45 protein-coding genes and 4 pseudogenes are annotated in these 57,671 nt (G+C 67.5%); 23 read left to right on the top strand and 26 right to left on the bottom strand.

Going from position 1 to position 57,671, the window contains the following annotated elements:
- Positions 1-26: 26 nt before the first annotated feature.
- The 6 genes from G9Q41_RS20055 to G9Q41_RS20030 are packed head-to-tail and all read right to left on the bottom strand — an operon-like array spanning position 27 to position 6,463.
- Complete coding sequence (locus tag G9Q41_RS20055; RefSeq protein ID WP_165633805.1) at positions 27-1,409, bottom strand: acetyl-CoA carboxylase biotin carboxylase subunit; 1,383 nt, start codon at positions 1,407-1,409, stop codon at positions 27-29.
- A gap of 14 nt (positions 1,410-1,423) precedes the next feature.
- Complete coding sequence (locus G9Q41_RS20050; protein WP_165633804.1) at positions 1,424-1,966, bottom strand: acetyl-CoA carboxylase biotin carboxyl carrier protein subunit; 543 nt, start codon at positions 1,964-1,966, stop codon at positions 1,424-1,426.
- Positions 1,963-3,678, bottom strand: coding sequence for an acetyl-CoA carboxylase, carboxyltransferase subunit beta (accD, locus tag G9Q41_RS20045; protein ID WP_347567622.1), 1,716 nt, complete (start codon positions 3,676-3,678; stop codon positions 1,963-1,965). Before accD ends, G9Q41_RS20050 begins: the two co-directional genes overlap by 4 nt.
- A gap of 28 nt (positions 3,679-3,706) precedes the next feature.
- The gene (locus G9Q41_RS20040; protein ID WP_165633802.1) at positions 3,707-3,961 is read right to left on the bottom strand and encodes an acyl carrier protein; all 255 of its coding nucleotides are present in this window, start codon (positions 3,959-3,961) and stop codon (positions 3,707-3,709) included.
- Position 3,962: 1 nt separating this feature from the next.
- Entirely contained in the window at positions 3,963-5,210 is a 1,248-nt protein-coding gene (locus G9Q41_RS20035) for a ketosynthase chain-length factor (protein ID WP_165633801.1), read from the bottom strand.
- Positions 5,207-6,463 carry a beta-ketoacyl-[acyl-carrier-protein] synthase family protein gene (locus G9Q41_RS20030; RefSeq protein WP_347567620.1) on the bottom strand — a complete coding sequence of 419 codons (1,257 nt, stop codon included), beginning with the start codon at positions 6,461-6,463 and terminating at the stop codon, positions 5,207-5,209. Before G9Q41_RS20030 ends, G9Q41_RS20035 begins: the two co-directional genes overlap by 4 nt.
- Positions 6,464-6,774: 311 nt before the next feature.
- On the opposite strand from G9Q41_RS20030, the gene G9Q41_RS20025 reads away from it, so the two are divergent.
- Positions 6,775-7,692: an MBL fold metallo-hydrolase gene (locus G9Q41_RS20025; protein WP_165633799.1), complete on the top strand. Its 918-nt coding sequence runs from the start codon at positions 6,775-6,777 to the stop codon at positions 7,690-7,692.
- Between the two features lie 63 nt (positions 7,693-7,755).
- Here G9Q41_RS20025 and rfbB read toward each other — a convergent pair whose 3' ends face one another.
- Positions 7,756-8,736, bottom strand: coding sequence for a dTDP-glucose 4,6-dehydratase (gene rfbB, locus G9Q41_RS20020; protein WP_165633798.1), 981 nt, complete (start codon positions 8,734-8,736; stop codon positions 7,756-7,758).
- On the bottom strand, positions 8,736-9,641 hold the full coding sequence (gene rfbA / locus G9Q41_RS20015; RefSeq protein WP_165633797.1) for a glucose-1-phosphate thymidylyltransferase RfbA: 906 nt from the start codon (positions 9,639-9,641) through the stop codon (positions 8,736-8,738). Before rfbA ends, rfbB begins: the two co-directional genes overlap by 1 nt.
- Positions 9,642-9,850: 209 nt before the next feature.
- Between rfbA and G9Q41_RS20010 the strand changes: the two genes are divergently transcribed.
- The 6 genes and pseudogenes from G9Q41_RS20010 to G9Q41_RS19985 all read left to right on the top strand — a co-directional run bounded on the left by G9Q41_RS20010 (position 9,851) and on the right by G9Q41_RS19985 (position 17,786).
- Complete coding sequence (locus G9Q41_RS20010) at positions 9,851-11,008, top strand: DegT/DnrJ/EryC1/StrS family aminotransferase (protein ID WP_165633796.1); 1,158 nt, start codon at positions 9,851-9,853, stop codon at positions 11,006-11,008.
- Between the two features lie 341 nt (positions 11,009-11,349).
- Positions 11,350-12,252 carry an alpha/beta hydrolase gene (locus G9Q41_RS20005; RefSeq protein WP_165633795.1) on the top strand — a complete coding sequence of 301 codons (903 nt, stop codon included), beginning with the start codon at positions 11,350-11,352 and terminating at the stop codon, positions 12,250-12,252.
- 23 nt (positions 12,253-12,275) lie between these two features.
- The gene (locus G9Q41_RS20000; protein WP_165633794.1) at positions 12,276-13,538 is read left to right on the top strand and encodes an MFS transporter; all 1,263 of its coding nucleotides are present in this window, start codon (positions 12,276-12,278) and stop codon (positions 13,536-13,538) included.
- Positions 13,539-14,632: 1,094 nt separating this feature from the next.
- Entirely contained in the window at positions 14,633-15,595 is a 963-nt protein-coding gene (locus G9Q41_RS19995) for a zinc-binding dehydrogenase (protein WP_165633793.1), read from the top strand.
- A 764-nt stretch (positions 15,596-16,359) separates the two neighbouring features.
- A pseudogene (locus G9Q41_RS22125) lies at positions 16,360-16,500 on the top strand (IS30 family transposase); the annotation flags it as partial.
- Between the two features lie 434 nt (positions 16,501-16,934).
- A complete protein-coding gene (locus tag G9Q41_RS19985) occupies positions 16,935-17,786 on the top strand; it encodes an AfsR/SARP family transcriptional regulator (protein WP_207631579.1) in 852 nt (283 codons plus the stop codon).
- Between the two features lie 500 nt (positions 17,787-18,286).
- On the opposite strand, the gene G9Q41_RS19980 is transcribed toward G9Q41_RS19985, so the two are convergent.
- The 3 genes from G9Q41_RS19980 to G9Q41_RS19970 form a co-directional block, all read right to left on the bottom strand.
- A complete protein-coding gene (locus G9Q41_RS19980; RefSeq protein ID WP_165633791.1) occupies positions 18,287-19,288 on the bottom strand; it encodes an IS481 family transposase in 1,002 nt (333 codons plus the stop codon).
- 569 nt (positions 19,289-19,857) lie between these two features.
- On the bottom strand, positions 19,858-20,310 hold the full coding sequence (locus G9Q41_RS19975) for a hypothetical protein (RefSeq protein ID WP_165633790.1): 453 nt from the start codon (positions 20,308-20,310) through the stop codon (positions 19,858-19,860).
- Positions 20,311-20,535: 225 nt separating this feature from the next.
- Complete coding sequence (locus tag G9Q41_RS19970; protein WP_165633789.1) at positions 20,536-21,762, bottom strand: cytochrome P450; 1,227 nt, start codon at positions 21,760-21,762, stop codon at positions 20,536-20,538.
- A gap of 75 nt (positions 21,763-21,837) precedes the next feature.
- Here G9Q41_RS19970 and G9Q41_RS19965 point away from each other — a divergent pair, with 75 nt between their 5' ends.
- On the top strand, positions 21,838-21,984 hold the full coding sequence (locus G9Q41_RS19965) for a hypothetical protein (RefSeq protein ID WP_165633788.1): 147 nt from the start codon (positions 21,838-21,840) through the stop codon (positions 21,982-21,984).
- Positions 21,985-22,328: 344 nt separating this feature from the next.
- On the opposite strand, the pseudogene G9Q41_RS19960 reads toward G9Q41_RS19965, so the two are convergent.
- Positions 22,329-22,855 (bottom strand): annotated as a pseudogene (locus tag G9Q41_RS19960) (toxin-antitoxin system HicB family antitoxin).
- A 175-nt stretch (positions 22,856-23,030) separates the two neighbouring features.
- Positions 23,031-23,252: pseudogene (locus G9Q41_RS22790) on the bottom strand (hypothetical protein); the annotation flags it as partial.
- 110 nt (positions 23,253-23,362) lie between these two features.
- Here G9Q41_RS22790 and G9Q41_RS19955 point away from each other — a divergent pair.
- Entirely contained in the window at positions 23,363-23,770 is a 408-nt protein-coding gene (locus G9Q41_RS19955) for a hypothetical protein (RefSeq protein WP_165633787.1), read from the top strand.
- A gap of 266 nt (positions 23,771-24,036) precedes the next feature.
- Here the strand turns inward: G9Q41_RS19955 and G9Q41_RS19950 are convergent, their stop codons facing one another.
- From G9Q41_RS19950 to G9Q41_RS19940, 3 genes are all read right to left on the bottom strand, one after another.
- The gene (locus G9Q41_RS19950) at positions 24,037-24,219 is read right to left on the bottom strand and encodes a hypothetical protein (protein ID WP_165633786.1); all 183 of its coding nucleotides are present in this window, start codon (positions 24,217-24,219) and stop codon (positions 24,037-24,039) included.
- Between the two features lie 114 nt (positions 24,220-24,333).
- Positions 24,334-25,509 carry a geranylgeranyl reductase family protein gene (locus G9Q41_RS19945; RefSeq protein WP_165633785.1) on the bottom strand — a complete coding sequence of 392 codons (1,176 nt, stop codon included), beginning with the start codon at positions 25,507-25,509 and terminating at the stop codon, positions 24,334-24,336.
- Between the two features lie 53 nt (positions 25,510-25,562).
- On the bottom strand, positions 25,563-31,880 hold the full coding sequence (locus G9Q41_RS19940; protein WP_207631575.1) for a type I polyketide synthase: 6,318 nt from the start codon (positions 31,878-31,880) through the stop codon (positions 25,563-25,565).
- A gap of 222 nt (positions 31,881-32,102) precedes the next feature.
- On the opposite strand from G9Q41_RS19940, the gene G9Q41_RS19935 reads away from it, so the two are divergent.
- Together G9Q41_RS19935 and G9Q41_RS19930 are read left to right on the top strand one after the other, a co-directional pair.
- Complete coding sequence (locus G9Q41_RS19935; protein WP_165633784.1) at positions 32,103-32,597, top strand: nitroreductase/quinone reductase family protein; 495 nt, start codon at positions 32,103-32,105, stop codon at positions 32,595-32,597.
- A gap of 90 nt (positions 32,598-32,687) precedes the next feature.
- Positions 32,688-33,308, top strand: coding sequence for a CHAP domain-containing protein (locus G9Q41_RS19930; RefSeq protein ID WP_165633783.1), 621 nt, complete (start codon positions 32,688-32,690; stop codon positions 33,306-33,308).
- A gap of 120 nt (positions 33,309-33,428) precedes the next feature.
- Here G9Q41_RS19930 and G9Q41_RS19925 read toward each other — a convergent pair whose 3' ends face one another.
- Entirely contained in the window at positions 33,429-33,809 is a 381-nt protein-coding gene (locus G9Q41_RS19925; RefSeq protein WP_092520856.1) for a hypothetical protein, read from the bottom strand.
- A gap of 370 nt (positions 33,810-34,179) precedes the next feature.
- Between G9Q41_RS19925 and G9Q41_RS19920 the strand changes: the two genes are divergently transcribed.
- Entirely contained in the window at positions 34,180-34,581 is a 402-nt protein-coding gene (locus tag G9Q41_RS19920; protein WP_165633782.1) for a hypothetical protein, read from the top strand.
- A gap of 174 nt (positions 34,582-34,755) precedes the next feature.
- Here the strand turns inward: G9Q41_RS19920 and htpG are convergent, their stop codons facing one another.
- Positions 34,756-36,666 carry a molecular chaperone HtpG gene (gene htpG / locus G9Q41_RS19915; RefSeq protein ID WP_092520855.1) on the bottom strand — a complete coding sequence of 637 codons (1,911 nt, stop codon included), beginning with the start codon at positions 36,664-36,666 and terminating at the stop codon, positions 34,756-34,758.
- A 368-nt stretch (positions 36,667-37,034) separates the two neighbouring features.
- Between htpG and G9Q41_RS19910 the strand changes: the two genes are divergently transcribed.
- Positions 37,035-37,466, top strand: coding sequence for an SRPBCC family protein (locus G9Q41_RS19910; protein ID WP_165633781.1), 432 nt, complete (start codon positions 37,035-37,037; stop codon positions 37,464-37,466).
- A 40-nt stretch (positions 37,467-37,506) separates the two neighbouring features.
- Positions 37,507-38,499: an IS481 family transposase gene (locus G9Q41_RS19905; protein WP_017972455.1), complete on the top strand. Its 993-nt coding sequence runs from the start codon at positions 37,507-37,509 to the stop codon at positions 38,497-38,499.
- A gap of 221 nt (positions 38,500-38,720) precedes the next feature.
- Here G9Q41_RS19905 and G9Q41_RS19900 read toward each other — a convergent pair whose 3' ends face one another.
- On the bottom strand, positions 38,721-39,197 hold the full coding sequence (locus tag G9Q41_RS19900) for an MSMEG_6728 family protein (RefSeq protein WP_165633780.1): 477 nt from the start codon (positions 39,195-39,197) through the stop codon (positions 38,721-38,723).
- A gap of 505 nt (positions 39,198-39,702) precedes the next feature.
- Here G9Q41_RS19900 and G9Q41_RS19895 point away from each other — a divergent pair.
- The 3 genes and pseudogenes from G9Q41_RS19895 (at position 39,703) to G9Q41_RS22465 (ending at position 40,944) form a co-directional block, all read left to right on the top strand.
- A complete protein-coding gene (locus G9Q41_RS19895; RefSeq protein WP_175454966.1) occupies positions 39,703-39,894 on the top strand; it encodes a hypothetical protein in 192 nt (63 codons plus the stop codon).
- A gap of 29 nt (positions 39,895-39,923) precedes the next feature.
- Positions 39,924-40,778, top strand: a pseudogene (locus G9Q41_RS19890) (IS5 family transposase).
- Positions 40,779-40,812: 34 nt separating this feature from the next.
- Positions 40,813-40,944, top strand: coding sequence for a hypothetical protein (locus G9Q41_RS22465; RefSeq protein ID WP_278250938.1), 132 nt, complete (start codon positions 40,813-40,815; stop codon positions 40,942-40,944).
- Between the two features lie 66 nt (positions 40,945-41,010).
- Here the strand turns inward: G9Q41_RS22465 and G9Q41_RS22785 are convergent, their stop codons facing one another.
- From G9Q41_RS22785 to G9Q41_RS19865, 4 genes are all read right to left on the bottom strand, one after another.
- Positions 41,011-42,897 carry a LamG-like jellyroll fold domain-containing protein gene (locus G9Q41_RS22785; RefSeq protein ID WP_165633779.1) on the bottom strand — a complete coding sequence of 629 codons (1,887 nt, stop codon included), beginning with the start codon at positions 42,895-42,897 and terminating at the stop codon, positions 41,011-41,013.
- Positions 42,898-43,237: 340 nt separating this feature from the next.
- Positions 43,238-44,386, bottom strand: coding sequence for a M20 family metallopeptidase (locus G9Q41_RS19875; protein ID WP_165633778.1), 1,149 nt, complete (start codon positions 44,384-44,386; stop codon positions 43,238-43,240).
- Positions 44,383-45,816 (bottom strand): aldehyde dehydrogenase family protein, encoded by a 1,434-nt coding sequence (locus tag G9Q41_RS19870; RefSeq protein WP_165633777.1) that lies wholly within the window; start codon positions 45,814-45,816, stop codon positions 44,383-44,385. The genes G9Q41_RS19875 and G9Q41_RS19870 overlap by 4 nt, the downstream gene beginning before the upstream one ends.
- A gap of 84 nt (positions 45,817-45,900) precedes the next feature.
- Positions 45,901-47,460 (bottom strand): GMC family oxidoreductase N-terminal domain-containing protein, encoded by a 1,560-nt coding sequence (locus G9Q41_RS19865; protein ID WP_165633776.1) that lies wholly within the window; start codon positions 47,458-47,460, stop codon positions 45,901-45,903.
- Between the two features lie 124 nt (positions 47,461-47,584).
- Here G9Q41_RS19865 and G9Q41_RS19860 point away from each other — a divergent pair, with 124 nt between their 5' ends.
- A complete protein-coding gene (locus tag G9Q41_RS19860; RefSeq protein ID WP_165633775.1) occupies positions 47,585-48,094 on the top strand; it encodes a hypothetical protein in 510 nt (169 codons plus the stop codon).
- Positions 48,095-48,119: 25 nt separating this feature from the next.
- Here the strand turns inward: G9Q41_RS19860 and G9Q41_RS19855 are convergent, their stop codons facing one another.
- On the bottom strand, positions 48,120-48,935 hold the full coding sequence (locus G9Q41_RS19855; protein WP_165633774.1) for an alpha/beta hydrolase: 816 nt from the start codon (positions 48,933-48,935) through the stop codon (positions 48,120-48,122).
- An 81-nt stretch (positions 48,936-49,016) separates the two neighbouring features.
- Here G9Q41_RS19855 and G9Q41_RS19850 point away from each other — a divergent pair, with 81 nt between their 5' ends.
- Complete coding sequence (locus G9Q41_RS19850; RefSeq protein WP_165633773.1) at positions 49,017-49,625, top strand: TetR/AcrR family transcriptional regulator; 609 nt, start codon at positions 49,017-49,019, stop codon at positions 49,623-49,625.
- 456 nt (positions 49,626-50,081) lie between these two features.
- Positions 50,082-51,236, top strand: coding sequence for a glycerol dehydrogenase (locus tag G9Q41_RS19845; RefSeq protein WP_092522571.1), 1,155 nt, complete (start codon positions 50,082-50,084; stop codon positions 51,234-51,236).
- Between the two features lie 245 nt (positions 51,237-51,481).
- Here G9Q41_RS19845 and G9Q41_RS19840 read toward each other — a convergent pair whose 3' ends face one another.
- Positions 51,482-52,891, bottom strand: a complete 1,410-nt coding sequence (locus G9Q41_RS19840) for a citrate:proton symporter (RefSeq protein ID WP_165633772.1) — start codon at positions 52,889-52,891, stop codon at positions 51,482-51,484.
- A gap of 218 nt (positions 52,892-53,109) precedes the next feature.
- Between G9Q41_RS19840 and G9Q41_RS19835 the strand changes: the two genes are divergently transcribed.
- The 3 genes from G9Q41_RS19835 (at position 53,110) to G9Q41_RS19825 (ending at position 56,284) form a co-directional block, all read left to right on the top strand.
- Positions 53,110-54,033: a LysR family transcriptional regulator gene (locus G9Q41_RS19835; RefSeq protein ID WP_165633771.1), complete on the top strand. Its 924-nt coding sequence runs from the start codon at positions 53,110-53,112 to the stop codon at positions 54,031-54,033.
- 126 nt (positions 54,034-54,159) lie between these two features.
- Positions 54,160-55,377, top strand: a complete 1,218-nt coding sequence (locus tag G9Q41_RS19830) for a CoA transferase (protein WP_165633770.1) — start codon at positions 54,160-54,162, stop codon at positions 55,375-55,377.
- Positions 55,367-56,284 (top strand): CoA ester lyase, encoded by a 918-nt coding sequence (locus tag G9Q41_RS19825; protein ID WP_165633769.1) that lies wholly within the window; start codon positions 55,367-55,369, stop codon positions 56,282-56,284. Before G9Q41_RS19830 ends, G9Q41_RS19825 begins: the two co-directional genes overlap by 11 nt.
- A 117-nt stretch (positions 56,285-56,401) precedes the next feature.
- Here G9Q41_RS19825 and G9Q41_RS19820 read toward each other — a convergent pair whose 3' ends face one another.
- On the bottom strand, positions 56,402-57,412 hold the full coding sequence (locus G9Q41_RS19820) for a 1-aminocyclopropane-1-carboxylate deaminase (protein ID WP_165633768.1): 1,011 nt from the start codon (positions 57,410-57,412) through the stop codon (positions 56,402-56,404).
- Between the last annotated feature and the right edge of the window lie 259 nt (positions 57,413-57,671).

The raw sequence follows: 57,671 nt of genomic DNA, 5'->3' as shown, positions 1-57,671 counted from the left end.
GTGCGTTTCGTTGAGCGCGAAACCGGTCACGCGGCGCCGGGAACATCGCGCGCGGGCTCACGCTCGCGGAGTACGTTGTCGACGACGGTCGTGGCGTAGTGACCAGAGTGGAACTCGGGATGCGCGAGCACGCTGCGCAGGAACTCGACCGTGGTGTGCACACCACGTCCTCGGACCCGGAACTCGGTGAGGGCCCGGTCCATCCGTTCCAGTGCTGCCGCCCGCGATGGCGCCCAGACAATGAGCTTGGCCAGCAGCGAGTCGTAGGAGGCCGGCACACGGTAGCCGGGATACCCATGCGTGTCGACGCGCACGAACGGGCCAGAGGCGGGTTGGAACTCCTCCAGCACCCCCGGTGTGGGGGCGAAGTCGAAGTCCGGGTTCTCCACGTTGACACGACACTCGATGGCCGCACCGCGCATCGCGACGTCCTCCTGCCGCAGCGTCATCTGCTGACCGCCGGCGATCCGCAGCTGCTCTTGGACCAGGTCGACACCGGTGATCATCTCCGTGACCGGGTGCTCGACCTGGATGCGACAGTTGACCTCCATGAACGAGAAGTTGCCCTGGTCGTCGAGCAGGAACTCGAAGGTGCCTGCCCCGACGTAGCCAGCAGCCAGAGCACCGCGCACCGCGACCTGTCCCATCTCCTCCACGATGCCGTCAGGAAGATGGGGCGCGGGACTCTCCTCGATGAGCTTCTGGTGCCTGCGCTGCACCGAACAGTCGCGCTCGCCGAGATGGATGGCGTTTCCGAAGTGGTCGGCCAGGACCTGGATCTCCACGTGCCGCCCGCTGGGCAGATACCGTTCGACAAAGACCTGTGGATCACCAAACAGCGCCAGCGCCCCTGCCCGCGTTTCCTGGTAGGCAGCGAGGAAATCGGCGCTGTCGTAGACGATGCGCATGCCACGCCCACCACCGCCGGCCGCGGCCTTGATGATGACCGGGTAGCCGATGTCGTCGGCTACCCGGTGGGCTTGTTCGGCCGATGTGAGCGGCTCCAGACTCCCGGACAGCATCGGCAGCCCTGCCCCGGCCATCAGCGACCGCGCTGCGGTCTTGTCGCCGAGCCGTGCCGTCACCTCGGGCGGCGGTCCGACGAACACAAGTCCATTGTCGTGGCACACCTCGGCGAAATCGGCGTCTTCGGACAGGAATCCGTAGCCCGGATGTACGGCTTCGGCGCCGGTGTTCAGCGCCGCTTCGACGATCGCGGGGATGCTCAGGTAACTGCGCTTCGCGGGGGCTGGTCCGATCTGTACCGCCTCGTCGGCGTAGGAGACCACAGCCGAGTCACGGTCCTCTGTAGAGTAAACCGCCACCGTCCGGATCCCCAGTTCTCGGCATGCCCGTGCCACCCGCAGTGCGATCTCACCACGGTTGGCGATCAACACTTTGCTGAACATGGCTTCCTCACCTCTCATCCCGCGTCGCTGGGGACGAAGGAAAACAGCGCTTCGCCGTACTCGACGGCTTCGCCATTGGTCTTGAGCGCTTCCGTGATCCGGCCCGCTCGTTCGGCCCGCACGGGAATCATCAGCTTCATCGCCTCGACGATCGCGACCTGCTGGCCCACTTCGACGGTGTCCCCCTCGGTGACGAAGGGGGCGGCGCCCGGCTCGGGTGCCTCGTAATAGACACCGACGGTCGGAGCGACGAGGTGCGCGCCGGGCGTGATCTCGTCCCCCGCCGGTTCAGCGGTAGCAGCCGCTGCCGGTATGGCTGTCGGCTCGGTGACCTGCTGCGCATCCGGCCACTCGACGTTGAAGGACACTTCACCGGCTCGGACTCGCAGGGAACGCGGCATTCGGGGCACATCGGCCAGGAACCGCACGGAGTGGTTCCGCACCTGCTCCAGAAGCTCGTCGAGATCCCCACCACCGGGATGGTCACTGTGGTCGATGCCGGTCCCGGCATCGGTCCCGAAGTCCTGTTCGAATCCGTTCATGGTGCGCTGGGTCATCTTTGTTCCTCGTCTCCGGCTGTGTGGCTGCTGGCGGCCCCGAAGGAGCGGAATCGTGCTCGCCTGTTGGCCACCAGGGTCGTGCGGTCCTGACGGACGAGTCGTTGCACCGTAGAGGTCAGCGCCCTCCTGACGCGCTGGGCTGCGAGGCAGTGGTCTGACTGACTGCCGTCGCTGGGCTCCGGGACGACACCGTCGACGAACCCACCCGCGAGCAGATTGCGGGCGTCGATCCCGAGTGCGGTCGCTGCCGTCGGTGCCATCGCCGGGTCGTTCCACAGGATCGAGGCGCATCCTTCGGGACTGATGACCGAGTAGGTCCCTCCGGAACAGATGAGCACCTCGTCGGCCGTCGCGAGCCCGAGAGCACCCCCGCTGCCACCCTCACCGGTGACGAGAGCGATCACCGGTACAGGAAGACTCGCCATGAGGCGGATGTTCTCCGCGATCGCCACGGCCTGGCCTTGCTGCTCGGCCTCGACACCCGGGTACGCGCCGGGCGTGTCGACGAACGTGATCACGGGCAGGGAAAGCTTGGCGGCCATGCGCATGAGCCGGGCGGCCTTGCGATAACCGTCGGGTGTGGCCATGCCGTAGTTGCGGGTGGTCAACTCCGCGATGATGCGCCCCTTCTGGTGACCGAGCACCATCACCGGCGCCCCTCCGAGCATGGCCGGGCCACCGACGATGGCCGGGCACTCGCCACCGATCCGGTCACCGCGCAGTTCCTCGAAGTCGTCGAAGATGTGGTGAACGTAGTCCAGGGTCGTGGGTCGATCGAGGTCACGAGCCTTCTGCACGACCTGCCATGCATCGAGTTCCGGCAACGCGGTGTGATCGCGTACGACCGCACCCGTCGGGTCGTCGGCCCCCGCGTCCAGCTCGGCTGGGAGGGCGGAGTCCCGGTGACCGCCAGCCGCCAGCAGGCGGGCCAGTGCCGCCCGTTGACGATTACGCGGCTGGACCGCGTCGACGAGTCCCTGCTCCACCAGCAGCTCCGCTGTTTGGAACCCGGGCGGAAGCGTCTGCCGAATGGTCTGTTCGATCACTCTCGGCCCGGCGAAACCGAGCCGCGCACCGGGCTCAGCGACGAGAACGTCGCAGAGGGTGGCGAACGATGCCGCCACACCTCCGTAGGTCGGGTCGGTGACTAACGCAAGCGTTAGGATTCCGGCCTCATCGAGTTCTCCGAGCGCCTGGCTAGTCTTGGCCATCTGCATCAGCGAGAGGGCGCCCTCCTGCATCCGGGCGCCTCCCGAAGCGGACACGATCAGCAGCGGAACGGAACGCCGGAGTGCCAGCTCGGCGGCTCGGGTAATGAGCTCACCGGTCGCGGCACCGAGACTGCCGCCAAGAAAGCGGAAGTCCATCACGGCCGCCACGAGCGGGTTTCCCTCGATGGTGCCGGTTGCCAATGCCACCCCCTCGTCCATGCCGGTGTTGGCACGGGCCTTGGCCAGCCGCGCCGTGTAGGGAGTGGTGTCGGTAAAGCCGAGGACATCGACGCTGTGCTCTGTGGTGTCGAGCCGTTCGAGTCCGTCGGCATCGAAAAGCTGGTCGATACGTGCGTGCGCGGTCATTCTGTGGTGGTGACCGCACTCTGGGCATACGTGCAGGTTCCGTACGAGGCGTTTGCCGTAAAGCATTTCCCTGCACCCCGGGCACACGATCCACGTGCCGGGCGTGCGGGTGAGTCCGGCGCCGCCTCTCACTTCGTTCGCCGTCACGATCACGATCCCGTCAGATACTCGAATTGATCAGGGCGAGCATTTGACGCGGAGTTCTCGCTGCGGCTATCGCATCGTCGTCGAGCGTGATGCCGTACTCGCGAGTAATCCGCGACGCGGTTTCCAGCAGGGCTAGCGAGTCGTAGCCCAGCTCGTCGAAGCCGAGATCGGAGATGTCGCCACCGAGGTCGACGGTCTCGTCCGCGCCCGCCCCCTCGCGCAGGATGCGCACTAGGTCGTCGAGAGTCACCTGCTGAACCTGGGTCATGTCATCTCCTTAGTTGCTGGGTCATGGACAAATCGGAAACGGTCGTGGCCAGGACGACAGCGGAGTTGAACCCGCCCTGTCCCCTGCCGAGTACGAGCGCGTGCGTGGCTTCGGGGGCCGGTCGGACGGTGGTGACCAGGTCGAGTCCGTAGACCGGGTTGGCCCTGGTGTTCACCGTTGGGGGGAGCACTCCGTCGCGCAGACAAAGCAGTGCGGTAGCTACGTCCAGGGCGCCAGCACCGGAGTAGAGGCGCCCGGTGGTGGTCTTCGGTGCGGTTACGGGGACGCCTAGGTAACCGAATACGCCGCCGATCGCCTCGGCCTCGACTTGGTCCAGATCGGGCAAGCCTGCAGCGTCGGCGAACACAACGTCGATCTCACCGGCTGCCACGTCCGCGTCGGCCAGTGCCAACTCAATCGCCCGTCGGAGTCCCGGCTCCCGACCGCGGTCGGGAGCGGGGTCGAAGGTCGCGGCATAGCCGGCGATCTCGCCATAAGATATGGCGCCGCGCTCGCGGGCCATCTCCCCCGACTCCACAACGAGAACCGCCCCACCCTCGCCCGGCACGTGCCCGCTGGCCTCACAGTCAAACGGCACATAGGCGCGGGCGGGGTCGTTGTTGGTGCTGAGACGGTCACTGGCCATCAAGGCCACCCAGCCCCACGGGCACAGTGTGCTGTCTATCCCTCCAGAGACGATTACCTCCGTACCTCGGCGGATATGCCGACGGGCCTGAGCGAGCGCGTCCAGACCACCGGCCTGATCGCTGACGACCACACCGCTGGGACCTCGCATCCCGTTACGGATCGAAATCTGACCGGTATTCACCGCGTAGAACCAGGCAAAGGACTGATAGGCACTAACGTGTTCGCTCCCCTTGCTCCACAGGCTCTGCAGCTCTTTCTGCCCGAACTCAAATCCACCAGAGGAGCTGGCGGTAACCACGCCCATGTCGAACTCGCCTACCTCGGCGGACTGAACCCTGGCATCGGCCAGCGCCCAGTCCGCGGCAACTAGCGCCATCCGGGTCATGTGATCGGTCTGCGGCAGCAGGCGGGCGGGCAAGTATGCCTTTGGGTCGAATCCAGTCACCTCACCTGCCAGAGGGGACGGATAGTGGGTTGGATCGAACCGGGTCAGCGGGCCGATCCCGCTGCGTCCGTCGCGCACCGCACTCCAGTACTCCTCCGTCCCCAGGCCATTCGGCGCTGCCGCTCCGATCCCGGTCACCACTGCACGCGCGTTCATGCCGCCCTCCGCTCAGGTGCAGCCAGCACCATGGCCGTCTGGAATCCGCCGAAACCGCTGCCGACCGAGAGCACGACATCGGTGCGCTGCTCGCGGGCGATGCAGGGCACGTAATCGAGATCGCAGTCGGGGTCGGGCTCGGTGAGATTGGCCGTGGGCGGCACAACATTGTTCTCGATGGCCAAAATCGAGGCTGCGATCTCGATCGAGCCGATCGCCCCCAACGAGTGCCCGACCATCGACTTGATCGAACTGACCGGTACTCGGTAGGCGTGCTCGCCCAGGCTCGCCTTGAACGCGGCGGTCTCATGCCGATCGTTCTGTTTGGTGCCCGAACCGTGCGCGTTCACATAGTCGATATCGCTCGGAGCGACCTGCGCCTCATCCATCGCACACCTGATCGCCTCGGCCATCTCGCGGCCGTCTGAACGCAAACCCGTCATATGGAAGGCGTTGCAGCGGGAGGCATAGCTGGAGACCTCAGCGTAGATGTGGGCGTTGCGGGCCTTGGCGTGCTCGTACTCCTCCAGCACGAACACAGCGCTGCCTTCTCCCAGCACAAAGCCGTTGCGACTGGCAGAAAACGGACGAGAGGCGTGTTCTGGGTCATCGTTGCGCGGAGTAGTGGCCTTGATCGCATCGAAACAGGCCACGGTAATCGGCGAGATCGGCGCGTCGGTGGCGCCAGTGATCATCGTATCGACACTGCCCTCACGAATCAGCTCGCAGGCGTGGCTGACAGCGTCCAGGCCAGAAGTGCAGCCTGCGGAGACCACTGATGTTGGGCCCTCTGCGCCGATCGCCCAGGCCACCTCTGCGGCGAACGAACTCGGCACCAGGTAGCTGTAGAGGTGCGGCACCGCGTACTCATGATCTACTAGCCAGGTGCACCCGCCATTGCTGACGATGCGGTACTCCTCATCCAGCCCCATAGTGGCGCCGACCGCGGTACCCATGGTGACACCGGTCCGCTCCGGGACGGTTTCCTCGAACTCCAGACCGCTGTCCGTAACCGCGTCCCGCGCTGCCACCACCGCGAACTGGGCGGCGCGGTCCATCCGCCGGCTCTCCTGCGGTCCCAGGCCCGACAGTTCCGGGTTGAAGTCGACCTCGGCCGCCACCTGTGATCGGAACGGTGACGGGTCGAAAAACGAGATCCTTCGCGTCGCGGTCCGACCTTCCCGCAGCATTTCCCAGAATGCCTTGACGCTCGTTGCACCGGGGGCCAGCACCCCGATTCCTGTGATCACCACGCGACGACTCACAAGTCTGTCCCTCCCACTCGGCACGACCGCCGTGAACTCATGCCTGACGCCGATCTCCTCGACAAGCCGTGGTGTCAAGTCACGGTCGTTATGTGCGGATTCAACATTCACAGAGCATTCTCGAGCCGTGCCAGAACGATTCCTGAAGAGCCACTAAAGCCGAGCTAGAGGAATTCACACGATTCGACATCAAGCGTTTCTGGATCAGAGCTGGCTTCGCGTGTGGCGAGACTGCACACCCGTGAGATCAGGGCCAGCGCCAAGCAGACCGGCAGGGCCCAGTACGCCGAGGAGTACTCGTGTCCGAGCAGACCCCACCCGACGCCGAACTGATCGAGGTCGCCCCGGGCGTTTTCGCTTATGTCCAACCCGACGGCGGCTGGTGTCTGAACAACGCCGGGGCGGTGGCCGACTCCGGCGAGGTCGTGGTGATCGACACCGCGGCAACCGAGGCCCGTGCCCGCAGCTTGCGTACCACCTTGGCAACAGCCACTGGCGCACCGGCTCGGACCGTGGTCAACACCCACTTCCACGGTGACCACATGTTCGGCAACTTCGTGTTCCGCCCGGAGGCGGCCGTAGTCGCCCATGAGAGGGCTCGCACTGAGGGCGCAGCCGCAGGCTTGGGCATGAGCGGGCTCTGGCCGGACGTCGAGTGGGGCAACATCGAACTGGTTCTGCCCACCATCACCTATCAAGACAGATTGACGCTGCACGTCAACGAGCAGCGGATGGAGCTGTATCACCCGGGACCCGCACACACCCTGACCGACACCGTGGTCTGGATCCCGGAACACTTAGTACTGTTCACCGGAGACATCGTGATGAGCGGGGCAACCCCGTTCTGTCTGATGGGGTCGATCTCGGGATCGCTGCGCGCGGTGCGCCGACTGCGTGAGCTCGGCGCGCGTACAGTTGTCGCCGGGCATGGCCCAGTCGGCGGACCGGAGCTGTTCGACAACACCGAGTCCTACCTGTGTTGGATACAGCGAATCGCTGCGGACGGTTACGAACGGGGCACTCCCCCGCTTGAGCTGGCCGCCGAGATTGACTTGGGCGAGTTCTCCGAGTTGCTGGATCCGGAGCGCCTGGTCGGCAACCTGCACCGAGCCTACGCCGAGTTGCGCGGTGATTCGGAAGGATCCGAGCTCGATGTGCTAGCGGTCTTCCGAGAAATGATGGAGTATCACGGTGGACCGTTGCCCTGCATGGCTTAACTCACGCGCGGAAGCGGTCCGAGAGGTTCGCTCCACACAGTCCCAGACGAGCTCGGATGACGATCAATTCCGGGGCGAAGTCCGACTGGCCCACCAAGACCAGTTGTCGCGGTACCAGCGGACGGTGTCGGCCAGTCCCTGCTCAAACCCGACTCGAGGTACGTAGCCCAGTTCCTCTCGGATCTTGGTCGTGTCCACCGAGTAACGTAGGTCGTGGCCCTTGCGATCGGGCACCCGGACCACCGCCGACCAGTCCGCACCAACCGCGTCCAGCAGTCGTTCGGTCAGCTCCAGGTTGCTCAACTCCGTCCCGCCTCCAATGTTATAGACCTCGCCCGGACGGCCCTTCTCAGCCACCATCGCGAGGCCATGACAGTGATCATCGACGTGTAACCAGTCTCGTATATTGCGGCCGTCGCCATAGAGAGGCACCGGCTTGCCACGCAGGAGATTGGTCAAGAACAGCGGGATGACCTTCTCAGGGAACTGATAGGGCCCGTAGTTGTTCGAGCAACGAGTGATGCACACAGGAAGCTCGTGCGTACGGTAGTAGGCCTGGGCCAACAGGTCAGAAGAGGCCTTGGAAGCCGCATAGGGCGAGTTCGGTCGCAACGGGTGGGTTTCCGGCCAGTGCCCATGCTCGATGCTGCCATACACCTCGTCGGTGGACACATGCACGACTCGACTGACGCATGCGTCCAGCGCAGCGTCCAGCAACACACCGGTACCAAGCACGTTCGCGCGCACAAACTCCGCCGACGAGTTGATAGAACGGTCCACGTGCGACTCAGCAGCAAAGTGAAAGAGCATGTCCGTGCCGCGCATCACATCGGCGACCACAGCACTGTCCGAGATGTCGCCCACCACCACCCTAAGTCGTGGGTGCTCCGCCACCGGATCCAGGTTGCGCAGATCACCGGCATAAGTGAGATTGTCCAGGACGATGACCTCGGCACCGTCAAAGGCCGAGTACGCTCCAGCAAGCAACCTCCGCACGAAGTTAGACCCAATGAATCCTGCCCCTCCGGTAACCACGACCCGCATCAAACTGCCCCCTCGATCATTCCCGACCGGAACGCTCCGTCCTTGCTCGCGACCTCCAGCACGTATTCGCCGTAGGTTGAATTGCTCAATTCAGCTCCCAACCGGTAACATTGCTCAGCACTGATGAAACCCATGAGCAGCGCGACCTCTTCGATGCAGGCGATTCGCAGTCCCTGACGTTCCTGCACGATCTCGATGTATTTCCCGGCTTCCATCAGCGAACGCGGGGTGCCGGTATCCAGCCAGGCGAACCCGCGGTCAAGCTCGATCATCGAGGCAGTACCACGCTCGACGTAGACCCTGTTCACGTCTGTGATCTCCAGCTCGCCGCGCTCCGAGGGCCTCAGGCCGGCGGCGATCGACACCACGTCGTTGTCGTAGAAGTACAGCCCGGTCACCGCGCAGTCCGAGCGAGGCAGCAGCGGCTTCTCCTCCAGCGAGAGAATCCGCCCGCCAGGCCCGACCTCAGCAACACCGTAGCGCTGTGGGTCGTGCACCCGGTAACCGAACAGCGTGGCGCCGGACACGTTGGCCGCAGCCATGCGCACCATCTCGGAGAATGCCGAACCGTGGAAGACGTTATCGCCGAGCACCAAGGCAACGTCGTCGTCCCCTATGTGCTCAGCACCCACTAGGAACGCGTCAGCCAAGCCGCGTGGCACCGACTGCTCAGCGTAGCTCAGCCGTATCCCCAGCTGCGAACCGTCTCCAAGCAGTCCCTGGAAACGGGGCACGTCCGCAGGCAGGGAAATGATGAGGATGTCCCGGATCCCGGCCAACATGAGAACCGAGAGTGGATAGTAAATCATCGGCTTGTCGTAGATCGGGAGCAGTTGTTTCGAGGTACTCAGAGTGATCGGGTGCAGTCGGCTCCCACTGCCCCCCGCCAGGATTATCCCTTTCATCGCATCCGACCCTTCTCGCGAAATGGATCACTGCTTGCTTCTGAACTGTCTTCGGCAACGGTGGTGACAAGCTCGAGCGGGTATGGAGGACTAACAGCTCGTAGTTCGATCGCTCACTGGCCGGACAGCGCCTCCAGCAGCTGCCCACTGAGGATTGAGCCGGTGTCGGCACGCTCTAGCGTTCGTACGGACTACGAGAGGACGACAGAATGATCAACCTTTTTCAGCCTCAGGTCGGAGAGCTCGAGTCGACGGCGATCACGGAGGTGATGGACAGCAGGTGGATCGGGCACGGTCCGCGCACTACCGCCTTTGAGGAGGAGTTTGCCCGGCATCTCAAGGTAGAACCGGAGCACGTGCTGTTCCTCGCTTCCGGCACGGCGAGCCTGTTCCTGGCGGTCGAGCTACTTGGCCTGGGCCTCGAGGACGAGGTCGTCCTGCCTTCGGTGAATTTTGTGGCCGCAGCCAACTCGGTGTTGGCTTCCGGCGCCACTCCGGTGTTCTGCGACGTCGATGAGCGCACGCTCAATCCATCCGTAGAGGACGTCGCGGCCGTAGTCACCCCGCGGACCCGAGCAGTGATCGTGCTGCACTACGGGGGCCACCCCGGCGATATCACCGCGATCACACGGTTCTGCGCCCAGCGTGGCCTTGAGCTGATCGAAGACGCCGCATGCTCAGTGGCCTCTCGAGTGGACGGGCGAGCGGTTGGCACGTTCGGGAACATGGCGTTCTGGAGTTTCGACGCCATGAAGGTTCTCACCACCGGAGACGGCGGAATGCTCTACATCCGGGATCGTGAGCGGGCTGAACAGGCGCGACGTCTGGCCTACCACGGTCTGGCCGTCTCTAGCGGCTTGCGCGGGGCGCGGATCGCCGGGCAGTGGTGGAAGATGGACGTCGCAGAACCCGGACGACGGATCATCGGCAATGATCTGACCGCTGCGATGGGGTCGGTGCAACTGGGCCGACTCACCGAGTTCATCACCCGACGCCGGGAACTTACCGAGCTCTACGACTACCACCTCGAAGGTGTCGAGGGGCTGGATTTGCCGCCTCCGCCACTGGCTGGGCACGAGTCATCGTACTACTTCTACTGGGTACAGATCGACGCCGATCTGCGCGATGACGTGGCCGCTGACCTCTTCCGAGCCGGAATCTACACCACTTTCCGCTACGAGCCGCTGCACTTCGTACCGATATACGGCTTCACCGGCTCGCTTCCACACACCGAGAGGCTGGCCCGCCGGACGCTGTGCCTGCCGTTGCACCCCGGACTCAGCAACGAAGACGTCTCTACGGTGTCCGCGGAGTTGATCCGTTCGTTGGCACACCGGCGAGCATCAGTGCAGACCGCCGACAACTAGTTAAAGCGGGCCGAGAGCGGAATTCGCGACTGCAGTTAAGCCATCGCGCCAGCGCTGCTCGCGCCCGTACTGGATTTACTCGCCTAGTAGCTGTGACAGTCTGTCGGGGTCAGTGACTCGAGTTCACCGGCATTCCACCGACGTACACGACGCGCAGGCTTGAAGAACACGTCCTGAGCTTGCTTTCCCGCTGTTCAAGATGACGGAACTGTGCCTGAACGTGCTATCGATCTCTGCTCGCCCTTCGAAAGAAGAACGCCGGATCAGAGCAGGATTCATCCCCACATCGGGATCCGCGGCCACCCAATTCCCTCTGGCATCAACCGATCTGGAGTCTCCCCGTGTCCCAGCTCTTACCGTCCCAGAAAACCTCCTCCACCAGTACGGGCGGTCCCGTGCACACTGTCGAGCTGAACGCGGGTGACCTCGTCCTCTCCGGACTACTTGCCCTGCCGCAAAAGTCCCCGCCCCGTGCCGTACTGGTGGCGCTGCACGGGAGCGGAATGCACGCTGGCTACTTCCACGGTCAAGCTGAGCCCACTACCTCCCTGCTCACTCTCGCAGCCGCATGCGGTTACGCGGCCCTCGCCCTGAATCGTCCAGGATACGGAAGTTCTGCGGCGCAGGTTACCGAGGGACAGGGCATGGCGGCTCAGGGAAAATCCATTCGGGAGGCGCTTACCACCTATGCACGGAATTATCCCACTGGCGGCGGCTTCTTCCTAGTCGGTCACTCGCTCGGCAGCAAGATCGCGCTCGTGACCGCAGCGGGCTGGGGCGGCGACAAACTGCTGGGCGTGGACGTCTCCGGAATCAGTGACCGTTGGGCTGTCGACCCCACGAGCCTCACCGACCCCGGCACGCATCGTGCCCACAGCCTGCACTGGGGCCCACTCTCGCTCTACCCGCCCCGCACCTTCCAGCTCGCTGGACGATTGGTAGCGCCAATCCCCACGAGAGAAGCCGAAGAGCTACCGGACTGGCCACGCGTCTACGCCGAAGTAGCCGACACCATACGGGTACCGGTGAGGTTTGTCTTCGCAGAGTACGAGCGCTGGTGGCGGTGTGACCCAGAGACTGTGGGGGCGATGGTGGCCCGACTCTCAGCGCCCGTGGTGTGGACAGAGCACCTCGCGGATTCCGGGCACAATATCAGCCTCGGCTGGACAGCTCGCAACTACCACCTGCGTGTCCTTGCTTTCCTCGAGGAATGCCTGAACCGGCCGGAAGTTGGTACGACGTGAGTGTCTCAGCTCCGCTGCGCGCGATGACTGCCTCGCTGCGGATCCACAACTTCCGGATGTTCGCCATGGGACAGATCGCCTCGGTAACCGGCACCTGGATGATGTTCACTGCCCAGGACTGGCTGGTACTGCGCCTCAGCGACGACTCAGCGAAGGCACTGGGCTTCATCACCGCCGCCCAGTTCGCCCCCGTTCTGCTGTTAACCCTGGTGGGCGGACGACTCGCCGACCGGTACGACAAGCGCACGCTACTGCTGGCGGCTAATGGTGCTTCGGCGTTACTCGCCACAGCACTGGCCACTGCAATCCTCGGAGGCTCCATACGGCTGTGGCACATCATCGCGTGCGCATTAGGGTTCGGCTTGGTCAACGCAGTGGAGATCCCAGCAAGGATGTCGTTCGTCGGCGAGATGGTCGGCAGTGAGTTGTTGCCCAATGCCTCTGCACTCAGCGCTGCTTACTTCAACACCGCACGAGTGGTTGGGCCTGCCGCCGCAGGGCTGCTCATCAGCGTGTGGGACGTTTCCACCGTCATCTTGCTGAACGCCGCCAGCTATCTGGCCACCGTTCTCGCTCTCTGTTGCATGCGACCGACGGAGCTGCACCGCAGCTCGGCGCGCTCGACTCATGACAAGGTAACAGCGGGCCTGCGCTACATAGGAACACGCCGGGACTTGCTGCTGCCGCTGGCGCTAGTTGCCGTCGTCGCCCTTGTCGGTTTCAACTTCCAGGTAACGCTGCCGCTTCTGACGAAGACAGTATTCGAAACCGGACCTGCCTCCTTCGGTTTGCTCACCGCCGCGATGGCGGGCGGATCGTTGCTTGCAGCCCTGGTCACCACGGCCCGTCGGAAAAGGCCGCGGGAACGTACGGTACTGGTGGCCGCACTCGCTTTCGCCGTTCTGGAGATCTGCTCCGGCTTTGCGATCACTTTCCCAATAGCCCTGTTCTGTCTCGGCTTGACCGGTTTCGCCGTGATTCTATTTGCACAAGCGGCAAACCACCGCGTTCAATTGGGAACCGACCCATCATACCGGGGCCGCGTGATGGCCCTTTACACCCTGATATCCCAGGGCACCACTCCGTTGGGAGCACTGCTCATCGGCTGGCTGGCAGAGCACACGGGCGCGCGTACCGGACTGTGGGCGGCGGGCCTGGTTTGTCTCGCTGCGGCGCTTGCTGCGCTCGCTATCTCCGAGGGTGCGGGACCGCAAGCGTCGGGCAGGTCAGGGGGTGAGCTACAGCCTCCGGAGCGACAGCTGAGGCCGTCCTCCTCACCGCAGTGAGAGACGAACGACTTACACCCCTGTGCCAGGAGAAATCCGGTTTGGACGGGGACACCGCACGACGCGGGGCGTGGCCAAGGCTGCGGAGCTGGAGGACCGGCTCGGTCGACGGTCGGGAAATAGTCAGTCGGTTTCGTGGTTCGACCTGGTGGAGGGGACGCGTTCGACGAGCAGTTCGCGAACCAACTCGGCTAGCTCGGGGTTTAACGTTTGGGGCGTGTGCCGGGGGTACAGTTGATCATTCTTGTTGCGACGGAAAAAACGAACGCTCCGATGGAATCGGTTGGTCAATGTGCACGAGACTGGCATGTCCGGGGCGTCCGAGGACCTGACTGGCTCCCGGCAAGGGTTCTACACGTGTCCGTCCCAGGGGGACGTGCTGTTCGAGCTGACCGACGCGGTGTCGTGTTCGGCGGAGGTGCCGGTACGACCCTTGCCGGGGCTATCGATGTTCACTGAATACAGTCGGGACACAGTGAATTGTGCGCCGGTCTGACTCACGGCTGGGCCTGGGGTGAAGCGCGGTCGTGGACTGCCGGTGACGGCTCCACGGCGTTGATCGATGACGAGCATCAGGCGATGTTGGACGGTCCACTGGAGAGCCTCGAGGGGAGCGCTCGTCGCGACTGGGCACGTTGCGGCGTCCTCTGGCACGGGGGCCCGGGCCCGGGTACGGGGCTGCGCTGGAGCGGACCATGGGGTCGGAGTTTGAAGTGTGCACGGCGGTGGTTCCACCACCGCCACTGAGAAGTCCACGACGAGGAAATCCCCGCCCCTACCCGTTCGTGCACGACCACATCAACATGCTCGGCCGCCACTCCCCTTCCGCACCCGAGTTACCCGGGCCACGGCCATTGCGCACCCCGTCCGCCCCGGGCTACGACGAGACCGCGTAATACCCGCACGGCCGGACAGGTCTTGCTCGTCGACGGTAGAGACCATCGTCCTGGTCCGACGGGAGCCCGAGCGTGCGTGGAATTGGAGTGGGCGTCTCCGACGCTTCCGCCAAAAAACACTGATCTGGGAATGGAAGAGGCGTGTGTAATTTAGCTGATTCTTGAGTTCAAGCGCACTCGAAGTTGCAGAGTAGACATATGCGTGCTGTGCGGATGAAGAAATTCGGCCCGCCCGAGGTGCTGGAGCCGGCTGAGGTACCAGCCCCGGTCGCGGGCGAAGGCCAGGTGCTCATTGAGGTGGTTTTCGCCAGTATCACGTTCGTCGAGACCCAGGTACGCTCCGGGCGTCTCCCCTTCCTCGACGGAACGGCCATACTTCCGATCATCCCTGGTAACGGGGTCGGTGGAGTGGTTCGGTCAGTGGGAGAGGACATCGCTTCGGAACTCGTCGGCAGACGGGTGATCAGCACCACCGGCGGGTCTGGTGGTTACGCCGAACAGGTCGCCGTCGACGCCGCAGGCGTCGTCGAGGTGCCCGATGGCTTGGCGACCGACGTCGCGGTGGCGCTGCTGGCCGACGGACGGACCGCCATGGCATTGTGCCGAGCCGCAGCCCCACGTCAGGGAGAACGCGTTCTGATCGAAGCGGCGGGCGGCGGGGTCGGCACACTGCTGGTACAACTCGCTCGAGACGCTGGTGCCACGGTCATCGCGGCCGCCGGCTTCGAGACCAAGCTCGATCAAGCCCGTGAGTTGGGGGCCGAGTTCACCATCGATTACAGTGCGCCGGGTTGGGCGGATCTCGTGCGGGACATGAGTGGCGACGTGGACATCGTCTTCGACGGCATTGGTGGTGACCTGGGCCGCACCGCATTCGATCTGCTCGCCTCTGGAGGACGCATGTACAGCTTCGGCATCGCGGCGGGAGCGTTTCCGGACGTCGATGACGAGCAGGCCGCCCAGCGCGGAATCACCGTGCACCGCGGAGTGCCGGTGTCTCCGGTCCAGGCTCGTGAACTCACGTTGAGTGCTCTGTCCCGAGCTGCCGATGGACAGCTGCGGCCGATAATCGGCCAGCGTTTTCCGCTCAATGACGCAGCGAGAGCCCACACGCACATCGAGAACCGGGCCACTGTCGGTAAGACCCTGCTGGTGCTCTGACCTCGCGGCAGCGATCTCCAACTGCCCCGTCGGGAAGTCCACCACTGCGGTGGGCACCTTCCAGCAGGTCCGTCACGAACGTCCTCTACCGCACCGTGCTCAACTGGAGAACGAACTCCAGTCAGTTGTGTACTGCCCGAATACCCTCGGATCAGCACCCGATCGCGCCACCGAAGGGGAAGTTCGGGGTGCTGTACGAGGCGGCAGCGGAAGGGGTGCTCGACGAGTACGGCGGCATCCGCGAGCGTTGACTCTGCAGGACCGCCAAGATAGCTACGCGGGACTGCAGGCCCGGCGCAGCTACAGGGCCATCACCGTGGGGATGCACCGGCCGACCTCGACGATCTCTCGTGAGGTCCGCCGCAATGGCGACCGCGAGCACTACCGGCTGCAGCAGGCCGAACAGGCCGCGGCCCCCGTGCCCGGCGCCCGAAAACACCGAAACTGGCTACCCGGCCGGTGCTGGCCATCTCCATCTCCGACCGGCTGCAACACCACCGCTGGTCACCCCGACAGATCGCCACCAGCTACCACGGGAATCCCCCATGATGCGGGTATGCGCATCTGCCACGAACCAATCTACCGCAGCCTGTACGTGCGATCCCGCGGCGAGTTCCGCCACGAGCTGACCCGGTACCTGCTGCGACGCCAACCCCACACCCGCACGCACGAGGCACGGGGCCTCCTACCGGACGCGGTGCCCCTGTCAGAACGCCCCGCCGAAGCCGCCGACCGCGCGGTTCTCCTCGGTCACCGAAACCCCCGTGTACTTCTGCCCCCGGCGCCCCTGGCTACGCGGCAGCAACGAAAACACCAACCGACTGCTCCGCGACTTCCTGCCCGAAGGGGCCGACCCGTCCCAACACAGTCAAGAGGACCTCGGTACCATCGCCAACACGCTCCACCCCACCCCTGCGCTCACCCCATGATCCCACCGGTGTCTCCGCTAATCGGCTTATGATTGTTGCCCCAAACGGATCTCGCGATATGGAAGACTTCCAGTAGACTGCGACAGGAAAGACAGCATTGGGGGTTCTTTCTGGATAAACGCAGTCTTGTTATCCTTGCCACTCAAGTTTGGAAACCGTATTGTCAGCACCAAGAGCGCGCAATGCAGACCTCCCTCCCCTGAGAGTTCATGTTGATACCCGAGAGGAGTCCACATCTGCTCTGAGCTAATTAGCGAGCGCATTCCGAAGCCGGAAGGAACAGCAGAGGAACGGATACTGCCGCATTTAGATTACTGCTGCCCTTCCGGCGGGTATCACCTCTTCAACATTGGAGAAACAAGCACCAAAGCAGGTTAAATGAGCGCTTTTAACAAATTTTGGGGTTCGGAATGACCTACAAGGGCACGATGCACAGCACCACATCAGCCAAAAACAGCAACCCTGAAAACGCCAAAAGACCTGTCCGTGAAGCGCAATTCAACGTACTGGGCCCATTGGAAGTAATTGACGAGAGACGCGAGTGCACGCCAAGCCCTCCCAAAGTGCGCCAAGTACTCGCTCTGCTGGTATTGCGCGTGAACCAGGTCGTCTACACGGATTCTCTGGTTCAGGAGCTGTGGGGAGAGAATCCTCCAGCTAGTGCTCTGACGACCATACAGACATACATCTATCAGCTGCGCAAGCTAATCGAACGGGAGGGACTCTCCTCCGAAGGAGAAAATGTTGTCGTCAGCAGGTCACCCGGATATTCACTTCGGGTTGAATCCGAACAAATCGACCTTATTCGTTTTAACTTACTTAACCAATACGGCCGTGAGCACCAAAAAGGAGGGCGCTACACAGAAGCGTTGAACAAATTTAGGGAAGCGCTCGACCTGTGGACGGGCGACCCGCTGGCCAATGTCAACCTCGGCCCGCAATTATCGGCATACGTGGCTGAAATTCAAGAGCGCCGAATGAATACATTGCAGCAGAGGATCGAAGTTGAGATGCAGCTGGGACTGCATCGAGAACTGCTCGGTGAACTACGATCACTGGTGGCTTCCCACCCGTTCGACGAATGTTTACATGGCTACCTCATGCTCACTCTGGACAGATGCGGGAGACGTCGGGACGCGTTAGAAGTTTATCATCGTCTGCGCAACTCATTAAACGAAGAGCTCGGACTCGATCCTTCACAACACACACAGGAACTGCATCATCAAGTATTAAACAATACTACCCCTGACCTCAGGCCGTGAACATCATTCGAAACACATAACGATACAAATAAAGCAACACCCAGGCAGGACCATGCTCCGATCAAATAATACGATCGAACCGAGAGGCCAGTTATGTTTCCAGTCTACGGTAGACCTTGACGAGGACCGGGCACGGGAGCTCGCTGCTCGCCTGCACGACATCGTTTCCCCTGGTCCGATCCGGAAAGAGCGACCACCCGCGCTGGGGGTGTATCCGTTACTTCCTGGTCATCTTTCCCCTGCTGCGTTCAAACCCGGACCAGGCGACGCTGGTCGAGCTGTCCGGAGTCAGTCAGCCCACGATCTCGCACATCTGGCGCGCGTTTCTCCGCTGATCGAGCAGGCTCTGCATCTGCATGTCCCCTCTCGATTCCTGATGAACCGTGGAGACAAGCGGCGCCGAAACACCCCGGGAAAGAGCCGCCACGCTGGTCTCAACGTGCAGATCCCCGCCGAAACGGACGACGCACTGCTGGCGGTGTCGCAGCCTCTGCGGAGATCTAGGTGTATGAGGCCTGGAGGTTGGTGACGCCGGTGTGGAGCCGGGTGGCGGGTGGCTGGTTTCCGGCGGCAGTGTGTGGCCGATGGTAGTTGTAGTGGATGTTCCACACGTGTAGAGCCTGGGCACGCTGCTGCTCGCTGGACCAAGTGCGGGCGTAGAGGAACTCCTCGGCCAGGATCCGGTTGTAGCGCTCGACTTTCCCGTTGTGCCGGGGCGTGTACGGGGTGATGCGCTGGTGCCTGGCCCCGTGCAGCACGGTGGCGAAGTCGCCGGCGCGGTAGCAGGCCCCGTTGTCGGTCACGATCCGCTGGATGTGGGTGATGCCGTGGGCGACGAAGAAAGCGCGTGCTCGGTGGGTGAACGCGATTGCCGTGCTGGCCTTCTCATCGGGCAGGGCTTCGGTGTAGGCCAGTCGCGAGTAGCCATCGACCGCCGAGTGCAGGTGGACATACCCGGCGCGAGCACCGGCGGCCTTGCGGCGTTCGACGGTCTTGGCGTGGTGGCTGCTGCGGCCGTGGGCGCGCCAGCCTCCGCCGTCGGGGATGCGGCCGACCTTCTTCACATCGAGGTGGACCATGTGTCCGGGACGGCGGGCGGTGATCCGTCGGGGCGTGCGGTTCGAGTCGCCGGTGGGATCGATAAACCGGCGACGTCCCAGGCCCAAGCGTCGTAGGTGGCGGGTGACGGTGCGGCGAGCAATGCGCACCCCCTCGGCATGGAGGTCAACGGCGATTCGGTTCGCTGACCACGTGCGGGCCCGCCGCAGTGACTCGATGCCGGCCACGATCTCGCCGGATGTGGCCCTCGGTTGCCGGTGCGGCGTCGATGGCCGGTCGATCAGGCCGAGTTCACCGAACCGGCGATAGCGGTTGATCCACTTCGAGGCGCATTGCCGCGAGATCCCCATCTCGGCGGCAACGTGGGCGATCGGACGATGCTGGCACCGAGCGACGAGACGACGACGGCCCTCGACAGACAGCGGGGCGTTACTGTGTGACACGGGACGGGTCCTTGCGGTTCGACGGACGAGTGACTTGGCGGTTCTCATCCTGCCGCCGCAAGACCCGTCCCCTTCACTCCGGCCTCACCCCAGCGTCAACAACCTCCCGACCCGCAACACCTAGGCACGAGCGCAACCCCGTACCGAAACAGATTGGGAAGAACTCCTGATCGATACCTCGGTCATCGACGAGCTCGCCTAACGAGGAACTCACGTCATCACACAGACGAGGAAACCAAGCGCCGTGGCGACGATTCCGACAAATCCTAGGTAGCGGTGGTAATAAAGTTTGTAGCGGATGGTTAGGTCCGTGATGATTGTAGTAGTTCAGGTAGACCGGTAGTGTTTTGCGTCGCGATCTGGCGATTCGCTGAAGACCGCACGGTAGGCCCACTCGGTCAGCAGGGTGCGCATGAATCGCTCGGCCTTACCGTTGATGCCGGTCCGGTGGGGGCGGTGCGTCGGTAAGGGGATCTGCACCCGGTGGTGGTCTGGCTGAACAGGAACGAGCGGTATCCGGGGTCGTTGCCGATGAGGATCTCACGCGCGGTGACACCGCGGACGGTGAACTAGGTCAGCGCACGTCGGGGGAATCCAGTGTCGGCCTGGCCGATTTCACCGGTGTTGAATCCTTCGCGGCAAAGCAGCCGTGTGGCACCGCCGGTAACGACGTGGAAGTATCCCCCATCCGGATCCGGTACTTTCCCCGTGGCGTCGATCTCCGGGGGGCGATTGCCCGGTGTGGTGCATCGGACCAACTTCTCGACATCGGGATGCAGCAGCGAACCGGACTGATCACGCTGGTAGTGGTTGGGCGGACCGGGTGCGTCGCCGGTCCAAGCCCCCATCCTCCGCACCACGGTTTGTGAACTCTGAGTGGGCGCGTGCAGCCAAAACTTCGCGCCCTCACCGTCCTGGCCCGCCCCAGTCCCGAGGATGTCGCGTTCCCCGTTGACGGTGCCTACGGATCGGTTGGTGAACTGCCTGGCACGGATCCTGACCACGAGGGTGTCGATGACCATCACCGGATAGACGTGGCCAGGTGTGCCGGGGTCCTGCCTGTGGTCATTCCCTTGGCGGCCAGAGCGACAGCACCATCTCATCACCCCCGTGCAGTCGACTTTGCCACCTGCGCACGGTTCTTGATTCGAACGAGCCCTCCCGGACGTGGGGGATCTCGAGCTCGACCGGGCGAGCACTCCCCCAAACCTCGTCGCTGCTTAGAGCGACACACCCAGCCGACGGGGTCAGCGGGACGGTTCCGCCCAGGTGACCGGCAGCTCGTGGACGCCGTAGATGTTCATGTCGGTCTTGAGCTTCACCTCGTCGGCGGGGACGGCGAGCCCCAGGTTCGGGAAACGACGCAACAGCCCGTCGAAACCGGCGCGCAGCTCGATACGGGCCAGTTGTCGTCCGAGACACTGGTGGATGCCGTGGCCCAGGGTCAGGTGACCACGGGCCTCCCGGTGAATGTCCAGGGCGTCCGGGGCGTCGAAACGCCGGGGATCGTGGTGGGCGGCCAGCAACGAGACCACGACGGTCGAGCCCTTGCCGATCGCCTCACCCCCGACGTCGACGTCCTCGGTGGCGTAGCGGTGGACGGAGTCGACAACGGACAGGTACCGCATGAGCTCCTCGACGGCACCGGGCATCAGCTTCGGATCGGCGCGCAGCTCGGCAAGCTGCGCGGGATGCTCCAGAAGCGCGAAGGTGCCCATCGCCAGCATGTTGGCGGTGGTCTCGTGCCCGGCGAGCAGCAGCAAGACGGCCGCGCCGGTCAACTCCTCGACGGTGAGGTCGTCGTGCTGGGCCAAATCGGACAGCACGTCTTCATCGGGAGCGGCGCGTTTGCTCGTGATCAGCTCGGAGAGGTACGTGGTCATCGCGCCGTAGGCGGCGAACTTCTCGTCGAGCGAGATGTCCTTGGCCAAGAACTTGGCGGAATTGCCCTGGAAGTTCTCCCGGTCCGCATAGGGGACACCGAGCAGTTCGCAGATCACCAGCGACGGCACCGGCAGCGCGAACTCCTCGAGCAGGTCGACCGGCGGGGTCAGCCGCGCCAGCTCGTCCAGTTGCCGCTCGGTGATGTCGATGATGCGCTCCTCGAGCTGCTTCATCCGTTTGGCGGTGAACGCACCGGTGAGCCTGCGCCGCAACCGGGTGTGGTCCGGCGGGTCCATGGTGACGAACATGCCCGGCACCTGCGGGGACGGCTCACTCGGCGGGGTCGGATCGGACGTCTCGTAGGGAACGTGGGTGATGTCGAGGTCCTGCCGGGAGCTGAACCGGGTGTCGGCCATGACCTGGCGGACCGCCTCGTAGCCGGTGACGATCCAGCCCTCGTGACCATCGGGAAAGACCATGGGGCTGACCGGACGCTCCTCGCGCAGTCGGGTGAGCCGGCTGGGCGGGACGAAGGGGCCCGCATCGCGTTCCACGGGCAGGCCGTGCGGGACGGGAACCGTGCTACTCATCGAAAGCTCCTCTCGTGGCGGTCGCGGTGCTGCCTCGATCGCCGCCACGGTCCTCGGCGAAGACCGTGGCGACAGGTGGCTGACCTCCTCGGCACGCCCGCCGAAGGCCCCCTTCCGAACTCGACACCCGACATGCTGGACAAGCACACGGGCGAAAGCAGCAGGAAGATGCTCGGCGGCTCGAGAAGTCTCAGCGTCGTCGACGGCTACCGCGACCAGTAGCCGAGAGGCCGACGCGGCATTGTCGCTGATGCACACAACGGAATGGTTCGAGCACTCGGGGTAGCGATGGTCATCAGCGAATCACTCTCTCATTCCCGCCGCTGCCACTCAGCGTCAGGACGACGCCGGTGGGCTCGGGGTGGGACGGAAGAGCCGCTTCCGGTACCGCGTGGACCCGTAAGGCTGCGATTCCCCCTGCTCGAGCGGCTTCCGTCGCAACGACAGAGACCACCCGAGCCAGGGGGAGATGAAACACCCAAGGGGGATGAGACACAGGTGTCCCCTCAGCACGAGCAGGTAAGACACCCCGCAGGTCACAGGGATCCGTGAGGAAGAAGGCGTCGTCAGCGAACCCGGCCGGTGAAGCGCTGCTGGGACCGTTTTCCTGAGCTGCTCTGCTCAGCGCGCCGCTCCTGATCGGCACACTGCAGGGCGGACAATGCCGCTTGCATCAACCAGGCATTGACCGAGCACCCCTCCTTCGCGGCAGCCTCCTCGACCACGGCCTTGAGCTGCTCCGGAAGGCGTACGTTGACCCGCGTGGCCGGGCCGTCCTCGGCGATCGGCGGACCGCTGTCCGGCGCGGCCTCCGTGCCGCCTTCGGCCGCGCCCTGTGGTGGCTCAGCGAACGACGAGGTCACGACGAAGCTCGGCTCCCGCCCGCGCAGGCGCAGCCCCACCGACCCTGGGGACAGCTCCCGGGTGATCACGTCGGCGGCATCCGAAAGCACACTCAACAACGTCATCCGGATCGCCGACTCGAGTGACCCGGTCAGACGCTCCGCCAACGCCCGCGCCTCCTCGTCACCGCCGGCTTCGGCCAGCGTGGCGAACTCTCGTCCAAGGTTGCCACATGCGGAGTCAAATCCATGGCATCATCGCAGGCCTAAGTGACTCACTTTGGACACCACGTGGCACCACCCGGCGTCGTTGCAAGACAAACGCTGGTCAGGCGCGGATACGATGGAAGACGCCGCAGGACTCGCCGATGGCCGCCCCGCGCACGGCCCTGGAAACCGAATCGCCCCGGCCCGCCCTCGAGCCGGTTACAGGCCACGATGCCCCGATTTCCCCGGACGACAGCACATCGAGCGCGCTCGTCCCCTCCCCAGGAGTCCCACTGCCGGGCACCGAGTTCGCCGGAACTTCGGGGCGTTGGTCGAGGATACGGAGAACAGCTCGGTGGGATCGGTGATCGTGTACTCGCCGGTGGCGCGCATCCGCCGCAACTCGGCTTGCTGCTCGGGCAAGAGCTCGGGCTGTTTCCCAGAGCTTGCCCCCGACCTTCGCGACGCCCGTGCCTCACGGGGACACACGCACAGGAAAGTGTCGATCCGCCACGACCAAAGTCAACGGCGCTGACTGACATGCTCGGGACATGCGCGATCGAAACTACGGACGACGCGCGGCGTGGCACACCAGCATGACCGTCGCGCTAGGAGTCGCCACCGCGGGGTGCTGGCTGGTCTGGTCCGGACTGGCTGGTGAGGACTACGGCGCGTCATGGCGGATTGCTGGTTTTCTGACCTTCTTGGCCCTGATCGTGGTAGCCGCTGTCCGGTGGCTACACCCGGCCATCACGATGCTGGTGATACCAGCAGTGTTCGGCCCCGTGTACTCCGCGACCGTCGTCGACCAGGTCGGCCCGAAATGGGTCGGGCCGCTGGCGCTCGTCCTCTCGGTTGAGCTGCTCTGTGGCACCGCGGTGGTGGCATTCGTCGCCGACTTCGTATGGCGCAAAGTTGCGCGCGATCCCCCAACCAGCAGAACCCTGCGGCGCCGCTGAGGCCGACCACCACCTCCGTAACCGCGTCGCCCCACCACGAGAACCACCCCTGGCCTTTCGAGTTCACCCACGGGAACACGAGGGTTCGACGCGGGTCCACGGGCATGTGGGAACACCGGTTTTACCGGCCAATACGGACGGTTGGTCCGGCGGGAGCACGAGCCCGACGACCACCCAGCGGCGGTGCCCCGACGGAGGCACCGCCGCTGGGTGTGCCTGCGAATCGCGGATCCCCGTGTTGGCGTGACCCGATGGTCGAACGGGGCTCAGGCGACCACGGCAGCTTGCCGGTGGGCGAGGTATTTCGCGGGCTCACCGGAGATCAGCACTTCGAGGTGAGTGCGGTTGCTCCTGGAGTGCAGCCGCAGAAATCGCCCTCGGCGCACCTCGAGCACCATTGCCTGGGCCGCTGCCCGCGCGATACCGAACTCGACGGACAGGGCTTCCACGCCACGCGCCGCTGCCTCCGGGCCACGCGGAACGAACCCGGTCAGCGGTTCCGCGTGGGGCCGCAGCCGCCAGAGGAGTTCACTGCTTCCGCGCCGTCGCCGCGAAACGCGGTCTCAGCTGAGCGCGGCGAGGGCGGACAGCAGGGGACGGACACCGGGATAGTTGACGATCTCCGGAATGGTCTTGCGCCCGGTGAGGTAGTCGTCCACGCGCCGCCACACGAGGGGAACCCCAACCAGCGCCGCGTGGACCACTGCGGGCCGCGCGAAGTAGATCTTGGCCAACTTCTCGCTGGCATACATCTCGGCTGCCAGTTCACGTTCGACGGAACGCGCGTAGTCGCGTTCGGCGGCCTCTGTGTCGGACCGCGTGGCCGAGCCCGCGATCGCGACCGCGGACCGCCCCGCCAGCTCCCCGGAGCGCATCGCGAAGGAAATGCCCTCGCGCAGCCAAGGATCGGCCAACCCCGCCGCATCGCCCGCCACGATCGCGCGGTTGTGGGCGAACGGCGAGTCGGCGTACCGGCAGCGGGTCAGATGCCCGGTGTCGTGGAGCGGCTCGATCCCGGAAAACCCCTGGCGCTCGACGAAATCACGCATGTACCTGCGCGTCTCGTCCGGACGGCCGCGGCTGCCCACCACCCCCACGGTGCTGATGTCGCCCTTCGGGAACACCCACCCGAACGCGCCGGGGAAAGGCCCCCACTCCAGCAGCGCGCGCCCCGCCCAACGGCGCGACGTGGGGCTGTCGACCGGCACCTCGATCTCCAGGGCCAGGTCCACCTGGCGGCACCGCACCCCCACGAACCGCGCGACGCGACTCGCGCTGCCGTCCGCGCCCACCACGGTGCGCGCGTGCATCACCTCGCCGTTGCCGAGCCGCAGCGACACCCGGTCCGCACCGCTCTCGACGCCTTTCACGAGGCACTTGTCGCGCACCGCGACACCGGCCTGCGCGGCTCGCTCGACCAGCGCCGCGTCGAACTCGCTGCGAAACACCATCTTCGCCAGCGGCGGGCGGGAGGGCATCGTGCGCTCCCGCCTGCCGTGCATGGACAGGGTCACGCGGCTGAGCTCGTCGCAGATCCGCACGTCCGCGCCCTCCGGCAGGGCCGCCAGCGATGCCCCCACCAGCCCCCCGCCGCAGGTCTTGTACCGCGGGATCGCCTCCCGCTCGAGCAGCAGCACGCTGCAACCGCTCTCGGCCGCGATGCGTGCCGCCGTCGCTCCGGCCGGGCCTGCGCCCACGACCGCGACGTCCCATACCGTCGAGTGCGTCGTTCGCGACATGCTGCGGATTCCCCTTCCTGGTGCGGTGATCGAAGGCGTCCGGCTCCGCGCGCTCACGCGTCCGCGGGGCCGGTGGTGCCGTCGAGGAGCCCGGCGAGGTACGCGGCGAGCGAGGACGGCTCCGGGCGGGCCCACAGCTTCTTCGTCGGCACCCGGACCCGGAGCGCCTTGTCGAGCCGGGTCCGCAGCTCCAGCCCCATCAGCGAGTCCAACCCGTAGTCGAGCAGGGACCGGCCCGGGTCGACACCGGCCGGGTCCAACCGCAGGATCGCCGCCGCCTGAGCGACGACGAACTCGGTGAGCAGGTTGACAGCACTGGCCTCGTCCGCCTCGGCGATACGGGCCAGCAGCTCGTGGTCGGTACCGGACTCGTCCCCGTCACCACCGGACCGCGTCATTTGCGGCGCGAAGAACGCGGAGCCGCGTGCTCGGTCGCCGACCGCGTCCAGCCAGCTGCCGTCGGCCAGCGGCAGGTATCCGGTCCGGGCGCGCGCGTACCGGAGGATCCGCTCGCAGGCCTCGATGCCTTCCGCCGGTTCGATCATCGCGAACCCGCGATCGGCCATGTCCGCGCCCCGGCCGTGCTCGGCCCAGGCGCCCCAGGACACGCTGGTGGCGGCGAGCCCCCGGCAGCGCCGGTACGTGGCCAACCCGTCCAGGAACCCGTTGGCCGCCGCGTAAGCACCTTGCCCGGGATTCCCGATGAGTGCGGCGGCCGAGGAGAACAGCAGCAGCCAGTCGAGCTCGCCCTCGTGCCCGCCCGCGCCGAGCGCGTCGTGCAAGTGCCACGCCCCGAGCGCCTTGGGGCACCACACCCGGTCCGTGCCCGCGGCGTCGAGGCGGGACACCACGCCGTCCTCGACGACCGCCGCCCCGTGGACGACGCCGCGCACCGGCACACCGTCCGCTCCTGCCTCGCCGAGCAGCCCGCGGGCGGTGTCCGGCTCGGTCAGATCGCCCAGCACGACCCGCACATCGGTGCCCGCCGCGCGCAGCTCGTCGAGCACACCGGCAGCCGCCTGACCCGGCTCCCGACGCCCGTTGAGCACCACCCGTGCCGCGCCGGCCTCGCTCAGCCAACGGGCCACCAGCAGGCCGAGCCCGCCGAGTCCGCCGGTGACGACGTAGGCGCCGCCCGCCCGCACCACCGGCACGTCGTCCGGCTCCACCGGGACCTGCCGACTTCCCTCGGTGGGGATGCGCAGCACGATCTTGCCGATGTGCCTGCCCGCACCGAGCGTGCGGAAGGCCGCGGAGAGCTCGTCCACCGAGTAGGTGGTCAACGGCAGCGGGACGAGGCTGCCGTCTGCCGCACCGCGCTCGATCTCGCCGAGCATGCTCGCGGTCAGCGCGGTGAGCCGGTCGACCACGAGGTTGAGATCGATGCTGGCGAAGGTGAGGTTGTGCCGGAACGGCGCGAGGCTGATCCGGTGCTCGGCGTAGATGTCCCGCTTGCCGATCTCCAGGAAGCGGCCCCCGGCCCGCAGCAGCGAGATACCGGCCCGCTGGGCGGCGCCGGTGACCGAGTTGAGCACCACGTCCACCCCCGCACCGCCGGTGGCGGCCAGCACCTGCTCGGCGAAGTCCAGCGAACGCGAGTCCATCACGTGTTCGACGCCGAGTTCGGCGAGATAGGCGCGCTTGTCCGGGGTACCCGCTGTGGCGAAGACCTCCGCTCCTCTCGCGCGTGCGATGTGGATCGCGGCCAAGCCCACGCCGCCGGTGGCGGCGTGGATCAGCACCCGCTCGCCCACCTCCAGGCGGGCCAGGTGGTTCAGCCCGTACCACGCGGTCAGGTAGACCGCAGGCATGGTGGCGGCTTCCTCGACCGAGACGTGCTCGGGCACGGCGAGCACGTTTCCAGTGGGCACCGTCAGGTGCGAGGCGAGCCCGCCCCACATCATCGCGGCGACGCGGTCGCCCGGACGGTACTCGGTGACTCCCGCTCCGACGCGGGAGACCACTCCCGCGCAGTCCGCTCCGAGCGGCGGCGGATCGTCGTCCACGGTGTTGTACAGGCCCATCGCGTTGAGCGCGTCCACGTAGTTCAGGCTCGCTGCGTGGATCTCGATCTCCACTTCGCCGGGCCCGGGACGCACCCGTTCGCGGGCGGCGAGTTCGAGCGTGTCCAGATCTCCCCGGCGCGCGGTCTGCACACCCGCACCGTCCCGGCCGAAGTGGACGGTCTCTCGGAGACGTTCGTCCACCGACAGCGGACTGTTCCGCAGACGCGCGAGATAGCGCACGTCACCGCGCCACGCGACTTCGTCCTCCTCGACGGGGGCGTCCAGCAGCTCGCCGACGAGCCGGGCGGGATCGGTGTCCACGCCGTCGACTACGGACACCCCGAGTTCGGGGTGTTCGTGCCCGATCACCTTGGCCAGACCGCGCAGCGGCGCCTGCGCGAGGTTCGTGCCGTCACCGCCGAGCACCTCCTGCGCGTCGTGCAGCACGACGGTCAACGCCGACGATCGGCCGTGCTGCCCGTCGACGAGTGCCTGGGCCAGCGCCGTGAGCCGGCCCACCCGCTGCCGCGAGGTCGCCGCCGGGTCGCGCCGATCGTGCTCCGGCGAGGTCACGAAGGCCACACCGTCGACACCGTCCGAACAGGAGAGCACCGCCGAGCCCAGCTCGTCGGGCTCGTCGACAGCCAGCACGGTCGCGGTGCCGCCTCGCGAGCGGAGTTCGTCGGCGAGGCGATCGGCGCGGGACTGCCCCGCGGGCTCGGTGACCAGCAGCCACCGCCCGGCCGCCGCGCGCGTCGCCTGCGGTGCGGGCGCCTCGTCCCACTCGACGGCGAGCAGGCGCCGCTCGAACACCCGGTCCGGCGCGTCCTCGGCCGAGGTGCCGAACCGCACCTCGCTCACCTCCACCAGCACCGTGCCCCGCTCGTCCACCAGCTGGGCCTGGCCGAGTCCGGAGCGGTCGCCGGACTCGTGCACCGCGGCCACGCAGTAGCGGGCCTCGCGCGCATCGCCGAACACCCGCAGCGTCCCGATGCCCAGCGGCAGGAACAGGCCGCTCTGGTCCATCAACGCCGGGTGCGCGGCGATGGTCTGCAGACACGCGTCCAGCAGCACCGGGTGCACCCGGTAGGAGTCCGCCTCCGCGCGGCGCTGGGCCGGCAGCCGCACCTCACTGACGAGGCCGCTCCGGCCCCGGCCCTCGCGGTGAATCGCGGTCAGCGCCGCGAACCCCGGCCCGTGCTGGATGCCCAACCCGCGCAGGTTCGCGTAGTAGGCCTCGGGGTCCTGCCACTCGGTGTACTCGGCCAGCAGGGCGGCGAGATCCAGCCGCTGCGGCGCCGCCTGCTCGTCGAGGGCCCGGGCGTGGCCGTGGGCGTGGACCACGGCGCCGCCGTCGACACCGCGGCCCAGCACGCTCACCTGGCCGCGGTGCTCGGTGGTGCGCTCCACCGTGGTCGACAGGGTCACCGAGTCGTCCAGCACGCAGGCGTTGTCGAAGGACAGTCCGCACACCTCGACCGCGGAGTCGGCGCCGAACACCTCCTCGGCCGCGGACAGCGCCATCTCGCCGTAGCCCGCGGCCGGCATCATCGGCGTGCCCCGCACCCGGTGCTCGGCCAGCCACGGGTGGGTGTCGGTGCCGATGTCGGTCTGCCAGACGTGCTCACCGTCACCGCGCGGGGTCTCCACGTGCGCGCCCAGCAGCGGGTGCCCCACCGCGGGAGCGGACCGCTCCGGCCCGGAGTTCATCAACCAGCGGTGGTTCCAGGTCGGCAGCGGCACGTCGAGCAGCCGCCCCTCCGGGTGCCGCGCCGACCAGTCGAGGCGACCGCCCGCGCAGTGCACCGCACCGATCGCCGAGAGCACCGCGGCCGGATCGTCCTCGTCGCGGCGCAGCGCCACGGACACGGCCACGTCCACCTGCCGCGCGGCGGCGGTGTCGCCGATCGCGCGCGTCAGCAGCGGATGAGGGCCGAGCTCGGCGAACACGCGGTGCCCGTCGTCGAGCGCGGCGGAGACCGCATCGGCGAAGCGCACGGGACGGCGCAGGTTGTCCGCCCAGTAGGCCGCGTCGAAGGACAACCGCGAGCTGTCCTCGCCCGGCAGCACCGTGCTGTAGAAGGCCACCTCGGGACTGCCCGGAGTCAGCGTGCACAACGTGGACAGCAGAGTGTCCAGGATCGGAGCGACCTGCGGCGAGTGCGAGGCCACGTCCACGGCCACCTCGCGCACCATCCGATCGGCCTCGTCCCACCGCCGGACCAGCCGGGCCACCTCCTCCGCCTCACCGGCGACCACAGTGGACTCCGGTGCGGCGACCACGGCCACGACCACACCGCGCGCCCCGGCCGCGGCGAGCTCGCGCTCGACCTCCTCGGCGGGCAGGTCGACCGAGGCCATCGCCCCCGCCCCGGACAGCTCCAGCATCAACCGCGAGCGCCTGCAGACCACCGTCGCCCCGTCGGTCAGCGACAGCGCCCCGCTGACCACCGCCGCGGCGACCTCGCCCATCGAGTGGCCGATCACCGCACCCGGCCGCACGCCGTGCGAGCGCCACACGGCCGCGAGACCGACCTGCACGGCGAACAGGGCGGGCTGCACCTGGTCGATGCCGGTGACCACCTCCTCGGCGCAGAGCTTGTCGCGCAGCGAGAACCCCGACTCGGCGAGCACCACCGGCTCCAGCTCCTCGACGGTCTTGGCGAAGGCGGGCTCCTGCTCGAGCAGCCGCCGCCCCATGCCCGGCCACTGGGCACCCTGCCCGGCGAAGACCCACACCGGGTCGCCCTCGCGCCCGGCGGCCGCGGTGCCCACGGCAACCCCCGGAGCCGGATCACCCCGCTCGACGGCGCGCAGCCGCTCGACCAGCTCCGCCCCGTCGGAGGCGGCCACCGTCGCGCGCGCCGAGCAGTGCCCGCGCCGCACCCCGGTGGTGTGGGCCAGATCGGCCACCGAGACGTGCTCGGCCCGCTCCATCCACGAGGCCACTCGGCCGGCCGTGTCGGCCAGCGCGCGCGGCGAACTCGCCGAGAACGGCACCAACAGCGGCGCACGCCCGGAGCAGGCGGACTCCGGCTCGGCCGCGGGGGCCTGCTCGAGCAGCACGTGCGCGTTGGTCCCGGAAAAACCGTACGAGGACACCGCCGCGAGCCGGGGCCCGTCCCCGACCGGCCACGGCTCGGTCCGCGTCGGGACGAACAACCGCGTGCCCGCGGGATCGATCTCCGGGTTCCACCCGGTGAAGTGCAGATTGGCCGGGATCTCACCGTGCCGCAACGCCAGGACCGCCTTGACCGCCCCCGCCATGCCGGAGGCCGTCTCCGCGTGGCCGATGTTCGTCTTCGCCGAGCCCAGCGCGCACGGACCCGCGTCCCCGTGCCCGTAGCTGTCGGCCAGCGCGGCGAACTCGATGGGATCACCGACCGGGGTGCCGGTGCCGTGCGCCTCGACCAGACCGACCCGGCGCGGGTCGACCCCGGAACGGGCGATCACCTGCTGCTGCAGCTCGCGCTGGGCCTCCCCCGACGGGGCCGTGATGCCGTTCGAACGGCCGTCCTGGTTCACACCGGACCCGCGCAGCACGGCCAGCACCCGGTCACCGTCCCGCTCGGCGTCGGCGAGCCGCTTCAGCGCGAGCACCCCGCAGGCCTCGGCCCGGACGAACCCGCTCGCGTCGACGTCGAACGCCCGGCAGCGCCCGGCCGGGGAGAGCATCCCCCAACTGGAGAAGGCCACCGTCGTCTCGGGCCCGAAGATCAGATTGACCCCGCCGGACAGCGCCAGGTCCGCGTCACCGACCTGCAGGCTCCGCGCCGCGAGATGAGTGGCGACCAGACCGGACGAGCACGCCGAGTCCAGCACCACGCTGGGCCCGCGCAGCCCGAGCAGGTAGGAGATGCGCCCGGCCGCCATGCTGCGCGCGTTGCCGGTCATCGCGTAGGGATTGGTGAACAACTCCCCGCGGGGAGTGCGCATCATGTAGTCCTGGCCGGAAATGCCCAGGAACAATCCGGTCGGCGAATAACCGAGATCGCGCGGCCGGATACCGGCGTGCTCCAGCGATTCCCACGCGGTCTCCAGCAGCAGGCGGTGCTGCGGATCCATCGCCTCCGCCTCGCGCTCGGACAGGCCGAAGAACTCCGGGTCGAACCCGCCCACGTCGTGGACGAAACCACCCCACTTCGACACCGTTTTCCCCGGAACACCCGGCTCCGGGTCATAGGCCTCCTCCACGCTCCACCGGTCCGGCGGAACCTCGGTGACCATGTCCCGGCCCCGGCGCAAAACCTCCCAGTACGCCTCGGGCGAATCCACGCCTCCCGCGAATCGACAACCGATGCCGACCACGGCGATCGGTTCGTACTTCGGCCTGCTGAACGATGCTTCCGCTGCGCTTTCGGACACGCGGGAAATCTATGTGCCAACCGGCCGTCTTCAAGTCGCTCAATCGGGCAACAATGCGCTGGGCACCCCCGATTGAGGGATTGAAGGAACAGCTGCTCCCCACAGATCATCACGATCGTGTCAGCCCGGCAACGCACACCCCCGACACCTTGGCCGCGACGACTCGCCAGCCGGTTGAGCCACCGAGCGTGGGTGTGCGAACTGGCCCGGAAACTCACCGCCGTGGAACGCCGCGCGCTGCGCAGCACCGGCGGACGGCACAGCCTCAGCGGGTCGCTGGGCGTGCCGCTGCTCCTGCTGTGGACCCGCGGCGCCCGCACCGGACGGTGGCGCAGCGCCCCCCTCGTGCACACGCGGCTCGGGGACTGCTACCTGGTGCTGGGCTCCAACGGCGGACGCCCGGAACATCCGCAGTGGACAACGAATCTGCTCCGGAACCCGCGGGCGTGGATCACCGTCGGGGGAACCACCGTGCCGGTCCACGCGCACCCGGTCACCGGCGGCGAGCGCGCCGCGCTGTGGCCGAGCGCGCTCGAGACCTGGCCGCCCTACCGGACCTACACCCACAGGTCCGGCAGACAGCTGCGCATGTTCCGCCTGACCCCCGACCACCGGAGCAGCCCCGGCACCTCCACGGCCGCGGCCGACCCGACCGAGACCGACCCGGCCGAGATCACGCAGCGGCACGCGCAGCGCAACGTGGTCGGCGACCGCTGACCGCGCGGGCCGGGCCGAGGTGCTTGCCACCGCGGAGGGACGGGTATCACCAGGGTGAACCCGGCAGCACCAGGCGGAAGGAGACAGCCTGTGGAGCACCGTGGTGATCGGACCCGCGAACCGGGCACACGCCGGCCCCGCAGGGGCGTGGCCGCGCTGAGCGCGGTGACGAGCCTGGCCGCAGCGGCCGCGACCGCGGTGGCCGTGCTCGCACCGTCCCCGCCCGAGGAGCCGGCGAGGCAGCAGGCCGCACCGGTGATCACGGCCACGCCCGGAACCGTGCAGGAGGAGATCGTCACGGCCGCGCGGGCCGAGCTCGGCACCGCGGAAACCGCGAAGAACTGCCACAAGTACTCCGAGCAGTGCGTCCCCTGGTGCGCGCTGTTCGCCATGTCGATCTGGGAACGAGCCGGCGTGAACGTCGAGAGCGAGGAGTACGCCTTCACCGGCGACGTCTACACCACCGGACAGACCAGGGGCACGGCCTACGGCCGCGCGCACCTGGACACGACCCGGCCCGGCGACGTGCTGCTGTTCGGCACCGGCCCGGCGACCCCCGACTCCAGCCCGCACATCGGCGTGGTCGAAAAGATCCGGGGCGAGAAGGTCACCCTCATCGAGGGCAACACCGGCGACAACCCCGACAGGGTCATGAGCAAGACCCACCGACTCAGCGAAGCCACCTTCTACGGCGGCGTGCGCCCCTGGTGACCACGGCCGGGGATTCGTTGGTGGCGGCGTGGCGGGGTGCGCGGTGCGGTCGGGGTCGTTCGACGCGGAGACTCTCCGCTGGACGGTTCCCGAGTCGTCGTGGCCACCGCGGCGCGCCCCTCAGAACCCGCCGGCCTCGTCGGACCGGTGCGTGGTCGTCTCCCGAATGTGCTCCACTTCCGCCCAGTAGCCCTGGGCCTGCGCAAAGGCCTGATCCAGCACGTACCGCAGATTGCTGAGATGCTCGACGGCCCTGTCGAGCGCCTCGTGAGGGTGATCGTGCAGGGCTTGCCGGTAGAGACGGTCGCGGTCGATCTCGTCGATCTGGCCCATCAGCTCGCCCGCCACCCCGGCCATGGCACCGAGCGTGCCGACCAGGGCCGAGCCGTAGGCGGTCCAGTCCATCTGATCCAGACGAGTGTGCTGCTGGGCTTGCACCGCCTCCTCGAGCTCGGCCCGTGCCTTGTAGATCGCTTCCAGCGGGTGCTCCTGCGTGCTCACCGGTCCATGCTCCCGCGGCAGCCGAGCACGTGCCCGCCGAATCCGCAGGTGGCACCGGACCGACCCCGCAGTCGAGCACGCGCCCCGCCCCGACCGGAGAACACGACGAGATGCTCATCGACATCACCGCACGATCGCGTGTTCCGGAAACGATCCACGACGGCGGAATTCACGACACCGAGCATTCCTGCGGACGAGTGCGTCCACCACCCTCGTCCGGATGACGGGGAAGCATTCACTCTGGCACGAGGGATCGCACCGGAGCATACCGATCACTCAGAAAGTACGCAGCAGAACCACGGAGGCCTCGGAGAATTCAGCGCGTCCGCTTCGTGCTGCTGCACACCCCGAATCACGAAGGTGATCGACGTTGAACACGAAAAAGTACTTTCCCGTGCTGCTGGCCGGCATCATCGCCACGAGCGGATTGACCGCGGCGACACCGTCGCTGGCCAGTGACCAACAGCAGCGGGCGACTCCCCGGTGTCACCTGACAGCATCGGAACCGACCACGGACGGCCGCTACATCTACGCGACAGGAGGCAGGAAGGGATGCGGCAACCGACTCGAATGGGTGACCGTATCGCTGTGGCGCGACATCAACAACCTTCCTGACTCCCTCGCGAAGAGAAGACAGATAAACGGCCCCCGAAACGGAACATGGCAAATTTCCGCAAAATGCCATTCGGCTGATGACAAGTGGCCGTACTACACGATCGTCCGCAGCGCCAAGGGATACACGGTCCAATCCGCTCATCCAGTATTGTGCTGACCGGTGGCCCCGCCTGCTCGCGGAAAAACCGGTGGGAGAGCAGCCCGCGTGAATCCTGGCCGCCAGGAGCGGCAACTCCCCCGTGAGCAACTCCGCTCGACCCGCCAGGCCCCGCCACACGCCCCTGCCGGGGCCGGAAAGCGACCGCTTGCCGGCCCCGACGAGGCGAGGGGATCACAGCGTCCGGGCGAGCCTGTTGGCCAGCAGACTGGTGAACTGCGCGGGCTCGCGAAGCTCACCGCCCTCGGCCAGCAGCGCCATGCCGTGGACGAGCTCGGCCGTCTCCTCCAGCTCCTGGCTCTGGCCGTTCTTCTCGTAGGAGTCGCGCATCCCGCTGACGAGGGAGTGGTTGGGATTGACCTCGAGGATGCGCTTCACCGGCGGCAGCTCGTGGCCCATGGCGCGATACATCTTCTCCAGGGTCGGCCCCATGTCCTGGCTGTCGCTGACCACGCAGGCCGGTGACGAGCTCAGACGCGAGGACAGGCGCACCTCCTTCACGTCGTCGGCGAGCTTGGTCGTCATCCAGGACAGCACGTCGGCGAACTCCTGCTCCTGCTGCGCCTTCTCGGAGTCCTTGCCGTCCTCGTCCTTCTCGTCGAGATCGACCTGACCCTTGGCGATCGACTGGAACGGCTTGCCGTCGAACTCCGGCACCGACTCCACCCACATCTCGTCGACCGGGTCGGTCAGCAGCAGCACCTCCAAGCCCTTGTCCCGGAAGGCCTCGATGTGCGGGGAGTTCTCGACCTTGGACCGCGAACTACCGGTGATGTAGTAGATGCTGTCCTGGCCCTCCTGCATCCGCTCGATGTACTCACGCAGCGTCGTCTTGTCGTCCGCATCGTGCGTGGACTCGAAGGAGGCGATCTCCAGGATCTGCTCGCGGTTGTCGACGTCGTTGAGCAGCCCCTCCTTGACGGCCTGACCGAACTGCTCCCAGAACTTCGCGTAGCTGTCCGGGTCCGAGCTCATCATGTCCTTGACCGTGGACAGGACCTTCTTGACCAGGCGCTTGCGCATCATCTGGATCTGGCGGTCCTGCTGCAGGATCTCCCGCGAGACGTTCAACGAGAGGTCCTGGGCGTCCACCACACCCTTGACGAAGCGCAGGTACTCCGGCAGGAGCTCCTCGCAGTCGTCCATGATGAACACGCGCTTGACGTAGAGCTGGACACCGCGCTTGTGGTCCCGCGTGAAGAGGTCGAAGGGAGCGACCGAGGGGATGAACAGCAGCGCCTGGTACTCGATCGTGCCCTCGGCCCGCAGGTGGATCGTCTCGAGCGGATCGTTCCAGTCGTGGCTGATGTGCTTGTAGAACTCGCGGTACTCCTCCTCGGCGACCTCCTCCTTGGGGCGCGCCCAGAGCGCCTTCATCGAGTTGATCGTCTCGACCTGCCGCGTGGTCTCGCCCTCGGAGTCGGTGCTGTCGACCTCCATGCGGATGGGCCACGAGATGAAGTCGGAGTAGCGCTTGACGATGTTGGTGATCGTCGTGCTGTCGGTGTAGTCGAGCAGGCTGTCTTCCTGGTCCTCGGCCTTCAGGTGCAGCGTCACCGCCGTGCCCTGCGGGGCCTCCTCGACCGTCTCGAGGGTGTAGGTGCCCTCACCGGTCGAGTCCCACCGGGTGCCGGTGGTCTCGCCCGCCCGCCTGGTCAGCAGCGTCACCCTGTCGGCGACCATGAAGCTGGAGTAGAAGCCGAGCCCGAACTGCCCGATCAGCTCCTGGGCGGCCGCACCGTCGTTGGTCTCCTTGAGCTGCTGCAACAGCTCGGCCGTGCCCGACTTCGCGATCGTGCCGATCAGGTCCTGGACCTCGTCGCGCGACATCCCGATGCCGTTGTCGCGCACCGTCAGCGTGCGGTTCTCCCGGTCGGCCTCGAGCAGGATGTGCGGATCGGAGGTGTCCACGTCCAGGTCCTTGTCACGGAAGGACTCCAGCCGCACCTTGTCGAGCGCATCCGAGGCGTTGGAAACGAGCTCGCGCAGGAACGTGTCCTTGTTCGAGTAGATGGCGTGGACCATCAACTGCAACAATTTGCGAGATTCCGCCTGGAATTCGAACGTTTCCGCCTGTGTACTCACTGATCCCCTTTCCCGAAATCACGTTTCCCGCGCCTCGCTTCGAACGGCGACACGGGTACGACCAGGATTATAGGAGCTCGCACGAGCACGACGGTCATCCCGCCCGCCCCCGGTGGGGGTGAATTTCGACCACGCGAGGCGTTCGCAGTGAAACAGCCGGAACACTCCGGGACCGTCCCGGAGCTACGCCGAGATCTCCCTGCGAAGGACCACTCAGCCCACGACCGCACCTCCGTGACCGACGAGGCACAGCGTCGCGCGGCGGGCGCACACCAGCGCGTGACTCACACCCCCCTCGTTATGATGCTGCGTGTTCAATCGGGTACGAACCGGGCGGAGAAGCCTTCGCTCCGGTATAACAATCGGTCATGGGTGACTACCAACACAGCGCCACCGTGCGCACCGACGCAGCGTCCTTGTTCGAATACCTCGCCGACGTGAACCGGCTGCCCGACTACTTCGAGGGAATGGTCTCCGTCGAGTCCACCGGGCAACACACCGTGCACACGGTGGCCCAGGTCGAGGGGCAACGCCGCGAGGGCGAGGCCTGGCTCGAAATCGACACTTCGTCCCGCTCGATGCGCTGGGGCACCGAGGGCGATAATCAGTACCACGGCGAACTCGAGGTCGCCGAGGCCGGAGACGGACAATCCACTGTGACGGTCTCGCTGCACACCGAACGGGCCGATGGTCCAGGAGTCCGCGCGGGTTTGGAGCAGACCTTAGCTGTTGTGTTCGGTGAGGTTGGTGACAGTGGCCGGATGCTGACGATGGGCGGGTCTTCCCCGCAGGGTGTGTAGCGCGAACTCATGCACCCGTCAGCGGAGGAAGACCCGCACGATGCACCGTAACGCGCCGTTGACGCCGGAGGGACGCCGTCGCCTGGTCCTGCGCGTGACCGAGCGGAAGCGACCGATCGGACACGTGGCTGCCGAGGCCGGCATCGCCCGGCAGACGTTGAGCAAGTGGGTGGGCCGGTATTGCCGCGAGGGCGAGTCCGGCCTGATCGACCGGCGTTCGAGACCACATGCCAGCCCGAACCAGACCCCGGCCAGCACGGTGGCCCGGATCGAGCACCTCCGGCGCGAGCACAAACTGAGTCCTCGGTTGATCGTGCGTGAGCTGGCCGGCGAGGGCCGCGAGGTCGCGCTGGCCACGGTGCACCGGTGGCTCGTTCGCCTCGGCATCTCCCGGCTGCGAGATCTGGATGTCACCGGCAACACCCAGCGGCGCGTGCGCCGTATCCACCCGCGCGAGCCCGGCCACATGCTGCACGTGGACGTCAAGAAGATCGGGGCGATCCCCGAGGGCGGGGGCTGGCGCATTCATGGCCGAGGTAGCAAGCAGGATCGACATGCCCGGCGGCAGAAGGTCGGCTACCGCTACCTGCACACCGCCGTGGACGGCTATACCCGGTTGGCCTACACCGAAGTCCTGCCCGACGAACAGGGCCGCACCGCCGCCGCGTTCCTCGCCCGCGCACGCGCCTTCCTCGCCGCGCACGGCATCCACACCATCCAACGTGTGATCACCGACAACGGGCCGTGCTACCGCTCACGGGCCTTCACTCAAGCCGTTCCCGTCAACGCTGAGCATCGCCGCACCCGGCCACACCGGCCGCAAACCAACGGCAAGGTGGAGCGCTACCAGCGCATCCTCACCGCCGAATTCGCCTACGCCCGCGCCTGGAACAGTGAAACCGAACGCAACCAGTATCTACACCGCTGGAACATCCACTACAACTACCACCGCGCACACACCGCGATCGGAAACCAGCCCCCAGCCTCAACCACCCCACACCGCGTCACCAACCTCCAGATGCAGAACACTTAGCCAACATCAAACGCCAGATCGAGGGAAGAAGCACCAACCCCGCATGAGCCCACCGGGAAAACCGCCGTAGGTACGAGCCCGGCGAAGCCCCCGAAAACGGCCATTCGGCGGCACCCCACGCCATACGGTCGAGCAACAAGACAGCCGCGAGGGCAAGCCAGCTCCCGCAGGGTTCTCGCCGCAGTATGAGAAAAGAACTCGCGTTCCTTCGGAACGGGAGCTCACGGCGTGCGGCGCGGCCTGTCGGACACCGGCCAAACGGCGGGGAGATCGGGAGGCACGTCGGGAAACCACTCCTCGTAGTACTCGGGGGCTTTACGCACCAGCGCCGATTGGTGGGCGCGGTGAAACACCGGATCACCGAGCCACGGCGGCAGCTCCCCAGCCTCGGCCAGCGCGTCCTGCGTGCGCACGCTCTCCAATCCGAGACTGCTGGACAGATCCGCTCGCAGCGACGCGGCACACGTGTCGGCTCGCCCGGTGGCACACCAGACCCGGCAGATCTCGAGACCATAGCGGGTCAGTGCCTCCTCGTACCCGGCCCACATGCTCGCGGCGGGGTGATGGCGCCAACCGTAATGGACGACGGTCAGGGCACGCAGCACCTGCAACGCTTCCACTCGCTGCTTGCCCAGCCGCTGTGGATCGAGGACTCGCGCGACCGCCGCGAAATCCGGCCAGGGAAGGAACGTCTGCACGGTACTCCTTCCGGAAAGATCTTCCGAACCGAGGTTTCCACTGGACCGGTGCCCCGCGCCACTACGAGGCAGCTAAGCACACGAGCGCCGAGCACGCTGCGGGGTGGCCGAGCCCCCGAGCAATGGGGCGGGGTGGCACCTCGGCGTGAGATCACGGCGGGGAGGGCGTGGTGCGAGGAATACGGTCGACGCACCCCGCGAACGAGGCAGCCGCGGCTCACGGCGTGCCCGCTGACCTTCACGGAACGGTACGCGCTCACCGAGACGTCAGCAGGGCTGGGAGCCACCCACCGTACGGGGAGGGCAGAGACGGCGGGAGGAGGATGTCCTCGGCCCTCTCGAGCAGCTCCCCGAAACAGCGGTGCCGAAGGTACTGGTCCTCACCTATCTCCGGGCGCGCTCCCCGGAACCGGATTTCCACGCGCGCTTCTTCGACCCCGATGCCCCCGCTCACGCCCGCCACGTACATGCGGAAGTGGCACGACAGTGGACAGGATGGTTAGAAATGGGCACGCATACCCGCGCCGGGGAACTCGACCTCCGGACCGAACAGGCGGGCCAAAAAACGAACGCCCTGCTCATCGGCGGACTGGACGACACCGTGGAGTCCTGGCAGTTCCAGCTCGGCGGGCTCTCGGACCGCTATCGCCTGCTCGCCTTCGACAACCGTGGAGCGGGGCGGACGGCTAGAGCGTGACTGATGGATCTTGGTTTCGTTGGTTGGGTGTGTCGTACGGGGAGTTGTCAGGTCGGGAGTGGGCGCGGTTGGAGCCGCTGTTGCCGCAGGTGAAGCGCCAGCGGGGTGGTCGGTGGCGAGAGCACAGGCAGGTGCTCGAGGGCATGATCTTCAAAGATCGCACCGGCTGTCCGTGGCGGGACCTGCCGGAGCGGTTCGGCCCGTGGCAGAGGAGTGCAGCACCGGTTCTACCGGTGGGCCGAGCAGGGGATCTGGGATCGGATCGTGACTGAGCTGCAGCGTGCCGCCGACGCCGCCGGTGAGCTGGATGGGACGGTCAGCATCGACTCGACCGTGGTGCGGGCGCACCAGCACGCCGCCGGAACAGAAGGGGGCGTTCACAAGCCCTCGGACGCTCCCGCGGTGGGCTGAGTACCAAGATCCACCTCGCTGTTGACGGGCATGGTCGGCCGTTGACCGTGCTGGTGACTCCGGGGCAGGCCGGTGATGCGCCGCAGTGTCTGCCGCTGCTGGAGGGGCTATCCGTTCCTCGTAGCGGTCGTGGACGCCCTCGTTCTCGGCCGGTGCGGGTGCTCGCCGATAAGGCGTACTCGTCGCGGGCGATCCGGACTCATCTGCGGCGTCGGGGTGTTGCGGCCACCATCCCGGAACCAGCCGATCAGGCCGGGCACCGTCGCCGGCGTGGCTCGCAAGGCGGACGGCCGCCCACGTTCGATCCCGTTGCCTACCGACAGCGCAACGTCGTCGAACGGGGCATCAACCGCCTCAAGCAATGGCGCGGCATCGCTACCCGGTTCCACAAGAAAGCCTGCTACTTCCACGCCAGCCTGACACTGGCCAGCATCCTCATCTGGCTCCGGACTCAACCATCAGTCACGCCCTAGCCCGGCGATCCCCGACTCCAGCCACCACATCGGTGTGGTCGAGAAGATCCAGGGCGAGAAGGTCACACTGATAGAGGGCAACACTGGGGACAACCCCGACAGGGTCATGAGCAAGACGCACGAGCTCGGCGAGAACACCTTCTACGGCGGCGTGCGCCCCTGGTAATGACCCAGTGGGCACCGGGCCGGCCGCGCTCCTCGTGACCCGCCCGTGCCTCGGGGCCTCGTCCGATCAACGCCCCCACCCGCTGCCGGAGCCCACCGCGCTGAGGAACTCCGCGGGCCGCAGCGCGCGGGCGGTGATCCGGGCGTCGCCCAGCGAACCGTGGAACCCCTGCCCGTAACGCCCCGCGCTCTGCTTGCCCCCGAGCGCGAACGGCTCGCCGAGCGTGGTGATCCCCGTCGACCGGGCGGTGGCGTTGCGCACCACCTGCGAGCGGTCCACGTACACGGTGGTGTGCCCGCCGTCGTTGACCACGGCCACGTGCACCCACTGCCCGAGCGGCAGCGCGTGGCTCCAGCACGTGGGATCGTCGTCGACGTTGTGCGGGTACACCACGAACTGGAGGAACCGCTCACTGGACAGGGCGAGGCTGCACGGCGCGTCGTCGGGCGAGTAGCCGCCGTTCTTGCCCGCGTCCCCCGCGCGGCCCTCCCAGCCGAAAACGCCCATCCAGGCGTGCGACCCCCGGAATGGATCGGGCAGCTTGAGGAACGTCTCGATGGTGTAACCCCGGGTGAAGCCCATGCTGTTGATCGGCGCGTCCTTCCCCGTCCGCAGCACCGCTCCCCGATTCGGGTCCTGGCCGCCGTCGAACCGCAGGCTCGCGTGCGCGGGCGCGGCGTCGTGGTGCTCGGCCGAGAAGGTCAGCACCTCCGGCGGCCCGTCGTGCAGGCGTTGCACGGTCAGGTCGTTGCCGTTGCCGCTCAGGTCCCGCGCGACCGCGCCCGCCGCCACCGGGGCACCGTCGTCGCCGGCGACGAAGCCCGAGCGGTCGAACCGCCAGTAGGCCACGGTGTCGCGGCCCAGCACCTCCGTGGCCGGGCGCTCCCACGAGACCGGTGGGGCGAACCCCGCGAACCGCTCCGCGAAGTCGATCTCGACGCCGAACCGGTCCACGGTCGTGGTCAGCTCCGCGTTCTCGGCCTCCAGCGGCGCGAGCCGGGCGGCCCGCTGCTCGCGCAACCACGGCGAGAACGTCTCCACGTCGATCATCCCGCGCGCCGGGTCGAACGAGTACGACCGGATCATCCCGGCGCCGCCGTAGTAGCGGTCCTGGTAGTTGGCCAGGTGCAGGTGCACGGCGTTGCCCGCGTCGTTGGTCAGCGTGGTGCGGCCGCACGGCCAGTAGTGCCCACCGATCGCCAGAAAGATCTGGTCGTTGCCGCGGATGAGCCCGTCCCATAACCCGCGCCCGTGCTCGGACAGGTGCGCCATCCCGTCGTCGTCGGCCCACACCAGGTCGTGGGTGGTCAGAATCGCGGGCAGCTCGGGGTGCTCGTCCAGCACGCCCTGCGCCCACCGCATCCCGCGGTCGGAGACGCGCCAGTCCAGCGCGAGCAGCAGCCAGCGCCGCCCACCTCCCTCGAAGAGGTGGTAACTGTTGTAGCCGTCCGGCGAGGAGCCTCCGTACGTGCTCATCCCGGCGAACCGGTCCGGCCCGAACGTCCGCAGATAGGGCGTGTCACCGCGCTGGTCGTCGCCGGAGACGTCGTGGTTGCCGCCCAGCACGCTGTAGGGCAACTTGCGGCCGATGCCGCGGAACACCTCATCGGCGGTGCGCATCTCCTGCTCGGTGCCGTGCTCGGTCACGTCGCCGAGGTGGGCCAGGAAGGCCACCTGCTGCTTCTGATGCCGGTGTGCCACCCACCGCAGCCCCGCGCGCACCGGTTCGGGATCCGAACCGCCCTCGTCGATCAGGTACTGCGTGTCCGGCATCACGGCCAGCGTGAAGCCGGAACCGTCGGAGTGGCCGCGCCCCCGTCCCTGCGCGGCGGCCGAGTCGGCCGCGGCACCGGTCGCGGTGACCGACGAGGCCGCCACCGCGGCGGAGGTGCCCGCCGCGGCGCGGAACAAACTGCGGCGGGTGACGTCATGAGAGCCGGAAGATCTGTCCACGGTGTTCTCCTAGCGGGTTGTGGTCGCCGCCAGCCTGGTCACCGCGCCTGGCGCGGCGGTAACGCGCGACCGAACCCCGCCCCACGACCGGATGAGAACGAGCCATCGATGGCGCTGAGCAGGCCGAGTGAGCACACCGCGTGGAGCAGCGCTCTCCGACGGTAGTGCCCCTCCGGGACGGCGATGCGGCTCACCCCGATGTTCCTTCGGCGTGCTCGCTGCGCAGCACCACCACCAGCGTGGTGATCCACTGTGGACACAGTTCGCCCCGAGGTCCTCCAGCGTCCGGTCTCGACCGGACTCCCCTGATACCGCCCCACGCCGCGGCACCGGTGCCGACTCAACCGCCGACCGCACCCGTGGTGGCGAGATCGACGGCGGTCCAGGCCATCGCGGTGGCCCCGTCGAGAACGGCGCGATCGGCCTCCGGGGTGATGCAGGCGGCGGTGAACTCGGGCTGGTGATTGACCGCGGGGTGGCAGTCGAGCCCGAGCATGGGATGAATCGTGGGGATCCGGTGGGAGACGTTGCCCATGTCGGTGGCCGCGCCCGCGATCCCCGCGGGCAGCTCGGGAAAGGTGCGGCCGAGCGCTTCGGCATTGGCCCGGTACAGCGCCAGCAGCTCCGCATCGGGACGCAGGTCGGCATAATCCGGCCCGAGGGGCCAGGTGGTCAGCTCGGCCCCGGTTCCCAGGGCACCGGCCTCGAAGCAGCGTTGCACCCGTTGCTTCAACTGCGCCAGCGCCTCCGGGGTGTCCGAACGGACGATCCACCGGCCACGGCTGCTCTCCGGGATGACGTTGGCCGCGGAACCGGCCTCGGTCACGATGCCTTGAACGAGGTCGACGCTGCGGGTCTGCTGGCGCAGCAGCCCGATGGCCACCTGCGCGATCGTGAGCGCGTCGGCGGCGTTGATGCCGAGCTCGGGACGCATCCCCGCGTGGGCGGACCTGCCCCGGTAGCTCACGTCGAACTGGGCGGTGGCAACCCCCGGCATCGCGGTCGTCTCGACCGCGGCGGGATGCACCATCATGGCGGCGTCGAGCCCGTCGAAGGCACCGCGGTCGAGCATGAACACCTTGCCACCACCGCCCTCCTCGGCCGGGGTGCCCAGCACGGTCACGGTCAACCCCAGATCGTCGACGAGCTCGGCCAGCCCGATTCCGGCCCCCACGGCAGCGGCCGCGATGACGTTGTGCCCGCAGGCGTGGCCGAGCTCGGGCAACGCGTCGTACTCGGCACAGAAACCGAGGTGCAGCGGCCCGGAACCGACCGTCGCCCGCACCGCGGTCGGCAGACCGCAGCAACCGTGCCGCACCTCGAAACCGGCCGTGCTCAACGCGTCGGCGACCCAGGCGCTGGCCCGCTCCTCCTCGAAGGCCAGTTCGGGATGGGCGTGGATGCGGTGCGAAAGCCCCACCAACGGCTGAGCGGACTCGCGGATCCGCCGTTGAACGGCGCTCCGGGCCCCGGCGCGGCTGAACGTCATGCGGTGCTCCGCGCCGGGGCTGCCGCGATGTGCACCGAGGCGGAACGCGTGGCGGCATCGTAGGAGGCCCGGGCACCGGTCGCTCCCATCCCGCTGTCACCGGCCGGTTCGTACACCATCTCCGGACCACCGCCCTGCCACTGGTTGACCCAGGTCACCCCGGCGGGAATGCGCTCGGCCGCGGCCATGTGCTCCGGGTCGTCGGTGTAGACGGTCGCGGCGAGCCCGAACCGCGAACGGGAGGCGCGCTCGATCCCCTCCTCGAACGAGTCGACAACGACGACCGGAGCGAGCGGACCGAACGTCTCCTCCGTCATGACCAGCATCGACTCGTCGACGTCGGTCAACACGGTGGCCGGGTAGAAAAACCCCCTCCGCTCCGGCACGACTCCTCCGGTTCGGACCGTCGCACCGCGCTGCACGGCGTCGTCGACGTGGTGCCGGACGAGATCCCGCTGACCTTCGCTGACCAGCGGGCCCAGCACCGTGTCGGGCGCGCGGCCGTCACCGAAGGCGTACGTTCCGGCCACCTCCACCAGCGCCTCGACGAACTCCGCGGCGATAGCGCGGTGGACGTAGACGCGCTCCATCGACGTGCAGATCTGGCCGGTGTTGACGAAGGCCCCGAACGCGACGGCCGAAGCCGTGGCCACCGGATCGACCCCCGCATCGACCACGACGGGATCCTTGCCGCCGAGTTCGAGGACCGACCGGTGCAACCGCTCCCCGGCACCGGCACCGACGCGACGCCCCGCCCCGACCGAGCCGGTGAAGTGCACCAGCTGGATCCGCTCGTGCTCGGCCAACGGTTGACCGGCCCGCACGTCCCCGAGAACGAGGTTCACCACCCCGGCGGGGAGGTCAAGCAGCTCGAACAGGCGCGCGACGGCCATCGGCGAGCGCTCCGAGGGCTTGACGACCACGGTGTTGCCCGCCGCCAACAGTGGACCGAGAATCCCGAGCACCATCGCCACCGGGAAGTTCCACGGCGTGATCACTGCTGCGGCACCCAGCGGATGCCGCAGCACCCTGACGCGACTGTCGTCCGACACGACAACGGTCCGCTCGAACTCGTAGGACAACGCCTCCGTGGCCGAGTTCTTGAGCGTGTCCACCGCCCCCTCGACGAAAGAACGCCCCAGAGCAACGGGTTTGCCCATCTCCCGGCACTCGAGCTCGGCCAGCTCCTCGGCGTGCTCGGCGATGACATCGGCCCGGGCGCGGATCCACGCGACGCGCTCGGCCACGGGCAGTTCGGCCCAGGCGGACTGCGCCCGGTGAGCCGCCTCGACCGCGCGGTCGACGTCCTCCGGCGATCCCCCCGGCACGCGGGCGATCGCCTCCTCGGTCGCGGGATTCAGCAGATCGAACGCCTCCGGGCTCGCGGAGTCCCGCCACCCGCCGCCGATCAGGTTCTGCAACGTCCGCATGCCAGCAGTGCTCCTTCGCTGTGTCTTGATCCCCGGGAGTCCGCGGACCACGGGCCGGGAGGTCCGCCCGACAGGACGACGCCTTCAGTCGATCCGGTCGGCCATGAGCTCGCCGAGCATGATGGTGGCCAGGTTCGTGTTGGCCCGCGGCACGGACGGGAAAATCGACGCGTCGACCACGCGCAGGTTGTCCACACCGAGCACGCGGCAGGAGGGGTCGACGACCACGTCGGCCTCCGCGGCCGATCCCATCCGGCAGGTGCTGGTGCCGTGCTGGGCATCGGCCACCGTCGAGAGCAGGTGCTCGTCGAGCTCGCCGTCCCTGTCGAGCACACCGAACAGCGCCGCGTTCTCCTGCTCGAGCGACCCCGCCAGGATCGCGGTCACCTCGGGCCGTTCGGCCAGCCCGACCAGAGCCCGCAGCCCCGCGCGCAGCCGCGACCGGTCCCGCTCGTCGGAGAGCATCCGCTGCCGCACCCGCGGCTGCTCCCCCGGATCCGCCGAGACCAGCCGCACCGCACCGCGGGAGTGGGCCCGGTTGAGCCAGACGCCGAAACCGCCCCGGGCGGCGCTGCCATCGGCCTCGCTCATGGCCAGCACGTTCTGGTTGAGCGCGACGTACATCAGATCGTTCGCGAACGGGCCACCGCTGCTCCAGCGCACGCAGACGTTGGTGTGGCGATCGTGCGGCGTGCTGATGCCCGCCTCCACCGTCAGAGGCAGCGAGACCAGCGCCATCGGGTGATCCTGCAGACCGTTCCCGACCGGGAGGTCCTGCCGGACCTCGATCCCCAGCTCGCTCAAGTGCCGAGCAGGGCCCAGCCCGGACCGCAGCAGGATCGCCGGGGAGTGGATCGCGCCCGCGCTGAGCACCACGGTCTCGGCGTACTCGGCCACCTCCGCTCCGCCGACGACGGCGCTGACACCGACCGCGCGAGTGCCCTCGAACAGCACCCGGTCCACGAGCGCGTCACCGCGAACGGTGAGGGTCTCCAACTCGCGCGCCGCCTCGAGGTAGGCGTCGTTGACCGAGACCCGGCGGCCGTGGCGGGAGTTGATCGGGTACGGCGAGACCCCCGTCGCCCGCGGCGCGTTCACGTCTGCGGCCCACTCGTGCCCCGCGGCCAGCGCGGACCGGGCGAGTGCCCCGTCGACCCCGCCCCAGTGCTCCGCGGGCGTGCGATGGATCGGGGTCGGCCCACCTCGCCCGTGGTACGGCTCGTCGCCGAACTCCTCGTCGTCCTCGAGACGAGCGAAGTAGGGCAGCACCTCCTCCGGTGACCAGCCCGCGCACCCGTGCCCGGACCAGTCCTCGAAGTCCTCCAGCGGAGGGCGGATGGCGATCTGCCCGTTGATCGACGAACTGCCACCGGCGCCCCGGCCGCGCCAGTACGGGGCGGCGGACTGCTTCTCGGTGCGCGCGGCGTCCAGACCCGCCCAGACCATGCCTGCGGCGGCCGTGGGATGCAGCAGCGCCACGGCCGGGTTCGGCGAGCGCCACTCCTCGGGCATCTCGGCCGAGCGGTAATCGGAACCGGCCTCGAGCAGCAGGACCCGCTTGCCCCTCCGCGCGGAACGAGCAGCGAGCGCAGCCCCCGCGGAACCCGCCCCCACCACGATGACGTCCCAACCAGCCCTCGCCATGCCTGCTCCCGGAAATAGGCTTGAGTAACGGTGTCCCGCAGGATCGTTCACCTAGACTGTTCCCCACCCCTGTGTTCAGTCAAGAGTGAATATTCATTTTTTTGTGACCACGACGGAGGTGTCGATGTCCCTGCCAACCGAGGGCGGGTCCGATGAGCACGACGACGAGCGCTCCCTCGTCGAGGACTTCGGCGTGCACATCGGCCGCACGATGGGATGGCCGCCGATGGCGGGCCGGGCCGCCGGAGTGCTCATGCTCAGCGAAACCCCCCTCACACTGACCCAGCTCCAGCAAGCCCTGAACGCCAGCAAGGGCTCGGTCTCGGAGACCACGCGAACGCTCATCACCAGCGGCACCGTCGAACGGTTCAAGGAAGCCGGCAGCCGCCAGTTCGTCTACCGCTGGCGCGACGACGCCTGGATCGGCTGCCTGCAGCACCAGCTCGACCAGACCACCCGGCTGTTGGCGATGGCCGAGAACAACTACGACCGCGGCGAGACCTTCTCCCCCACGCAGCAGGAGCGGCTGAAGCAGATGCGCGACTACTACCGGTTCATCGTGCGCAGGCTCGACGACCTGCTGACCGAATACACCGCCCAATGGCAGCAGGACCGCACCGAAGCCCGTGGCTGAGGAAGTCTCCCGCCGAACGAGCGCGCTACGCGAACGGTGAGGTGAGCTGGGCCAACAGCTGCGCCGGCGCGTCTTCCTGCAGCACGTGACCCGCCCCTGCGATCCAGTGCAGCTCGGCGTGCGGGATCCGCTCGTGCAGCCACCGCGCGTAGGGGGGAGGCAGGATGCGGTCCTCGGTGCCCCAGATCAGGCGCGTCGGGACGTCGATCTCGCCGAGCAGGTGCTCGTAGTCCGCCGTGTGCTCCTGCTTGATCTGGCTGTACTGGCGGTAGAAGGCGGCTTGGCCTGCTTCGCCGCGCCAGGGAGCCAGGAACGCGTCGAGAACCGCCGGTCGGTGGCCGAGGCTCGTGGCATGGCGCAGGTGACCGGCGACCATTTCCTCATGGGCGTAGTCCGGAAGCTGGTGGAACACCTCGGCGTGCTCCAGAATGAGCCGGAAGAGGCCGCGTTCCCACTCACCGCCGCTCACGGCGTCGAACAGCGTGAGATCGCGGAAGCGCGCCCCCTCCAGCAGCATGCTGCGCAGCGTGACCGCGCCGCCGATGTCGTGGGCCACGACGCTGGGGGCCGACAGCTCCCAGTGCTCGAGCAGCCGGGCGAGGTTCCGGGCGTGCGCGGCCAGGGTGAGGTCCTGGCCCTCGCGTTGCTCGGACTGGCCGAAGCCGAGCAGGTCGAACACGTAGACCCGCCGCGTCCGGGCGAGCGCAGGCGCGAGGTCGCGCCAGAGCAGGGACGAGTACGGCGTGCCGTGCACGAGCACGAGCGGTTCCCCGCTTCCCAGCGCCGTCCACCGGATCATCCCGCCCGGTGTTGCGAACTCGTCGTCCAGGGACCAGGTCATCGCGATCCTCTCCTATACTGACCTGTGAAGTTACTCATCCGAGAGTAGGTACACAGGCCTGTGAAGTCAATTGGAGTGACGATGAGCACCGACACCACCCCGGAGCAACCGCTGACACCAGGTGCCCGGCGAATCCTCGACGTCGCCTCGGAACTCTTCTACCGGCACGGCATCCACGCCATCGGCGTCGACACCATCGCCGCCGAGTCCGGCGTGACCAAGCGAACCCTCTACGACCGGTTCGGCTCGAAGGACAACCTCGTCGCCGCCTACCTGAACGCCCGGGCCCGGCGCTGGCGCGAGACGGTCACCACCCGCCTCCACGACGCACCCCCGGACCCCGTGGCCCGCGCACTGGTGCCGTTCGACGTGCTCCCCGACTGGCTCACGCCCAGCACCCGAGGCTGCGGCTTCATCAACGCCTTCGCCGAGCTGCCCGAGCCCGACCACCCCGGCCAGCGAATCGTCGTCGCCGAGAAGCAGTGGCTGCGCACCCTGTTCCACGACCTGCTCACCGAAGCGGGAGCAAGCCACGACGACGTCGACCCCCTCACCACCCAGCTGCTGAGCCTGCACGAAGGCGCCATCATCAGCTACGCCATCGCGAACGACACGTCAGCCGCGGTCGCCACTCGCGCGGTCGCCAAGACCCTCATCACCGGCGCACTGCCGGAACCTGCGGCCGAGTAAGTCCTCGCCCCATCAGCCCCCACCGGGGACGCTAGCCTGAGCAGCGCCGGATCCACCGGACCAAACTCACCGCCGCGGCCGTCACCTCCGACTACGTCATCGGATCAGTTTCCGCCGAGAACTCCCGGCAACACGTCGCCCTCCACCCCACCCGATCCCCGTTGACACCGCGTGGAGATGCCCAGCTCGCCCGAAGAACGGGCAAGCGTTACTCTCTCGATCACGTCCGGAACGGTGGTTGGCTGCCTCCGTAGCTCCACCGAGGGGGCACAACCACACCATCCAACGTGAACACTCGGTCGAACTCGGCGTGGACACTGACCAGTTCCACCTCGACCACGGGTACACCGACACCCAACGATTCACATCGAGACGCGGAACCTCGGCGTGCTCGGCGGCGACCGCTCGGACTCGCCCCCGAACACGGCGAAGTACACCGAATTGGAGGGAGAAACGATGACGCAGCACTCGACCGGCCTCCGGTCGTTGATGTCGCCCGGCCGGTACGTGCAGGGACGTGGCGCCCTGACCGAGCTCGGCACGCACGTGGCCCGGCACGGCGAGCGGCCCCTGCTGGTCGCCGACAACCAAGTGCGGGAGTTGACCGAGGAACCGATCCGCACCTCGTTCGAAGCGGCGGGGCTGCCAGTGCTGTTCGAGACCTTCGGCGGTGTGCCCAGCCGCGTCGAGAGCGAACGGATCGCGGCGCGGTTGCGCGACCACGGCGCCGACGTGGTCGTCGGTGTCGGTGGCGGTGCGCCCATCGACACGGCCAAGGCAGCAGGCGACGACCTCGGCGTCCCGCGGATCAGCGTGCCCACGGTGGCCTCCACCGACGCGCCCACCTCGGCGCTGTCGGTGGTCTACACCGAGGCGGGTGCGTTCGAGTCCTACCGGTTCTACGACCGCAACCCGGACGTGGTCGTCCTCGACACCGAGCTGGTCGCCAAGGCCCCCACCCACTTCCTGATCGCCGGCGTCGGTGACGCGCTGGCCACGTGGATCGAGGCCCGCGCCGTCTCCCGCGGTGACGGCACGACGATGATCGGCGATCGCGCCACCCGCGCCGGCACGGCCCTGGCCAAGCTGTCCTGGGACATCCTGTGGGAATCGGCGTTGCCTGCGGTGCGGGCGGTCGAGCACAATCTGGTCACGCCGGCGGTGGAAGCGGTGGCCGAGGCCAACACGTTGCTGTCCGGCCTCGGTTTCGAGTCCGGCGGGTTGGCCGCCGCGCACGCGATCCACGACGGACTCACCGCCGTGCCGCACACCCACGCCCTGGCACACGGGCAGAAGGTCAACATCGGGTCCATCGCCCAGCTGGTCCTCGAAGGAGCACCGAGTTCCGAGATCGAGGAATTCATCCGATTCACCGCACGGGTAGGGTTGCCGACGACGTTGACCGAGGCAGGCCTGGGAGACGCGACCGAGGATGTGCTGCGCACCGTCGCGGAGGCGGCCACGGCCCCGAGCGAAACGATCCACAACCTGCCGTTCGCCGTGACGGTCACCGACGTGGTGGACGCGCTCGGAGCCGTGGAGGTCCTGGGGCAACAGGCGCGGGACGAAGCGGGACTGCCACGGGCGCAGGCGCCCATCAGTCACGGGTAAGCGGCGCGGGCTCGCTCGGTCCCAGCCACCCGATACCGGTGTCGAGGCGGGGACAGGATCGCGGGGAACTGAGTCGCCGTTCGATCCAGTGCTGTTATCCGTCGGACCCCGTCTCGACTCAGCTACCTCGCGACGCTAGTTGTTCTGCGTCTGGAGATCGATGATGCGGGGCGGTTGCGGCGAATGGCTGGTTCCCGGGGCGCGGTAAGCACCCGGTGGAACAGGGCATGATCGCTTCCCGCGCATCAGCCGGCCCACACCGGGACGACTCCGGTGGCAACGGCAACGACCAGTGTGAGCAGGCTGATTCCCCACGCCCACGGCGCCATGTGCCGGATGTGACGGCCGATATCGACCCGAGCGAGACCGACGAGCAGGAAGAAGGACCCGGTCATCGGGGTGAGCGGGAACCCGAGGGTCTCCTCGCCGAGGATCGACGCCTGGGCGAGGTCCTGCGGAGCGACACCGAACTGCTCCCCCACTCCGATGAGCACGGGCAACACGCCGAAGTAATACGGATCGGGTCCGAACAGGAACGACATCGGAACCGCGAACACCCCCACGAGCAGCGGCAGCAACGGCCCCAGTTGAGGCGGAACACCTTCGGCCAGTGCCGTGGCCATCGCCCGGATCATGCCGGTCTCCTCCATGATCCCGAGGAACGCTCCGGCCGCCAGCAGTGTTGTGGCCATGAGAACGGCCGACTGGGCGTGGGCATCGATGCGCGCGTTCTGGCGGCGCATACCGGGGTAGTTGACCACCAGGGCCAGCACGAGCGCCACCATGAACACCGCTGCCGGTTGCGCGATGCCCGAGATCAGCGTCCCGACGGTCACCGCGGCCAGCACCAGGTTCACCCAGAACAGCCGCGGTCGGATCAACCGCACGTCACTGGAGACCGTCATCGCCGCCGATTCGTCCCGGGCCGGGCCCGCCCCGTCGTCGGCACCGATCACCGCGGGGTCTGCCGCGGTGTCGCTGGCGGTGGCGGCACGCAGACGGTCACCACGGGTGAGCCGCGGCGGTGATTCCGCACTCGCGGCCAGGCGACACCTTTCCCGACGCCCCAGCCAGGCGGCCACCCCCAGCACCGCTGCGACCCCGGTGAGCTGCGCGGGCAACAACGGGGTCCACAACGCGTTGGCCTCCACGTTGACCACGCTGGAGGCACGAGCCGTGGGGCCGGACCACGGAACCATGTTCACCGCCCCGGCTGCCAGACCGGTGACGGTGGCCAGCACCAAGCGGCTCATGCCCATCGCGTCGTAGAGCGGCAGCAACGCCGAAAGAGTGATGACGAACGTGGTGGCACCGGCGCCGTCGAGATGGCACACCAGCGCCAGCAGAGCAGTGCCCACCGCGATCGTGACGGGATTGCTGCCGGCGTACTGCAGGACGCGCCGCACGATCGGATCGAACATCCCCGCGTCACGCAGCACTCCGAAGAAGAGGATCGCGAACACGAACATGGCGACCACGCCGACGATGTCGTCGATGCCGGCGCTGATCATCTCCCCGATCTCGGTCGGGCTGCTGCCCGCGAGCAGCGCGGCCACCACCGGCACGCCGATCAACGCGGCGACGGCAGCGACACGACTGGTGATCAGCAACAGGAGGATCGCGATGATGGCGGCGAAACCGAGCGCGGTGAGCATGCGGCCTCATTCGATCGAGAGCGGACACCCCTCCTGGCGTGGTATGCACCACATCCGGAGTGAATGTCGGTCATTTTTGAGCGCACGCATTTTGCTTGTCCAGCATCGCTGAGACATATGTCCATGCGATCGACGCATCAAAACGGCACGAAGCCCCGGGAAGGGGAACTGCCGCACATCCGTTCGCAGCAGCGACCACGCGGCCTATGCTCCGGAGCATGGATGCCACGGTGCGCCAACTCGCCGCGTACGCCGCCGTCGCCCGAGCGGAGAGCTTCACCGCAGCGGCAGCGCAGCTGCACGTGTCGCAGTCAACGTTGAGCCGCACGGTCGCAGAGCTGGAACGATCGCTCGGTGCGCAGCTGCTGGAACGCGACACGCGCAACATCGCGCTGACTCCGACCGGCGCGGAAACGCTGCGCGTCGCCGACGACGTGCTCAACGCCCACCGAGCGGGAATGCAGGAGCTGGAGCGGTTCGTGCTCGGGGAATCGGGCACGGTGGCGGTGTCCACCCTGCCGTCGATCGCAGCCGTGCTGCTGCCGGAGGTCATCACGCGCTTCCGCAGCGAGCACCCGCAGGTGGCAGTGCGGATCATGGACGGGCTGGAGCGCGCGGTGCTGCAGCGAGTCAGCTCGGGTGATGCGGATTTCGCGATCACCACGATCAACGAGTCCACGAGCCGTCTGGAGCACGAACCGTGGGTGCGGGACCGCTTCGTCGCCGTGCTGCCGCAGGAACATCCGCTCGCCGCGCAAGAGGAGGTGACCTGGCGGGAACTGGCCGCAGAGCCGCTGCTCGCCGTGGGACGCGATTCGAGCGTGCGCCGACTCGCCGACGCCGCCTTCGCCCAGGTCGATGCGCACACGCCCCCGGCCGCCGAAGCGGGCAGCATCGCCACTGTGGGAGGGCTGGTCTCCGCTGGTTTGGGGGTCGCGGCGATGCCCGCGCTCGTGCTGCCGCTGATGGCCACCGAGTCAGTCGTGCATCGCCCGCTGGTCGAACCTGTCGTCGACCGGCGACTGGACTTCGTGCAGCGGGCGCACCGACCGCTGACCGCAGCGGGACAGCACTTCCGGGACGTGCTCGAGCGATGCCGGTGCAGCGACCTCACCCTGCCCGCGGGGGTGTTCTGGGCCTGACCAACGAACCGATGCACCATCCGCATGAAATAATCCACTGATCTTGCTGGACGTGCATACGCGCCGCTCGCCACACTGCACTCCCGACCTCGACCGACCGAGCACGCACCGAGGAAAAGAGCGGCAATGTCGCAACAGGACCCGAAGACCAGTGGACGGGGCCAACTGGGCGGACTGAAAGTCGTCGAGTTCGCCCACGTCGTGGCCGGACCGATGGCGGGCTCCATGCTCGCCGACCAGGGCGCGGACGTCGTGCACGTCGAGCCGCCGGGGACCGGCGACGCGGCCCGGTCGATGGGCCCGAAACGCGACGGCACCCCTCTGTGGTTCAGCGTGGCCGGACGCAACAAGCGCTCGGTGACGCTGGACCTCCACCAGGAATCCGGCCGCGACATCGCCCACCAGCTCGTCGCCTGGGCCGACGTCGTCATCGTCACCGTCCGCACGGGACGCCTGCGCGAGTGGGGACTGGACTGGGAGTCCGTGCACCGGCTCAACCCGACGGCGATCCTGCTGCAAATCTCCGGGTTCGGCGCGAACACCTCGCTGGCCGACGCCCCGGGGTTCGGCAAGATGGGCGAGGCGCGCAGCGGAGTGGTCCACCTGACCGGATTCCCCGACGGGCCTCCGGTGCACACGGGGTTCTCCCACGGCGATGCGGTCACCGGCCTCATGGGCGCCTACGCCGTGATGGCCGCGCTGTACCGGCGCGAGACCGATGACGACTTCGACGGGGAATGGATCGACCTGGCCCTGTTCGAGCCCCTGTTCCGACTCGTGGAGTGGCAAGTCGTGCTGCACGACCAGCTCGGCACCACGCCCGAGCGCTCGGGCAACCAACTGTCCGTCGCCCCGGCCGCAGTGATCAACACTTACCGATCCGGCGACGACAACTGGATCACCGTCACCTCGGCCACACCGCGATCGGTGGTCAACGTGGCGAAACTGCTCGGCTTCGACGCGGCGGAGTTCGCCACCACGGACCAACAGCAGGCCCGGCGGCACGAACTCGACGACGAGCTGCGAAAGTGGGTCGCCGCACGCAGCACCGAGGACTGCCTGGAGGCGTTCGCGCGAGCCGAAGTCGTGGCTTCCCGCGTGTTCACCGCAGAAGACATCGTCACCGATCCCACCTACGCCGAACGCGGCGACATCGTCACCGTCGACGATCCCGAACTCGGCCCGGTGCGGATGCAGGCCGCACTGCCGCACTTCCGGCAGTGTCCCGGACAGGTGTGGCGCACGGGGCCGGCGCTGGGCCAGGACAACCACCTCGTCTACGCGGACTGGCTCGGCCTGGACCGGGAAGAGCTCGCGCGTCTGGAGGACAACGGTGTCGTCTGAACCCCACCGCGCGGTGCCGCGCGTGCCGCTGCGGTCCCTTCTGTTCGTCCCCGGCACGAAAACCGAGTGGCTGACCAAAGCAGCACGAGCCGGGGCCGATGCCGCGATCATCGACCTGGAAGACGCCGTGCCAGTCGCGGACAAGGTCGACGCCCGCAACAGCGCGGTGGCCGCGTTGCAGCACCACGTGGCGGACCACCACCAGTCACCGGCACTGTTCGTCCGGGTGAACGCACTGGACACCTGGGACGGCGCCGATGACGTACGTGCCGTGACGCTCCCCGGCCTCCACGGCATCGTTCTCCCGAAAGTGGACGCTCCGGAAGACGTGCGCCTGGCCGATCGGCTGCTGACGTGGTGCGAGCGCGAACAGGGCTTGCCCGCGGGATCGACAGCACTGGTTCCGCTCCTCGAAACCGCACGCAGCCTGCGCGACGCCCACGAAGTCGGAGGGGCGGCGCAACGCGTGGCCTACCTCGGCGCACTCACCGCCGACGGCGGAGATGTCGCGCGCGCTGTCGGATACCACGGGACCCCGCAGGGCACGGAGACGCTGACGCTGCGGTCCCGTGTGCTGCTCGACGCACGCGCCGCGGGCGTCGAGCATCCGGTCGCGGGGTTGTGGACGCGGCTCGACGACCCCACCGGCCTGCGCGTCTTCGCCGAGCAGAACCGGTCCCTCGGTTACGAGGGGATGATGGCCATCCATCCTTCGCACGTACCGATCATCAACGAGGTCTTCTCCCCCAGCCCCGAAGAACTCGCGCGCTGGGAACGTCTCGTGGCCACCGTGGAGCAGGCCCGGTCCCGCGGCGAAGGCGCCGTGGCGTTCGAAGGGCAGATGGTCGACGAAGCCATGGCAGCCACCGCCCGCCACCTCCTGGCCCGCCACGCCGGATCGGTTTGACACCTCGCGAGAGCGAGGTCGACAGCACGTACCGTCCTCGGCCGACGGATTCAGTCCGGTACTGACCGGACGCCCATCGAGTCGCGCCCCGCACCACCCCGGCCACGCGGGATGAGGTCACTCCCGGAACAGGGCGCTGTAGGCGTTCAGGGCGGGCTGGCCGCCGAGGTGCACGTAGAGCACGTTGCTGTCCGGCCCGATCTCCCCCGAGGTGACCAGGTCGATCAGCCCCGCCATCGATTTGCCCTCGTAGACCGGGTCGAGGATGACGCCCTCGAGCCTGCCGATCAGCCGGATCGCCTCCAGCGTCGAGTCCACGGGGATCCCGTAGCGCTGCCCGGCCCAGCCCGCGAGCACGGTGATCTCCTCATCGCGCAGCTGCCGACCCAGCTCGATCTTCTCCGCGGTCTCGTGCGCGATCTTGGTGACCTGCCCGCGGGTGCTGTCGGTCCGCGCGGAGGCGTCGATGCCCAGAACCCGGCGAGAACGGTGCTGCTCGGCGAAACCGGCGATCATGCCGGCCTGGGTGGAACCGGTGACGCTGCAGACCACCACGGTGTCGAAGAAGACGCCCAGCTGCCGCTCCTGCTCGGCGACCTCGTGGGCCCAGTTGGCGAAACCGAGCCCGCCGAGCGGGTGATCGGAGGCACCGGCCGGGATCGCGTACGGCCTGCCCCCTTCCGCGCGGATCTCCTCCAGCGCGTTCTGCCAGCTCCGCTTGACCCCGATGCCGAAGTCGGCCTCGGTGAGCTGGATCTGCGCACCCATGATGCGCGACAGCTGGATGTTGCCCACCCGGTCGTTGACCGCATCCGGCCAGTCCACCCAGCTCTCCTGCACCAGCCGCGCCCGCAAGCCGAGCTTGGCGGCCACGGCCGCGACCTGCCGGGTGTGATTGGACTGCACCCCACCGATCGAGACCAGATGGGTCGACTCGTCGGCCAGAACGTCCGGAACCAGGTACTCCAACTTGCGGGTCTTGTTCCCGCCGAAGGCCAGCCCGGAGTTGCAGTCCTCCCGCTTGGCCCACACCCGCGCCCCGCCGAGGTGCTCGGTCAACCGCTCCAGCGGATGAACCGGGCTGGGCCCGAACAGCAGCGGATACCGCGGAAAATCACTCAGGGACATGCTTCTTCCGTCCGTCCGACGACCTGCGGGGAGCTCACCCCGCCCCGGGAATCGTGCTCCACCCGTGCCGCCACGTCCAGCGACGCGATCCACCGATCGCACCCGCACGCACCGACACCGAACACGGCGCGCCTAGGTGCTGTTTAGGAATTGATCTTGGCGAGGTCGGCGAGCCAGATGTTGATGGAGGCAATGTGCACGGTGGCTTCGTAGCGGACGGCGAGTTTGTCGTAGCGGCTGGCGACGGCGCGGTGGTGTT

Origin of the sequence: Actinopolyspora sp. BKK2, from assembly GCF_011291845.1 — a bacterium.
In the GTDB taxonomy this organism is placed as follows: domain Bacteria; phylum Actinomycetota; class Actinomycetes; order Mycobacteriales; family Pseudonocardiaceae; genus Actinopolyspora; species Actinopolyspora saharensis.
The sequence above is the reverse complement of the archived record's forward strand: the minus strand, read 5'-3'. Positions and strand labels throughout refer to the sequence as shown.

What these genes read in the sequence shown, in the direction of transcription:
- G9Q41_RS19870 (WP_165633777.1), bottom strand. Translation starts at nt 45,816, where the DNA reads ATGCGGACGTTGCAGAACCTGATCGGCGGCGGGTGGCGGGACTCCGCG.
- G9Q41_RS19895 (WP_175454966.1), top strand. Translation starts at nt 39,703, where the DNA reads ATGGGCACGCATACCCGCGCCGGGGAACTCGACCTCCGGACCGAACAG.
- G9Q41_RS20050 (WP_165633804.1), bottom strand. Translation starts at nt 1,966, where the DNA reads ATGACCCAGCGCACCATGAACGGATTCGAACAGGACTTCGGGACCGAT.
- rfbB (WP_165633798.1), bottom strand. Translation starts at nt 8,736, where the DNA reads ATGCGGGTCGTGGTTACCGGAGGGGCAGGATTCATTGGGTCTAACTTC.
- G9Q41_RS20035 (WP_165633801.1), bottom strand. Translation starts at nt 5,210, where the DNA reads ATGAACGCGCGTGCAGTGGTGACCGGGATCGGAGCGGCAGCGCCGAAT.
- G9Q41_RS19995 (WP_165633793.1), top strand. Translation starts at nt 14,633, where the DNA reads ATGCGTGCTGTGCGGATGAAGAAATTCGGCCCGCCCGAGGTGCTGGAG.
- G9Q41_RS19830 (WP_165633770.1), top strand. Translation starts at nt 54,160, where the DNA reads ATGTCGCAACAGGACCCGAAGACCAGTGGACGGGGCCAACTGGGCGGA.
- G9Q41_RS19975 (WP_165633790.1), bottom strand. Translation starts at nt 20,310, where the DNA reads ATGGTCATCGACACCCTCGTGGTCAGGATCCGTGCCAGGCAGTTCACC.
- G9Q41_RS19835 (WP_165633771.1), top strand. Translation starts at nt 53,110, where the DNA reads ATGGATGCCACGGTGCGCCAACTCGCCGCGTACGCCGCCGTCGCCCGA.
- G9Q41_RS20010 (WP_165633796.1), top strand. Translation starts at nt 9,851, where the DNA reads ATGATCAACCTTTTTCAGCCTCAGGTCGGAGAGCTCGAGTCGACGGCG.
- G9Q41_RS19855 (WP_165633774.1), bottom strand. Translation starts at nt 48,935, where the DNA reads ATGACCTGGTCCCTGGACGACGAGTTCGCAACACCGGGCGGGATGATC.
- G9Q41_RS19865 (WP_165633776.1), bottom strand. Translation starts at nt 47,460, where the DNA reads ATGGCGAGGGCTGGTTGGGACGTCATCGTGGTGGGGGCGGGTTCCGCG.
- G9Q41_RS19905 (WP_017972455.1), top strand. Translation starts at nt 37,507, where the DNA reads ATGCACCGTAACGCGCCGTTGACGCCGGAGGGACGCCGTCGCCTGGTC.
- G9Q41_RS19910 (WP_165633781.1), top strand. Translation starts at nt 37,035, where the DNA reads ATGGGTGACTACCAACACAGCGCCACCGTGCGCACCGACGCAGCGTCC.
- G9Q41_RS20055 (WP_165633805.1), bottom strand. Translation starts at nt 1,409, where the DNA reads ATGTTCAGCAAAGTGTTGATCGCCAACCGTGGTGAGATCGCACTGCGG.
- G9Q41_RS20040 (WP_165633802.1), bottom strand. Translation starts at nt 3,961, where the DNA reads ATGACCCAGGTTCAGCAGGTGACTCTCGACGACCTAGTGCGCATCCTG.
- G9Q41_RS19875 (WP_165633778.1), bottom strand. Translation starts at nt 44,386, where the DNA reads ATGACGTTCAGCCGCGCCGGGGCCCGGAGCGCCGTTCAACGGCGGATC.
- G9Q41_RS19850 (WP_165633773.1), top strand. Translation starts at nt 49,017, where the DNA reads ATGAGCACCGACACCACCCCGGAGCAACCGCTGACACCAGGTGCCCGG.
- G9Q41_RS19985 (WP_207631579.1), top strand. Translation starts at nt 16,935, where the DNA reads ATGACCTACAAGGGCACGATGCACAGCACCACATCAGCCAAAAACAGC.
- G9Q41_RS19840 (WP_165633772.1), bottom strand. Translation starts at nt 52,891, where the DNA reads ATGCTCACCGCGCTCGGTTTCGCCGCCATCATCGCGATCCTCCTGTTG.
- G9Q41_RS19860 (WP_165633775.1), top strand. Translation starts at nt 47,585, where the DNA reads ATGTCCCTGCCAACCGAGGGCGGGTCCGATGAGCACGACGACGAGCGC.
- G9Q41_RS19820 (WP_165633768.1), bottom strand. Translation starts at nt 57,412, where the DNA reads ATGTCCCTGAGTGATTTTCCGCGGTATCCGCTGCTGTTCGGGCCCAGC.
- G9Q41_RS19970 (WP_165633789.1), bottom strand. Translation starts at nt 21,762, where the DNA reads ATGAGTAGCACGGTTCCCGTCCCGCACGGCCTGCCCGTGGAACGCGAT.
- G9Q41_RS19945 (WP_165633785.1), bottom strand. Translation starts at nt 25,509, where the DNA reads ATGTCGCGAACGACGCACTCGACGGTATGGGACGTCGCGGTCGTGGGC.
- G9Q41_RS19955 (WP_165633787.1), top strand. Translation starts at nt 23,363, where the DNA reads ATGCGCGATCGAAACTACGGACGACGCGCGGCGTGGCACACCAGCATG.
- G9Q41_RS19845 (WP_092522571.1), top strand. Translation starts at nt 50,082, where the DNA reads ATGACGCAGCACTCGACCGGCCTCCGGTCGTTGATGTCGCCCGGCCGG.
- rfbA (WP_165633797.1), bottom strand. Translation starts at nt 9,641, where the DNA reads ATGAAAGGGATAATCCTGGCGGGGGGCAGTGGGAGCCGACTGCACCCG.
- G9Q41_RS20000 (WP_165633794.1), top strand. Translation starts at nt 12,276, where the DNA reads ATGACTGCCTCGCTGCGGATCCACAACTTCCGGATGTTCGCCATGGGA.